This window comes from Parabacteroides sp., assembly GCF_977054455.1.
This window is the reverse complement of the sequence record NZ_CDRTCT010000028.1, coordinates 1-57671: the sequence shown is the minus strand read 5'-3', so window position 1 is coordinate 57671 and position 57671 is coordinate 1. Positions and strand designations below refer to the sequence as shown.

Annotated in this window: 47 protein-coding genes and 2 pseudogenes (1 of these 49 running past the window's edge); 20 read left to right on the top strand and 29 right to left on the bottom strand. The window is 48.8% G+C overall.

The window, feature by feature from the left end; genetic code table 11:
* Positions 1–1323, bottom strand: partial view of a glycoside hydrolase family 127 protein gene (locus tag ACW6QF_RS14505; protein WP_456088341.1) — the 5' portion only. Its footprint begins 555 nt before the window's first position; only the first 1323 of its 1878 coding nucleotides appear in the window; the start codon lies at positions 1321–1323; the stop codon falls past the left edge of the window.
* Between the two features lie 353 nt (positions 1324–1676).
* Here ACW6QF_RS14505 and ACW6QF_RS14500 point away from each other — a divergent pair.
* The 3 genes and pseudogenes from ACW6QF_RS14500 to ACW6QF_RS14490 all read left to right on the top strand — a co-directional run.
* Positions 1677–2648, top strand: a pseudogene (locus ACW6QF_RS14500) (serine hydrolase domain-containing protein); the annotation flags it as partial.
* Positions 2649–2706: 58 nt separating this feature from the next.
* Positions 2707–3915, top strand: a complete 1209-nt coding sequence (locus ACW6QF_RS14495) for a hexokinase (RefSeq protein ID WP_456088340.1) — start codon at positions 2707–2709, stop codon at positions 3913–3915.
* A 101-nt stretch (positions 3916–4016) separates the two neighbouring features.
* On the top strand, positions 4017–4151 hold the full coding sequence (locus ACW6QF_RS14490; RefSeq protein WP_298552468.1) for a hypothetical protein: 135 nt from the start codon (positions 4017–4019) through the stop codon (positions 4149–4151).
* Between the two features lie 100 nt (positions 4152–4251).
* Here the strand turns inward: ACW6QF_RS14490 and dnaB are convergent, their stop codons facing one another.
* Positions 4252–5781 carry a replicative DNA helicase gene (gene dnaB / locus ACW6QF_RS14485; RefSeq protein WP_456088339.1) on the bottom strand — a complete coding sequence of 510 codons (1530 nt, stop codon included), beginning with the start codon at positions 5779–5781 and terminating at the stop codon, positions 4252–4254.
* Between the two features lie 236 nt (positions 5782–6017).
* On the bottom strand, positions 6018–8393 hold the full coding sequence (locus ACW6QF_RS14480) for an outer membrane beta-barrel protein (RefSeq protein ID WP_456088338.1): 2376 nt from the start codon (positions 8391–8393) through the stop codon (positions 6018–6020).
* A gap of 341 nt (positions 8394–8734) precedes the next feature.
* Here ACW6QF_RS14480 and ACW6QF_RS14475 point away from each other — a divergent pair, with 341 nt between their 5' ends.
* Genes ACW6QF_RS14475 through ACW6QF_RS14465 form a run of 3 tightly spaced genes read left to right on the top strand, consistent with a single transcriptional unit; the run spans position 8735 to position 11880 of the window.
* The gene (locus ACW6QF_RS14475; protein WP_456088337.1) at positions 8735–9715 is read left to right on the top strand and encodes an Rpn family recombination-promoting nuclease/putative transposase; all 981 of its coding nucleotides are present in this window, start codon (positions 8735–8737) and stop codon (positions 9713–9715) included.
* A 36-nt stretch (positions 9716–9751) separates the two neighbouring features.
* Positions 9752–11191 carry a sensor histidine kinase gene (locus tag ACW6QF_RS14470; RefSeq protein ID WP_456088336.1) on the top strand — a complete coding sequence of 480 codons (1440 nt, stop codon included), beginning with the start codon at positions 9752–9754 and terminating at the stop codon, positions 11189–11191.
* A 5-nt stretch (positions 11192–11196) separates the two neighbouring features.
* Complete coding sequence (locus tag ACW6QF_RS14465; RefSeq protein WP_456088335.1) at positions 11197–11880, top strand: response regulator transcription factor; 684 nt, start codon at positions 11197–11199, stop codon at positions 11878–11880.
* On the opposite strand, the gene ACW6QF_RS14460 is transcribed toward ACW6QF_RS14465, so the two are convergent.
* A complete protein-coding gene (locus tag ACW6QF_RS14460) occupies positions 11870–12127 on the bottom strand; it encodes a TIGR03905 family TSCPD domain-containing protein (protein WP_298552456.1) in 258 nt (85 codons plus the stop codon). The genes ACW6QF_RS14465 and ACW6QF_RS14460 overlap by 11 nt on opposite strands.
* 300 nt (positions 12128–12427) lie before the next feature.
* On the opposite strand from ACW6QF_RS14460, the gene ACW6QF_RS14455 reads away from it, so the two are divergent.
* The 3 genes from ACW6QF_RS14455 to ACW6QF_RS14445 all read left to right on the top strand — a co-directional run bounded on the left by ACW6QF_RS14455 (position 12428) and on the right by ACW6QF_RS14445 (position 15588).
* Positions 12428–12673, top strand: a complete 246-nt coding sequence (locus ACW6QF_RS14455; protein ID WP_456088334.1) for an RNA recognition motif domain-containing protein — start codon at positions 12428–12430, stop codon at positions 12671–12673.
* 143 nt (positions 12674–12816) lie between these two features.
* Entirely contained in the window at positions 12817–14124 is a 1308-nt protein-coding gene (locus ACW6QF_RS14450) for a bifunctional folylpolyglutamate synthase/dihydrofolate synthase (RefSeq protein WP_298552451.1), read from the top strand.
* Positions 14125–14145: 21 nt separating this feature from the next.
* The gene (locus ACW6QF_RS14445; protein WP_298552449.1) at positions 14146–15588 is read left to right on the top strand and encodes an MFS transporter; all 1443 of its coding nucleotides are present in this window, start codon (positions 14146–14148) and stop codon (positions 15586–15588) included.
* A 60-nt stretch (positions 15589–15648) separates the two neighbouring features.
* Here ACW6QF_RS14445 and ACW6QF_RS14440 read toward each other — a convergent pair whose 3' ends face one another.
* Together ACW6QF_RS14440 and ACW6QF_RS14435 are read right to left on the bottom strand one after the other, a co-directional pair.
* On the bottom strand, positions 15649–19032 hold the full coding sequence (locus ACW6QF_RS14440) for an InlB B-repeat-containing protein (protein ID WP_456088333.1): 3384 nt from the start codon (positions 19030–19032) through the stop codon (positions 15649–15651).
* Positions 19033–19151: 119 nt separating this feature from the next.
* Positions 19152–19922, bottom strand: a complete 771-nt coding sequence (locus ACW6QF_RS14435) for a DUF4469 domain-containing protein (protein WP_308548890.1) — start codon at positions 19920–19922, stop codon at positions 19152–19154.
* Positions 19923–20334: 412 nt separating this feature from the next.
* Here ACW6QF_RS14435 and ispE point away from each other — a divergent pair, with 412 nt between their 5' ends.
* The 4 genes from ispE to ACW6QF_RS14415 are packed head-to-tail and all read left to right on the top strand — an operon-like array spanning position 20335 to position 24875.
* Positions 20335–21144, top strand: a complete 810-nt coding sequence (gene ispE, locus ACW6QF_RS14430; protein ID WP_456088332.1) for a 4-(cytidine 5'-diphospho)-2-C-methyl-D-erythritol kinase — start codon at positions 20335–20337, stop codon at positions 21142–21144.
* Positions 21141–21725: a class I SAM-dependent DNA methyltransferase gene (locus ACW6QF_RS14425; protein ID WP_298552439.1), complete on the top strand. Its 585-nt coding sequence runs from the start codon at positions 21141–21143 to the stop codon at positions 21723–21725. The genes ispE and ACW6QF_RS14425 overlap by 4 nt, the downstream gene beginning before the upstream one ends.
* 13 nt (positions 21726–21738) lie before the next feature.
* Positions 21739–24231: a prolyl oligopeptidase family serine peptidase gene (locus ACW6QF_RS14420; RefSeq protein WP_456088331.1), complete on the top strand. Its 2493-nt coding sequence runs from the start codon at positions 21739–21741 to the stop codon at positions 24229–24231.
* An 11-nt stretch (positions 24232–24242) separates the two neighbouring features.
* The gene (locus ACW6QF_RS14415; RefSeq protein WP_456088330.1) at positions 24243–24875 is read left to right on the top strand and encodes a chloramphenicol acetyltransferase; all 633 of its coding nucleotides are present in this window, start codon (positions 24243–24245) and stop codon (positions 24873–24875) included.
* Between the two features lie 104 nt (positions 24876–24979).
* Here ACW6QF_RS14415 and ACW6QF_RS14410 read toward each other — a convergent pair whose 3' ends face one another.
* On the bottom strand, positions 24980–25981 hold the full coding sequence (locus tag ACW6QF_RS14410; RefSeq protein WP_456088329.1) for a malate dehydrogenase: 1002 nt from the start codon (positions 25979–25981) through the stop codon (positions 24980–24982).
* 206 nt (positions 25982–26187) lie between these two features.
* Here ACW6QF_RS14410 and ACW6QF_RS14405 point away from each other — a divergent pair, with 206 nt between their 5' ends.
* A complete protein-coding gene (locus ACW6QF_RS14405; RefSeq protein ID WP_456088328.1) occupies positions 26188–28002 on the top strand; it encodes a YgiQ family radical SAM protein in 1815 nt (604 codons plus the stop codon).
* 94 nt (positions 28003–28096) lie between these two features.
* Here the strand turns inward: ACW6QF_RS14405 and ACW6QF_RS14400 are convergent, their stop codons facing one another.
* The 14 genes from ACW6QF_RS14400 to ACW6QF_RS14335 form a co-directional block, all read right to left on the bottom strand.
* The gene (locus ACW6QF_RS14400; RefSeq protein WP_005638101.1) at positions 28097–28477 is read right to left on the bottom strand and encodes a RidA family protein; all 381 of its coding nucleotides are present in this window, start codon (positions 28475–28477) and stop codon (positions 28097–28099) included.
* Between the two features lie 21 nt (positions 28478–28498).
* Positions 28499–29248: a 23S rRNA (guanosine(2251)-2'-O)-methyltransferase RlmB gene (gene rlmB, locus ACW6QF_RS14395; protein WP_456088327.1), complete on the bottom strand. Its 750-nt coding sequence runs from the start codon at positions 29246–29248 to the stop codon at positions 28499–28501.
* Between the two features lie 148 nt (positions 29249–29396).
* Positions 29397–29837 carry a hypothetical protein gene (locus ACW6QF_RS14390; RefSeq protein ID WP_456088326.1) on the bottom strand — a complete coding sequence of 147 codons (441 nt, stop codon included), beginning with the start codon at positions 29835–29837 and terminating at the stop codon, positions 29397–29399.
* A gap of 2 nt (positions 29838–29839) precedes the next feature.
* Positions 29840–30688: a hypothetical protein gene (locus tag ACW6QF_RS14385; protein ID WP_456088325.1), complete on the bottom strand. Its 849-nt coding sequence runs from the start codon at positions 30686–30688 to the stop codon at positions 29840–29842.
* Positions 30689–30753: 65 nt separating this feature from the next.
* The gene (gene recN, locus ACW6QF_RS14380; RefSeq protein WP_456088324.1) at positions 30754–32418 is read right to left on the bottom strand and encodes a DNA repair protein RecN; all 1665 of its coding nucleotides are present in this window, start codon (positions 32416–32418) and stop codon (positions 30754–30756) included.
* A 12-nt stretch (positions 32419–32430) separates the two neighbouring features.
* A complete protein-coding gene (gene porD / locus ACW6QF_RS14375) occupies positions 32431–33336 on the bottom strand; it encodes a type IX secretion system protein PorD (RefSeq protein WP_456088323.1) in 906 nt (301 codons plus the stop codon).
* On the bottom strand, positions 33333–34544 hold the full coding sequence (coaBC, locus tag ACW6QF_RS14370) for a bifunctional phosphopantothenoylcysteine decarboxylase/phosphopantothenate--cysteine ligase CoaBC (protein WP_456088322.1): 1212 nt from the start codon (positions 34542–34544) through the stop codon (positions 33333–33335). The genes porD and coaBC overlap by 4 nt, the downstream gene beginning before the upstream one ends.
* A gap of 51 nt (positions 34545–34595) precedes the next feature.
* Positions 34596–35747 carry an iron-containing alcohol dehydrogenase gene (locus tag ACW6QF_RS14365; protein ID WP_456088321.1) on the bottom strand — a complete coding sequence of 384 codons (1152 nt, stop codon included), beginning with the start codon at positions 35745–35747 and terminating at the stop codon, positions 34596–34598.
* A 5-nt stretch (positions 35748–35752) separates the two neighbouring features.
* A complete protein-coding gene (locus ACW6QF_RS14360) occupies positions 35753–36523 on the bottom strand; it encodes a 3'-5' exonuclease (protein ID WP_298552419.1) in 771 nt (256 codons plus the stop codon).
* Between the two features lie 10 nt (positions 36524–36533).
* Positions 36534–37658 (bottom strand): DNA polymerase III subunit beta, encoded by a 1125-nt coding sequence (dnaN, locus tag ACW6QF_RS14355; protein WP_298552417.1) that lies wholly within the window; start codon positions 37656–37658, stop codon positions 36534–36536.
* 205 nt (positions 37659–37863) lie between these two features.
* Complete coding sequence (locus ACW6QF_RS14350; protein ID WP_298552416.1) at positions 37864–38016, bottom strand: DUF4295 domain-containing protein; 153 nt, start codon at positions 38014–38016, stop codon at positions 37864–37866.
* Between the two features lie 14 nt (positions 38017–38030).
* Positions 38031–38219, bottom strand: coding sequence for a 50S ribosomal protein L33 (rpmG, locus tag ACW6QF_RS14345; RefSeq protein WP_005642977.1), 189 nt, complete (start codon positions 38217–38219; stop codon positions 38031–38033).
* 19 nt (positions 38220–38238) lie between these two features.
* Positions 38239–38478, bottom strand: a complete 240-nt coding sequence (rpmB, locus tag ACW6QF_RS14340; RefSeq protein ID WP_005638129.1) for a 50S ribosomal protein L28 — start codon at positions 38476–38478, stop codon at positions 38239–38241.
* Between the two features lie 171 nt (positions 38479–38649).
* Complete coding sequence (locus ACW6QF_RS14335) at positions 38650–39912, bottom strand: hypothetical protein (RefSeq protein WP_456088320.1); 1263 nt, start codon at positions 39910–39912, stop codon at positions 38650–38652.
* A 170-nt stretch (positions 39913–40082) separates the two neighbouring features.
* Here ACW6QF_RS14335 and ACW6QF_RS14330 point away from each other — a divergent pair, with 170 nt between their 5' ends.
* The 6 genes from ACW6QF_RS14330 (at position 40083) to ACW6QF_RS14305 (ending at position 47099) form a co-directional block, all read left to right on the top strand.
* Positions 40083–40685 carry a nitroreductase family protein gene (locus ACW6QF_RS14330; RefSeq protein ID WP_456088319.1) on the top strand — a complete coding sequence of 201 codons (603 nt, stop codon included), beginning with the start codon at positions 40083–40085 and terminating at the stop codon, positions 40683–40685.
* A gap of 194 nt (positions 40686–40879) precedes the next feature.
* Positions 40880–42229, top strand: a complete 1350-nt coding sequence (gene lpdA / locus ACW6QF_RS14325) for a dihydrolipoyl dehydrogenase (protein WP_456088318.1) — start codon at positions 40880–40882, stop codon at positions 42227–42229.
* Positions 42230–42231: 2 nt separating this feature from the next.
* Positions 42232–42972 (top strand): lipoate--protein ligase family protein, encoded by a 741-nt coding sequence (locus ACW6QF_RS14320; RefSeq protein WP_456088352.1) that lies wholly within the window; start codon positions 42232–42234, stop codon positions 42970–42972.
* A gap of 16 nt (positions 42973–42988) precedes the next feature.
* The gene (locus ACW6QF_RS14315; protein ID WP_456088317.1) at positions 42989–44350 is read left to right on the top strand and encodes a dihydrolipoamide acetyltransferase family protein; all 1362 of its coding nucleotides are present in this window, start codon (positions 42989–42991) and stop codon (positions 44348–44350) included.
* 162 nt (positions 44351–44512) lie between these two features.
* A complete protein-coding gene (locus ACW6QF_RS14310; RefSeq protein ID WP_456088316.1) occupies positions 44513–46549 on the top strand; it encodes an alpha-ketoacid dehydrogenase subunit alpha/beta in 2037 nt (678 codons plus the stop codon).
* A 43-nt stretch (positions 46550–46592) separates the two neighbouring features.
* Positions 46593–47099 carry a flavodoxin gene (locus ACW6QF_RS14305; protein ID WP_456088315.1) on the top strand — a complete coding sequence of 169 codons (507 nt, stop codon included), beginning with the start codon at positions 46593–46595 and terminating at the stop codon, positions 47097–47099.
* A 142-nt stretch (positions 47100–47241) separates the two neighbouring features.
* Here the strand turns inward: ACW6QF_RS14305 and ACW6QF_RS14300 are convergent, their stop codons facing one another.
* From ACW6QF_RS14300 to ACW6QF_RS14265, 8 genes and pseudogenes are all read right to left on the bottom strand, one after another.
* Positions 47242–48534, bottom strand: coding sequence for a TolC family protein (locus ACW6QF_RS14300; RefSeq protein WP_456088314.1), 1293 nt, complete (start codon positions 48532–48534; stop codon positions 47242–47244).
* Between the two features lie 4 nt (positions 48535–48538).
* Positions 48539–51580, bottom strand: coding sequence for an efflux RND transporter permease subunit (locus ACW6QF_RS14295; RefSeq protein WP_456088313.1), 3042 nt, complete (start codon positions 51578–51580; stop codon positions 48539–48541).
* 11 nt (positions 51581–51591) lie between these two features.
* A complete protein-coding gene (locus tag ACW6QF_RS14290; RefSeq protein ID WP_298552397.1) occupies positions 51592–52641 on the bottom strand; it encodes an efflux RND transporter periplasmic adaptor subunit in 1050 nt (349 codons plus the stop codon).
* Between the two features lie 159 nt (positions 52642–52800).
* Positions 52801–53823 (bottom strand): DNA/RNA non-specific endonuclease, encoded by a 1023-nt coding sequence (locus ACW6QF_RS14285; protein WP_456088312.1) that lies wholly within the window; start codon positions 53821–53823, stop codon positions 52801–52803.
* Between the two features lie 121 nt (positions 53824–53944).
* A complete protein-coding gene (locus tag ACW6QF_RS14280; RefSeq protein ID WP_298552393.1) occupies positions 53945–54151 on the bottom strand; it encodes a DUF3791 domain-containing protein in 207 nt (68 codons plus the stop codon).
* Between the two features lie 4 nt (positions 54152–54155).
* Positions 54156–54647: a DUF3990 domain-containing protein gene (locus tag ACW6QF_RS14275; protein WP_456088311.1), complete on the bottom strand. Its 492-nt coding sequence runs from the start codon at positions 54645–54647 to the stop codon at positions 54156–54158.
* On the bottom strand, positions 54644–54895 hold the full coding sequence (locus tag ACW6QF_RS14270) for a DUF3791 domain-containing protein (protein WP_456088310.1): 252 nt from the start codon (positions 54893–54895) through the stop codon (positions 54644–54646). Before ACW6QF_RS14270 ends, ACW6QF_RS14275 begins: the two co-directional genes overlap by 4 nt.
* A 414-nt stretch (positions 54896–55309) precedes the next feature.
* Positions 55310–57507, bottom strand: a pseudogene (locus ACW6QF_RS14265) (alpha-L-rhamnosidase-related protein).
* Positions 57508–57671: the final 164 nt, after the last annotated feature.

Genomic DNA, 57671 nt, shown 5'->3' with positions numbered 1-57671 from the left:
TTCGGTCGTTTGCTTCAACCGTACCGGTTTCTTGCCCGGCAATACCAACTCCGCTTCCGAGGGAGCATAAAAATTCACCCGGACGCAATCGTCCTGAACCTGATAGGCGAATTGAGGAATCATGGCAAAAGCACGCGGGCCGTTCGCATTGCAACAGTTGATGTGCATGCCGCATTGCTCCTCCCCTTCATGCCGCCATCCTTCCAACGGACTGTATTTGGCTATCTGAGAAGCATCCGCTTTCAAAGAAGCCATCAAAGCATTATAGATAGCCGTTTCCATATAATCGGCATACAGGGAGTTGCCCGTCATCTGCAACAGGCGGTTGCAAAGTTGCATCCAGGTAAAAGTCACGCAGGTTTCCATCGTATGGTAAGTCGGTTGTGTCTGCCGTTCCTTCCCGCCATACCAGCATTCGAATGCACTACCTGATCCGGCCACGTTGATCTCTTCGCGTACGATATGCCCGACTGTCTTTTCCACGACAGAGAGATAGAGCGGATTGCCTGTTACCTTATATAATTCGAGCAGCCCTTCATAGCAGGACATCATTTCGTAAGCTTTCTGTCCGTTCTCCCTCGAAAACCAGGTTTTCGGATGCGGGAAACGGTTGGCTACAGGCACATCGGCAATGGCTTTGCTGATCAGTTGCGGACCGCCGGGTGTCTCCCACTGCCCGACAATGTATTGGGCAAAGTCGAGATAACGCCCCTCTTTCGTCCGGTTATACAGATACATGACCGGTTCGAGGATGGAAGAACTCGGCATACCGACATAATTGCCGGTCGAGACGATATCCGCCTTTCCGGGACCGACCTGCGTCATCAGATGGTCGACCACTTTACAGGCTGCCTCCAAGGCTTTTTTGTCACCCGACAGATCGTACCAGGCAATCAATCCCAGCGAAGTATATTTACGTCCCCAGACATCCCATTGCTGCAACTGGCATTCCGGTGCATAATTCCCGATATAGCCGTTCGGCAGCTGCGTCGCCATAAGCGATTCGGCCGCCTCCTTTATGATCCGGTACAGTTCCGGATCCCGGTTATAACGATAAGAAGCGATCGCCCCCTGTATCCATTTCCCCCAGAACTCACTTTGCCAACGCGTCTTCTCGTCCTGGTGGCGGAACGGTTCGACCAAATGATCCACATCCTGCGCTTTCACACGATGTTCGATACAATCAGCTATTCGAGTCCCAACATAACCGGATATTTTTACCTGTCTCACAGGAGAATCATTGACGACTTGCGCCATCCCTGCTGTCGAGCAGGCACAAGCCAACAGGAAAGAGAAGGCCTTCACCTTAAACGGAATCATCATAATATTAAAAAATTAAGAATTACAGGAACAAAAATAAGGAGTTAACCGTGATATATTGTTATAAAATTGACAGAATACCTGTCAATTATGATAATCGAAAAACCATATTCAGCGGATATTCACCTCATTGTTTTTGTTTTATTGGCTTCAGCATGCCATTCGATATAGATTTTATTTATCTTTGTTGAGATTCATAAAAACAACTATCATATATTATGAAAAACAAAGTAAGCAAACTGATTTTCGGCTGTATGGTATATGCGTCGGTACTTCCTATGCCAGGGCAGGCCAATATCCATCCGGAGAACACCGGGAGAAAAAGTATGGAACAGACCGCAACGGATAACGGGACGAAGCTCCCCCGGACCGCGGCTCCTCAAACAATGAAAAAAGCCATAGACAACTACCTGGATGCCGTGAACGTCGCCAAACAGGATTTGCACAGCATCATGGTTCTCCAGCACGGCAAGGTAATTGCAGAGAAATGGCTGGGCGAAGGGGCCGCAGACAAACCCCATATATTAAACTCTGTCAGTAAAACCTTTACGGCTACCGCCATCGGTTTTGCCGTAGCCGAAGGGAAACTGAAAGTCACGGACAAGGTCGTATCCTTCTTCCCCGACAAGCTCCCGGCAGAAATCAGCCCTTATCTGAAAGAAATGGAAATACGCCATCTTCTGACAATGTCATGCGGACACGACACAGACCCGACCAACCGGATCCGCCAGCAAAAGGATGCGAACTGGGTGCAGGAATTCCTGGCAACGCCCGTAGAACATAAACCGGGGACATTCTTCGTGTACAACAGCCTCGGCTCCTATATGCTTTCCGCCATCATCCAGAAGGTGACCGGCCGGACAGTTCTCGACTACCTGACCCCGCGCCTGTTCCAACCATTGGGAATCACTGGCGTTTCCTGGGATAAAAGCCCGCAGGGAATCAATTGCGGAGGCTGGGGATTATACCTCAAAACGGAAGACTTGGCAAAGATGGGACAATTCTTCCTGCAAAAAGGGAAATGGAACGGCAAGCCGCTGTTGCCCGAATCCTGGATCAAAGAGGCGACAACCTCCAAAATAGCCTCTTTACCCGCCGGTATGCGGCCGGAAAATCTCCGGATGAAGCCCGAAGACAGCGATTGGCTGCAAGGATATGGCTATCAAATGTGGCGTTGCCGGCATAACGGTGTCCGTGCCGATGGTGCAGCCGGCCAGTATATCATCCTCCTCCCCGATAAAGACGCTGTAATCGTGACGACCGCCAAGATCAACGATATGCAGGCTGAAATCAACCTGATCTGGGAACATATCCTGCCGGCATTGTAACAAATTTCCTTTTTGAGCAAATCTTCCTCCTCGATTGTTATTACAATAAAACAATCTTATGGAGAAGAACATTTTCTGGCTGGATAACAGCCAGCTCAAAGAGATAGCCCGCTCGTTCGGGGAAAAGGTCGAAGAGGGGTTGAACTGGGAAAATGCGGAAATACAGTGCATCCCCACTTTTATTGCGCCTGATGCCGGCCATATCAAGGGCAAAGCATTGGTTCTCGATTTAGGAGGCACCAACTACCGGGTGGCAACCGTCGACTTCGGCGACGGAGCACCCGCCATCCATCCCGATAACGGTTGGAAAAAAGACATGTCGGTCATGAAGTCGCCGGGCTACACCCGCGAAGAACTTTTCAAGGAACTGGCTGACATGATTGTCGGGATAAAACGTGATGAAGAGATGCCAATCGGTTACTGTTTCTCTTATCCGGCAGAGTCGGTACCGGACGGCGATGCCAAATTGCTGCGCTGGACAAAAGGGGTGGACATCAAAGAGATGGTCGGGCAGTTGGTCGGGAAACCTCTACTCGACTATCTGAATGAACGCAGCAAAATCAAATTTACGGGTATTAAGGTCTTAAACGACACGATAGCCAGTTTATTTGCAGGTTTGACAGACAGCAGTTACGATGCCTATATCGGGCTGATCGTAGGGACGGGGACAAACATGGCCACATTCGTTCCGGCGGATAAAATAACCAAACTGAATCCGGCATACAAGATGCAGGGCTTGATCCCGGTTAACTTGGAATCCGGCAATTTTCACCCGCCTTTCCTGACTGCCGTCGACGACATGGTCGATGCCATTTCGGGCAGTTTGGGGAAACAGCGTTTTGAAAAAGCGATCTCAGGCCTGTATCTGGGAGATATTCTGAAAGCCACTTTCCCATTAGATGAGTTCGAAGACAAATTCGATGCCCGTAAACTGACGGCGATCATGAACTATCCGGACATTCACAAAGACGTGTATGTACAAGTCGCACACTGGATTTACAACCGGTCGGCACAGCTGACAGCCGCTTCGCTCGCAGGACTTATCCTGTTGTTGAGATCCTATAATAAAGAGATACGGAAAATCTGCCTGGTCGCCGAAGGCAGCCTCTTCTGGAGCGAGAACCGGAAGGACAAAAACTATAGTACCCTTGTCATGGAAAAATTGCGGGAACTGCTCGATGAATTTGCATTAAAAGATATAGAAGTACGGATCAACGACATGAAGAACGCCAACCTGATAGGGACAGGTATCGCGGCGTTTGCCTGACTGCCGAGTATCCGAATATAGGAAATGCTACTCTTTTATTCTTCCAAAACAGGTAAGTGATTATATTATGCCTATATTTACGAAAATTATACTTGGGAAACATGGAAGAATATATTGGCACAGTCATAAAAGTCGGAGGCATCATGATCGGATGCGTCATGATATTGTTCGTTATTTGGCACATAGTCAAAGATATACTGGATATCAGCGGAAAAGATTCATCTGACGGTAAATAACCGTCCGCAATTTTTCCCGCTGATAAGCACAGCCTCCGGCCGGGTAGAGGGAAAAACCGGGCGGAAGGCGCCTTGCATGAATAATCTAATTAGTGCAGATTCAAAACGGCACCTCGTTATTCCCCGGAGCGGGAGCCAGGAAATCAGCGCCGGCCGGTGGTATAGGCGGCATAGCTTCCATCAGACCCGAACCGTTCATATTGGAAGAGAACTCACGGACCGGAACATCTTCGTCCACATTCATGAACTTGGCAAATTCGCTCTTGAAACGAAGGCGTACATCCCCGACCGCACCGTTACGGTGCTTGGCAATAATGATCTCGGCCAGGCCGATCAGGGAATTACCCCGCTCGTCTTCCGTTATCTTATAATATTCCGGACGATGGATGAAACAAACCATATCCGCATCCTGCTCGATAGCGCCGGATTCACGCAAGTCGGCCAACTGCGGGCGTTTCCCTTCCGCTCCCTGACGCGCCTCGACGCCACGGTTCAACTGCGACAGGGCAATGATCGGAATGTTCAGTTCCTTCGCCAGCCCTTTCAACGATCGTGAAATGGTACTGACTTCCTGTTCACGGCTGCCGAAACTCATGCCGCTCGCGTTCATCAGCTGAAGGTAGTCGATGATGATGATCTTTATACCGTGTTCACGCACCAGGCGGCGGGCCTTCGTACGCAGTTCGAACACCGAAAGGCTCGGCGTATCGTCCACATAGATCGGCGCGTCGTACAACTCCTTTATCTTGAAGTCCAACTGTTCCCATTCGTAGTTTTCCAGACGTCCGCTCTTGATCTTCTCGCCCGGAATCTCGCATACGTTCACGATCAGACGGTTGACAAGCTGGACGTTGCTCATTTCAAGAGAGAACAGGGCGACCGGCGTATTATGGTTCACCGCCATATTCTTGGCCATAGAGAGGACGAACGCCGTCTTACCCATCGCAGGACGGGCGGCAATGATGATAAGGTCGGAATTCTGCCATCCGGAAGTCATCTTGTCCAGTCCTTCAAAGCCGGTGCGCAGGCCACTCAGCCCTTCTTTTTGATTGGCCGCCTTCTCAAGCAGCACCATCGCTTCCTTGATTACCGGATTGATCTGGGTGACGTCTTTCTTCACGTTGCGCTGGGAAATCTCAAAAAGTTTTCCTTCGGCTTCCTGCATCAGGTCTTCCACATCGATCGTCTCGTCAAAAGCCTTGCCCTGTATCATGGCTGTAAAAGAAATCAATTCACGCGCCAAGTATTTCTGTGCGATAATACGGGCATGGTATTCGATGTGGGCGCTACTGGCTACCTTGCCGGTCAGTTGGGATATATAGAACGGGCCGCCCACCTCTTCCAGTTCACCGCGCTTCTTCAATTGCTCGGTGACAGTCAGCATATCCACCGGACGCTGGCTGATCGCCAGGTCTACGATGGCGGCATAAATTTTCTCATGCGCCTTCTCATAGAAACATTCCGGTTTCAATATTTCACTGACCATGGAATAAGCATCTTTTTCAAGCATCAGAGCGCCCAACACCGCCTCTTCCAACTCACGGGCTTGCGGTTGCAAGCGCCCCATATCGGGCACTACGACCGGCTTCTGCCTTCCTTTGCCTCCTGTATTTTTTCCTTTTTCTGCCATTATTCTAATTTGTTATCGGGCACCAAATGTAATACTTTTTATCCGGTTCTCCGAACCTCGCAAAAGAGAATCCCATTTATACACCCCGAATCTTCTTTTATCAAAAAGACAGCATGATCCCGTGAAAATCGGATTTATACCCCAACTATTTGAAATTACCCGCAAGGGTAATATTTTTTAACATTCCATTTGATAGCAAATATCCCATTTCCCGATCTAAATGTCAAAAGAGCAGGTCACATCGATTTGCCGAACCGGGAAGCATCCACCGCTTCATGGTGCTTTTTCTTATAACCTCCGAATTTCCAGACAAAAGAAACGGTTACACAACGTTGGTCATCCAGTTTCCAAAGGCGGCTATATTGACCGGACTGGTTGATTTCCATTGTATGAGGCATATTGCTACGGAAAATGTTATTACATTTCAGGATCAAAGTAGCGCGATCGTCGGCAAACTGCCATTTCAGTGCGGAAGACACGTCATAGAGGTAGCCGAGATCATAGATTCCCTGCACGGCTCCGGTCACGAAATAGGCATTCAAATCCAGTTTCAAATTCGGACGGGTCTTGGAAAGGGTGAACGTATTGTCCATCTTGAACTGTCCGGTGTATTTCTCATTATGAAAAGACAGATCATGAAAATGGTCCAACTTCTCTTGAATACGCTGACCTGACAAGGTTACCTGGCTGTTCCAGAACTCTCCGACACGGAAAGGGACAATCGCCCCGATTCCGAATTGCAACAGGTAGTCCATGTTCTCATACCGGAATACGTTTTTCAGTTCCGAGGTATTCTGATAAGGCAATTGGACGAAGTAATCGGGCACATAGTCACAAAAAGCGAGGATCGTATATTTTTGCTTCAGGATATAAATCAACTGCCCGCTATAAGAAGGGTAAGGCTTCAGGGAAGGATTGCCCAAGACAACGGAATAAGAATTGATCGGGCTTGCCTGCGGTGTCACATCCCAATAAGACGGATAGGTTTTGTCGCTGCTTATATCCAGTTGAATGATGTGCATCGGATTGATCGTATAGCTGAGAGTCGCATTCGGGAATAAAGTCCAGTCATTCCAAAGTGTGGACTTCACACCGTTAGAGGTATAATCCGATTTGAAGTATTCAACTTTCAGGGAAGCAGTTGCGGAGAAATGAGAACCGAAATCCTTGGACACCTCCAAGAATGTATTTCCACTATACTCTTTCTGGCGGTTATTTTCAAGTTCATCAAAAGCCAATTCATAGCCGTTACCTTTATTATATAGATAATCGATATAGGTCTTCGAAGAAGTGAAACCGCCGTGGACACCGTAATTCAGCGCCCACCCGGTTTCAAAAGTGCGGCTATGGTTAATAAATAGTGCTCCTTGTGAAATATCTTGCTTGGAATTGTTCTGCATATCCGTCACCGTCGTTTCACGGCTTTGATCGACAAATGTCTGGAAACCGGGTGAATGATAACGCGTAAAATCCGCTCCCGCCATCAGTCCGGAGTTGCCGTCATACTGAATACGGACATTATGCAACGCATTGTTTCCTTCCACATAGGTACGGCTCAGGCGTTCTTCCACCGGCTGTCCGGATTTCAATGTCTGGAAGGTTGTAGCGGCTATCCGCTCGATATCGGATTTGCCAGCCGTAAGATAATAAGCGGCAGAAAGCCTGTCATCATTTTTGAAAGTATAGTCCATGCCTAAACGCACCGTTCCATCTATGCCGCTCCGGGTGCCGCGTCCCGATTGGTTGACCTCCGTTACCCGTTCTTCCAGGGTATGACGGGCCAGAATATCCTCTCCCATGTAGTTCCGTCCCTTAGCCCCATCGGCTAAGAAGTCTATATTGAAACGGGATGTGGAGTAAAGCAAGTTGCCATGAACTCTCCCCTCCGCGTAATGGCGCTGCAAATAATCGGCACCGGTTTCTCCTTGAAGAATATTCTTTTCGGCAGTTTCCTTATCCAATACGACATTGATCATAGCTCCTTTGATATTATATTTGGCGGGTGCATTATACATGATCTCTACGTTACTTACCCTCGAAGCCGGGATTGTCTTCAGCAAACCGACCAACTGATCGATCGACATCGTGGTCAACTGCCCATTGATCACAATGCTCGGACTGCCGGCGCCCAACAGTTGGACGGCATCGTCCGTACCGATCACACCGGGTATCTGTTTCACCACTTCGAACGCATTACTGACCGCCTTATCTTTCATCAATTGGGGGACATCATATTTTAATTTGCCATTTTCCACTTTCACCTGCGGACGTTCGGCCTTTACCACAACACCATCCAGTTCGTTCTCTTTTTCGATCAGTTGTACCCTACCGACATCTGAGGTAGAAATTTCTTTACAGGCCGGTTCATATAACAAATGCTGGAACAGCAAACGGTATTCCCGGTCGGCTTCCTTATTCAGTAAAAACAGCCCCAAGCTATCCGTGACGACCGCATCCATATAAGTAGAATCCAATGTTTGCAACACGACAGCCACTCCATCTATCGGCTGTTCTCTTTTATCGACCACCTTTCCATGAATCCAATCCTGCGCCTGTACCATCCCGCTACCGGCAACAAGTAAAGCCAAAGAGTAATAAAGTATTCGTTTCATTTTCGTTTGTTTTTTAATTAACACTGCAAAGGAAAAGCCTTCCGGGGAGAAACTGTGTTATCACTCGCTTACGAAGTGTTATTTAGTCTTATCGCCGGTTACCTGACAAAACAAAGGAATTTCATCAACATCTCCGGTGTATTTATTGACTGCGAACGGTAAATTGCGATTATTTCGGTATAGGATCTAATCTCGCTGAATTTCCTCAATGCTCATATTTTCTACTATCATTGCATATTCCGGTTATTAGATTTTAGAAAACATTTTACCCAATCCGCCCTCCTGTTCATAAATAATGCGTATATTTGCGAATTACGTAACAATTAAAATCAACAGTAACTATGAAAAAAGAAGAGTCAGATCTGAAAATCATGGAAGAGATGGAAAGAAAAGAGTTGCAGGACAGATATATCCGTTTTGATTGGGCCATCAAGCGCTTGTTGCGCCAGAAAGCCAACTTCGATGTGCTCGACGGCTTCCTGACCGTCATGCTGAACGAAGAGATCAAGATCGTCGAAATCCTCGAAAGCGAGGGCAATCAGGAAAGCGCCGACGACAAGTTCAACCGCGTCGATATCAAAGCCCTCAACAGCAAGGGCGAGATCATCCTCGTCGAGATCCAGAACACACGCGAACTGCATTACTTGGAGCGCATCCTCTACGGCGTGGCCAAAACGATCACCGAACATATTTCTCTTGGTGAAGGCTACCAGAAAATCAAGAAAGTCTACTCCATCAGCATCCTTTATTTCGACATCGGCATCGGAGCGGACTATTTCTATCACGGCCAGAACCATTTCATCGGCGTGCATACGGGCGACCAGCTGCGTGTAAACGTGCGCGAGCGTGATGTCCTCGTCCCGCACCTTCCTGCTGAAATCTTCCCCGAATACATCCTGATCCGCGTGAACGAGTTCGACAAAGCGGCTCTTACCCCTTTGGACGAATGGATCGAATACCTGAAAGACGGCACGATCCGCCCCGACACGACGGCTCCCGGCCTGAAGGAAGCCCGCGAGAAGTTAAAATACTACTCCATGTCGCCCCAGGAACGTCTTATCTACGACCGGCATCTCGATGCCATCATGATCCAAAACGACGTGATCGACACGGCCAAATGGGAAGGGAGAATAGAGGGCCTCGCCGAAGGTAAGGCTGAAGGTCTTGCCGAAGGAGAAGCGAAAGGAAAAGCCGAGGGGAAAGCGGAAGGCCTTGCCGAAGGTATGCGCCAAGTCGCTTTTAAGATGAAAGATACGGGCGTAGATATTGCTACCATAGCGAAATGCACCGGCTTAAGCGAAGAAACAATCCGGTCTTTATAAGGAATAATGAGCCAATCAGATAATAATATGACTGGGATGAAGACACGTCTCCGATTTAAGATAATAGCGGCACTCATCTGCCTTTCTCTTGCCGGGTTACTGATATCGCAGGGTTACTGGCTAAAAGGTTTGTATGTTTCAAATAAGAAAAGCACGTGGGAGAAGATAGAAGAATCCATGCGGATGGCCGATTATATGGAATTATTCCTACGCCTGGATTCGCTTAGCCAAAATAATTATCATGAAGAAATCTCACCCAGGATTTCAATCAGCCGGGATACGGATTGGGAAGACAAAAAGGATTCCCTCAGCCAGGATCAAACTCTATCGCCTTCCCCTGCCACTACAGTCCAATATATAGCAGCAGCCGAGACCCTTAAAGAATACCTGCAGATGATCAGTACAATGGAAAGAGGCGTCCAGATCATGATGCACCAGAAAATAGACTCACTACTGCCTATTGATTACGCGCAATATAAGAACTTGCTGCAAATGGAATTGCAGGAAAGAGGAATTGCAGCACCGTTCGTCCTGCAAGTGATCCGGCAGGGAGCAACCGACTCCGTCATTTACGCCGGCGGTGATTCGCTATATAAAAAACAACCCTGGAAGAATGCGGTCTGTTTTACCCACACGATCGAGCCGGAACAGTATTATTACAGCCTGAAACTACCATCCCCCGACCGGATCGTATTCCGTCAAATGGCAGGCATCCTGACTTCTTCATTCCTGCTTATCGTTATTATTCTGATAGCCTTCATCTACCTCCTTTATACCATCCTCCGGCAGAAAACGATAGAGGAACTGAAAACAGACTTCACCAACAACATGACGCATGAACTGAAAACACCGATATCGGTAGCCTATGCCGCCAATGACGTGCTGCTGAATTACAGTGACACCACTAACGAGAAGCAAAAGAAATATTTGAGTATCGTACGGGAACAACTCAACCACCTATCCGGACTTGTCGAACAAATATTGACCCTTTCTGTCGAAAACAGGAATACTTTCCGCCTACGGCCCGAACCGATACCGGTACCGGAACTGCTCATTCCGCTTATCGAGCAATTCAAACTGAAGACGGACAGACCCATCGACCTGACGACAGAGATACCGGCTAAATTAGTGGTAACAGCCGACCGGACCCATCTGTACAATATGCTCAGCAATCTGATCGGGAATGCAATCAAATATTCTGGCGAGAAGCCCTGCCGAATCACAATCAGAGGTGCCGTATCGCCCAAAGAAACTGTTCTTTCAGTTACAGACGAAGGAATCGGCATCAGCGAGGCTAACCTGAAAAGGATTTTTGACAAATTCTACCGCGTCCCCAACGGCAACTTGCATGACGTAAAAGGGTTCGGGCTTGGGTTATATTATGTACACGATATGATGTCCAAGCACGGCGGAAATGTTACCGTCAAGAGCCAGCCGGGAAAAGGTTCCACATTCACCCTTCATTTTAAGAATTGACGACAATGGATAAGATCAGAGTATTATTGGTTGAAGACGAGCCGACGCTCGCCATGATTATAAAAGACACTCTGGACGGTGAAGAATTTGAAGTGATTCTCGCCGCAAACGGAGAAGAAGGATTGTCACGATATAGAGAGACAAAGCCGGATATCATCGTCACAGACATCATGATGCCGAAAATAGACGGCTTCACGATGGTCCGGCACATCCGGAAAACGGATCGGCAGATACCGGTCCTTTTCCTTTCCGCCCGTTCAGCAGCCAACGACGTGGTCGAAGGTTTCGAACTGGGAGGCAACGATTACCTGAAAAAACCGTTCGGGATGGCGGAACTTATCATCCGTATCAAAGCATTATTGAACAAAATAAGCGTCCGTAAAGAAGAAAGCAGCAACTTCACGCTCGGACAATATACATTCGACTCCATCACGCAAACGCTTCAGTACTACGGAGAAAAGCAATTGCTAAGCAACCGCGAATCCGAAATACTGAAGCGCTTATGCGAAAACAAAGACCATGTGCTGCCCATGAAAGACGTCCTGTTGGAACTTTGGGGAGACGATTCGTTCTTCAATGCCCGCAGCCTGCACGTATTCATAACCAAGTTGAGGCATAAACTGTCGAAAGACGAATCGATCAAAATACTGAACGTACGCGGGATCGGTTATAAGCTGATCATCGACTGATCTGCTTCAATGCCTGTGCCAACTGGTCCGGGCACGAGGTCCCGCGCTCACGGCAATCGATGCCTTCGAGCCGCCGGATCGCATCGCCGACCTCCATTCCGACCAGCAGCCTGGACAAACCTTGTGTATTTCCCTGGCAACCGCCAATGATCTGTACATTTTTAATCACGTTGTCTTCCGAGTCGACAATCATCATTTTAGAACATACCCCGCCGGTCGGAGTATAAGTAACACGTTGTCTATTCATCCTTTTCTGCTTCTATATAAATTCTGTAACGGGCCACAAAGATAGAATAATTTAAGACAACCGCCAATCCTTAAGTATTGGTCTAATTTCACAAAAGAAACAAATTATTCAAGATATATCGGGAAGTAGGGCGCTTTATCCGAAAAGAATGCTTTCCTTTGTATCAACAAACAATGAGAGATTATATCGATTTGATTTTTCACATGTATCTTCTCAATTATATATTGAGCATTTTCATCTCTGATAAATAACTTCCTTAAATTCGATTGTTGAATTATTAATTTTTTTATTTTTATATTTATGAACATGTATATTGGTAACCTTAGCTATAACGTTAAGGAATCGGATTTGAGAGATGTAATGGAAGAGTTCGGAACAGTTGATTCAGTTAAACTGATCATAGACCGCGACACAAGAAGATCCAAAGGCTTTGCGTTTGTCGAAATGCCGGAAGATTCCGAAGCACAAAATGCAATCAGAGATTTGAACGGAGCTACGTACGAAGGCCGTCAGATGGTTGTAAAAAAAGCAATCCCAAGAAATTAATTCCACAGAATTATAAAAGCTAAATTGAAAAGGATATCCGGTTTGGGGTATCCTTTTCTTGTTTATTCCACCTATCATTTTAACCAATTCCTTTTTTCCTAAAAGATTTGTACCTAACTTTGCGAAATATAAATAACAACAGCATGACATACGAAGAGACGCTACACTATCTATATACCAGTATTCCTGTTTTTCAGAATGCCGGACCTTCAGCCTACAAACCCGGATTAGGAACCAGTATCGCACTGGACGACCATTTAGGCAATCCGCATAAAGCCTACAAAACGATACACGTAGCCGGTACAAACGGCAAAGGCTCCGTCAGTCACCTGCTGGCCGCCATCCTGCGCCAGTCGGGATATAAGGTCGGGCTTTACACCTCCCCGCACCTGATCGACTTCCGCGAACGGATACGGGTAAACGGACAAAAGATACCGAAGGAATATGTCATGGATTTCGTAGAACGCCACCGTTCCTTCTTCGAAACTCTCGATCCTTCCTTCTTCGAACTGACTTCCAGCATGGCTTTCGACTATTTCCGTGCCGAGAAGGTGGATTATGCCGTTATCGAAGTGGGCATGGGCGGCCGCCTGGACAGCACCAATATCATCACTCCCATCCTAAGCATCATCACGAACATCAGTTTGGACCATACACAGTTCTTAGGAGACACGGTCGAGAAGATAGCCGTCGAGAAAGCGGGCATCATCAAGAAAGGGGTCCCGGCCGTAATCGGCGAAATCGACCAGGCGGGCCTCCTGCCCATCTTCCTTAGAAAGGCCCAGGATATCGGATCTAAATTGTTTTTGCCGCAATTTGAAAAAGTGCTTCGTGACGCCTATTTGGATGAATCAAACGAATGGTATTACGACAGTACCGACTACGGGCAGCTCTTCGGTGAACTGGGTGGCGCCGTACAAGGGAAAAACGCAGCCACCGTATTGACGGCTCTCCGTATTTTGAAGGAGAATGGCACGATGATCACGCGCCAAGCCGTCCGTGAAGGTTTCGAGCACGTAGTCGAACTGACCGGCTTGATGGGCCGTTGGCAAACGTTACAAAAGCAACCGACCGTGATTTGCGACACGGGGCACAACACAGGCGCCTGGCAATATTTAGGCTTCCACCTGACAGGAGAGTTGAAACGTCACAAACGGCTCTTCATGGTCGTCGGCATGGTCAACGACAAAGATATCGACGGCGTATTGGAGCTGATGCCTGAAAAGGCGTTCTATTTCTTCACCCAAGCATCCGTGCAACGGGCAATGCCTGCGGAAAAGTTTGCAGAAAAAGCGGCACGGCACGGTTTGCCGGGCACGATCTGCGATTCCGTGCCGGAAGCCGTGGAAAAAGCATTGGCGCAAGCCGGACAGGACGACCTCATCTTTATCGGCGGAAGCACTTTCATCGTGGCGGATGCCTTGCCCTTATTCTTGAAAGAAAACAAATAACATAATTCAAAAACAAATATCATGACAGAACAAATTCAGAGAAAACTGAGCGAATCGAAGACGGCACGATGGTCCGTACTGGCGCTCGTCGCATTCACAATGCTCTGCGGGTACTTCATCACAGACATGATGGCTCCGCTACAAGACTTACTACAAACCCCCGTCGAAGGAGGCGGACTGGGATGGACAGCCAATGAATACGGCAAATTCACCAGCGCCTACGGTTGGTTCAACGTATTCTTCCTGATGCTGATCTTCGGAGGTATGATCCTGGACAAGATGGGCGTACGTTTCACCGGTTTGATGGCGACCAGCATCATGCTGATCGGCGTATTTATTAAATGGTTCGGTATATCACACAACTTCGACGGTGCAACCGTCACCGTTTTCGGTTCGGAATACGGATATCCATTGGTAGTGGCTTCATTAGGATATGCTTTGTTCGGCGTCGGCATCGAGATTGCCGGTATCACCGTTTCGAAGATCATCGTAAAATGGTTCAAAGGCAAAGAGATGGCCTTGGCAATGGGGCTGGAAATGGCTTGTGCCCGTATCGGTACGGGGTTGGCGATCGGCGTTACGCCTTTGTTGAGCCGCGCGTTCGGCAACTCCATCAGCATGCCGATCTTCATCGGTCTGATCCTGCTTTGCATCGGTTTATTATCCTTCATCGTATTCGTAATCATGGATAAGAAACGTGATGCGGAAGATGCAGCCGACGCTACCGGAGAAGAAGAAGCGGAAGAGCCGTTCCGTTTCGGCGATATCCTGGATATCATCACGTTAAAAGGCTTCTGGTATATGGCGCTCCTCTGCGTCCTGTTCTATTCGGCTGTCTTCCCCTTCCTGAAATACGCTCCGAACCTGATGATCAATAAGTTCGGGATCGATCCGGAATGGTCCGGTGTCATTCCGGCCTTGTTGCCGTTCGGCAACATCCTTTTAACTCCGTTCTTCGGGAACTTGTACGACCGTAAGGGAAAGGGAGCCACCATCATGATTATCGGCTCCATCATGCTGATATTCATCCACCTCACATTCTCCATCCCGATGCTGAACAACTGGTTGATCGCCCTGGGCCTGATCCTGCTGTTGGGTATCGCCTTCTCGCTGGTTCCGTCCGCCATGTGGCCTTCCGTTCCGAAGATCATTCCGGAAAACAAATTAGGGACTGCCTACGCTCTGATATTCTGGGTACAAAACTGGGGGCTGATGGGGGTTCCGTATATGATCGGCATCGTTTTGGATCAATATTGCATTACCGGAGAGATCAACGGCAAACCGACCTACGACTATACGATCCCGATGTTGATCTTCACCTGCTTCGGTGTTTTGGCACTTGTCATTTCACTGTTGCTGAAACGTGAAGACCGCATCAAAGGTTACGGCCTGGAACTCCCGAACATCCAGAAAGACGCCGACAAAGTACTGGCAGAAGAGATGATCGGAGAAGGGCAGAGATAAAAAGAGATCCATGCCAAAAAGATTAAAAGGAAGGTGCTTGGGAACACCTTCCTTTTTTTGTTACCGGATTACGATCTTATATGTCTTCTCTCCGATCTTCACAAGATACATGCCTCTGCCCAATTGCATCTGCGTACTTCCTGCGGATAAATCCTGTTGCCCGTAAAGAAGTCCGGAAAGCGTATAGACACTGACGGTTTCCGCTTTCGGGAGATAGATATGCAGGGTAGAACCGATAGCCTGGACCTTTATCTCTCCTTCAATCGTCGCATTGCCCGTCGGATCGTCTTTTATGATGCCTTCGATCGTTATTTCCGTATCTTCCTCTATATTCCGAATGATGTATTTGCCATCGCTTTCACGAGGTTCTACTACTATGCCGTTAGCTTTTACTACCGGCCGGGAACTTTCGTAGCCTTCATGAAGCGTCAGGGTAAAGCTGAACGAATAGCCTTCCTCGACGGTCCGCATACCAGCTTTCGGATTGGTGGTGACACCTTCCACTTCGGGGAGGGTAACAGTATAGTAAGTCGGGACAGGCGGGACATACGTGCTTTTGAAGGTAGCCTTGAAGGTCACTTCATTTTCAGGCATCACATAGGTTCCGTTGTTTGCCAATGTCACAGCCTGCCCGTCTTTGGGAGTGGCAGTGATCGTTTCCAACCGATAGCCATTTGCCGGGATTGCCTGGACTGTCAATATCGTCTTATCGGCTACCTTGTCGTTAGACTTGATTTCGATATCTCCGGCTTTTACCGTAAAGGTATGGCCGTTACCCGGATCGGCGATCATAACCAGATAAGTCTTTTGCAAATCCTGTCCTCCTTCGGTCTTGGCCTCAGCACCCTCTTTCACGACAACAGTTCCTTCATTGCTCAGACCGGAAGTAGTAAGAGTAGTACCTGTTTCAGACACAATGACCGCACCATTGCCGACTTGGATTCCTTTATCGCTGCTTCCATCCGTATTGGTCGATGTGATCGTTGTCGATGTACCTGTAATGGTCAGGTTACCGTTATTCAGGATACCGTATTGGTCGGCATTGCCTGTCTTTACTTCCAAGCTTCCGCTAAAGGAAACGTTCGCTCCGTTCTCGATTGTCAATGCCGGAGCCGCGGTCGATGTCGAGTTGATCTTTGCGCTCTCGAAGATCAAAACACCTTGTGCGGTGTTATCGATCAACATGCGTTTGCCATCGGCAAGGGTGTTCTTGATTGTACCGTTGAAAGAGACTGCTGCCGTAGCGGTTCTTGTAATGGCGGCTTCCGTATATTTCCAAGCATCGCCATCCTTCGAGATCGTGACATCATCGCTTCGCTGGGACAAATCCAACGGTTGGATTTCTGTTTCCACCGTTATATCGGCATCGGCGGACAAGGTCAGTTTCTCACCGCTCGTTATCGTTTGACCATTGTTTTTAAGGATAGCGGCAATACCTGCATCCGCCGGGGTGACGGTAACAGTCAACTGGGTATTTGCCGGAGCTTGGTCGCCATCTTCCAACTCGACATCTTGCTCTTTAAACTTATCCCATACGACAGACAAAGTTCCGAATTTCCGGTCCGGTTCCGTGATCTTTACCGTATAAAGGGTTTCGCTATCCTTTTTCACGCGATAGGTGTTTCCGGCTTTGTAGACGGGGGAAGTAACGGCACTGCCGGCTTCCAGTTTTACATATTTGGCGAATGTAGTGGTTTTGGGAAGGTTGCTTGCAACTACCAACGGTGTGTTAGTCGAGAAATCTTTCCCGATTATGTGAAGCAGGATTCCGGTCCCGATCAATTTGCCATTCCCGCTTATGTTTACCGGATGTGCAGGATCAAGACTAAAGCCATGTAAAAGAAATATTCCGCTTCCTGTGGTTTGAGGTTCTTTAAAACTGACAACCGAATTGTTGAGGACGATATCTGTAAAACCCTCAATCATAGGAGTTACATATGGAGCGCTTTCGTTCCCTACTCCATCAAACATCAACGTACAACTTTCGTAGACATTCCCCAGAGCATAAACCAAATTCCCAGACTGAAGGCCAGTCGTGACCGTACCTCCTTTTATGACGATATTCATACTTCCTGCAACAACGCCGTCCGAAGCACCTGCAATTTGATCATTTACCGCCCCTAAGGTCCGTGTTTCTCCATCATTGAACGTAACAGTCACATCACCTCCGATATGGGACGGATTATAAGGGCTTTCCACATGCCCGCTACCATATATCGAATGGTATTTTCCTGTATTTATCGTAACTTGGGTATTCCCTGTCACATCCGCATACAAGCCTCCTCCATAAACCGAAACTTCTCCATTCGTCAATCCGGACACATGTACTTCCGTACTTCCGACTTTGCCGAGATTCGCATCCCTGCTATCGCCTTGCCCACATTTTTTCCCAAATCCCCCTCCGTAAATCGTACCGGAAAAATCACCTCCGGTCACGATCACTTTAGAAAGCCCTGTTACCTGCCCGATAAAACCGCCTCCATATATGCCATATGCAAAAGTTCCACCGGAAACATTTACTTCCGTATTTCCACAAGTGCCGGAATCACTACCTCCAAATATATTTTCGGTAACGACAGCCGTGTTGGAAATAGTCAGTTTGGAAGTGCCGGTCACATCCCCTATTTCACCCCCTCCATAAATCCAGCAGGTAGTACCTCCGGACATAACGACTTCCGTATTGCCACATGAGCCATTATAACCTCCGCCGAAAATACTTCCGTTAATCGTTCCGCCACTCATCGTTATTTTAGCGGTTCCGGTGACAGCTCCGGTAGAACCGCTACCGCCATATACCCATCCGAACTGGCCGCTTTTGATGATGATGTTCGTATTCTCAACATTCTCGGTATTACCACCTCCCCAGACATTACATATTCCCGTATATGAATTTTGTCCATTATTAGTGTATCCGGAAGCACTGCAATCTGTCCCTTCATCAAACGTAAGCGTATGCCCATTTGCTACTATTTGAAATATATTCAACTTGATATTCTTGAAGGCAACAGCTCCTTGCATTGACATTCGATATTCATTACCCGTATTATTACTATTATAAAAGTGAAAAGTTTTTGGATCGGCAGGATCACTGCTACTAAATACGCATGCTTTTGCCGGCATTTCTCCCACTGTCAGATCTGCATTTAAAACGATATCGAAATTTGTTTCTGCCGATTGGTTGATTGCTGTGAGGGCAGAATCCCAATCCGTATAACTTATTCCGTTTACTGTTATATCGACAGTTTCCCCACTTTTTGTCATAGGTGAATGGAACTTGTTTTTATTAGAATCGATATTTCCCGAAAGGCTGCTACCGATCGAAGACGCTCCTCCTCCCATACTAAGGCTTTGCGCCACTACGGCCTGGCTTCCAGCCAGACATAAAAAAGACAGCATCAGTGCCGTCACACGAGCTGTCATGTTCTTTAAGTATCTCTTTTTCATATGCAATAATTATTATGTAGTTTATAGATATGTCGCACTTGTTTTATTACGGCTACCGTAACAAAGGCTTTACGGAGATCGTAACAACCCTATTACGATGGTCGTAAAAAAAGGGAGCATCAGAGTTCGCCCGGTCTTTCCTCATCCTCGCCTACCCTCAGCTTATAGGGGAAGCGGTTACGGCGCACCTCTTTAAGGACGGTTTTACTGTTGCCTCCATATTGGGTCGCGATTTCGAGATAGTAGTAGCCTTTCGCCAGTTGCGGAATCGTAAAGGAGAAGAACGACGGATCGTTACGGGAAACAGAAGTTTTCGGAACGGCAGTTTCTTCTTCCGTATCGGCATTGATAAAAAAGAAACCGACGGTCGATCCTTCCGAACCGACCACTTTGACACGCTTGCCTTCGCCGTTGAGATTGCCTGACGGGGTGAGTTGCGAGTTGACCTTTTCGGTCACGACATCGGTAACGGTGGTGATCGTGGGTAGATTTTCCTCGACACCTGAAATGATTACATTTATACTCTTCAGATCTTCACGGAAAACAGAGCGGGTGGTGCTGCGGATGGATACATTGTTCTTTGCAGGATCGAAAGCGGCTCCCGGTCCGATAAACGGCCCGTCGACTCCAAGAGAGTTGTTCGTAAAGCCAAATTCTACGGTAGAACCTGAGTACATCTCTTCTTTCGCCGTTTCTTCAAGATCGTTGTACATGCTCTCATACTCGGCGGCAGTGTACTTGCTTCCTTTGGCCGCTCTTATCCGGCAAAGGTCTTTGATAGAGCGGTTTGCGACATAGGTTACATTACATGTGAAGTCGTCCTCACGTTCGGTCAGTACGTTGGCTACCAATTTGCCTGTAATACTGCGCTTTTTAGGTTCGTTTGCCATGATATTTTAATTTAATTAGTCCGTTATGGACTAAGTCGATTACTAAAAATCAAGGCCTGATATGTCTCTTGAAATCGGCTACAATAAAGGGAAAGACGATAAAATACCAACGGTTAGTCACCCTTGTTTATACCCTAACCGGAGATTCTAAGTATAATTTAATCCGTCCACAGGCAAAATAAACACAGAAAACACCTGATAAATAACAACTATTTATAAGCACTTACAGGATATTTACTATCTTTGTGAGCAGTATAACCATAGTTCATAACGAACTAAGTCAGTATTCCCCTCTTCTGCAAACTTGTCAGATTCACATTCCACCAGCCATAATTTGCCACAGTTACCACTTGATTTGTATGGAAAAGTTTGTATTAATACTTACATTTGCCAATCATTAAAAAAGAAACGTATGATCTGTTTTCCTAATGCCAAAATAAACCTGGGGCTGAATGTCGTGAGCAAACGTCCCGATGGCTATCATAATATCGAAACTATCTTCTATCCGATCCCGGTGAAAGATGCGCTGGAAATAGTCGGAGCCGATACATTCTCTTTCACACAGACGGGAATACCGGTAGATGCCCCAATTGAAAAGAATTTGGTTGTCAAAGCGTTGAACCTGCTGAAGTCACGGTATGAAATTCCGGAACTGGAAGTCCATCTGCTGAAAGCCATTCCTTTCGGGGCCGGACTTGGCGGAGGCTCGGCCGATGCCGCTTTTATGCTGAAGTTGCTGAACGACTATTGCGGGCTTCACATCCCGGAAGACGGCTTGGAAGAGCTTGCTTCTTCCATCGGGGCGGACTGCCCGTTCTTTATCCGCAATACGCCGGTATTCGCATCCGGCACAGGAAATATCTTCGAAACGGTGGAATTGTCGCTGACGGGATATCATCTCTGTCTTGTCAAGCCGGATGTCGCCGTCTCGACACCGGAGGCCTATTCGATGGTGACACCCGCTGCTCCGCGAACCTCTTTGAAGGAAATCATCAGGAGACCTGTCGGAGAATGGAAAGAACGGATGGTAAACGATTTCGAGAAAAGCGTCTTCCCGAAACATCCGGTCATTGCCGGGATTAAAGAAACGCTGTATGAAAAAGGAGCCGTCTATGCATCCATGTCCGGATCGGGCTCTTCCGTGTTCGGACTGTTCAAAGAGGCGACAGACCTCAAAGGCTTGTTTGCCGATTGTTTTGTCTGGGAGGGACAACTGCCATGAACAAGGTAGCGGACTTCTTCGACACCCTTGCCGACCGGTGGGACGAGCTTTGCTACCATGATCCGGAAAAGCTGAACGACATCCTGCAACGAACCGGCTTGCGGAAAGGGCTCCGCATACTGGACATAGGATGCGGGACAGGCGTATTGGAAAGTTATCTCCTGCCCCATTCTCCCCTGCAAATCGTGGGAGTGGATATCTCTCCGGGGATGATCGAAAAGGCACGAGGCAAATACGCGACACCAATCGTCGACTTCCGTTGCCAGGACGTACGGGACATACGGGGAGAATCTTTCGACTATATCATTGCTTACAGTGTTTTCCCCCATTTCCAGGAACCGGAGAAACTGATCTCCCATTTAGCCGGACTGCTGCCGGCTGGCGGCGAACTGGTGATCTGCCACAGCGAAAGCCGCGACAAGATTAACGGGCATCATGACAAACATGCCGGAAAACTCTCGGAAGGATTGCCTCCCGTGGAAGAGTTGGCACGCATGTTATCCCCTTTCTTCACTGTCAACACGATGGAAGACAGTGACCGGCTGTATATGATCAGCGCCACCCGCAAACAGACATTCTAAATATATACGATACATGAATCAAAAGATTAAACTTATCCCGTTACTCCTCTTTTCGGCTTTCGCCACACAAGCGGCGGAAGACGTTAAAGTGATGCAGTACCTTCATGCCGGGCCGATAACGGTCAACAAACCGATCCTGGCAGACAGCCTGAACGTCAATGGCAAACCTTTCGAAGCGAAAAACCTGGTCAAATCGACCATCCCGTTCGACCGTGCCCTAAGCAACGCGGGCGTGGTCGATGCGGACACCGCCGGACTGATTACCGTCCCGACGCCCGAAAAAGGATATGCCTTGCATCTCTATTCGTTCTACCTGAACAGCGACCGCTACACGAAAGGCTCGCTGGAAATCTCCGGACCGGGGACATTCGAAGTGTTCGTCAACAATAAACCGATCGGCGCCACTTCCGAATTGACCTTGGAACCGCACCGCTATGAAGTGGTAATCAAATATCTGACAGCCGACACCGATACCTGTCCGTCCACGCTGGCAGCCAAGTTCAAGAGCGAAGAGGAAGCACAAGTCATAGCTTCTCTCGATCCGGAAAAGCGATATACATCACGCGATATCCTGGAAGGAACGCAATTCCGGGGAACGAGCGTTTCACCTGACGGGAAATATGTACTGGTAAAATATTACACACGCCTGGAAGGTGGGAAAAGCGAACAATACGCCCAATTGCGGGATGCGGCGACCGGACGGGTTTTATTGCAGGATAAAGGGTTTATCCTGACTGCCGACTGGATGCCGACGAGCAGCAAGATGTATTTCACCCGTACCGGAATGAATGGGAAAGAGCTGGTAACCGTTGATCCGGCCACCATGCAGGAGGAAGTCCTGGCGGAAAACCTGCCGGAAGGCAGTTTCAGCTTCACTCCGGATGAAAAGACATTGCTCTACACCATCCGGGAAGAGGGGCCTAAAGACGGGCCGGATATGCTTCGTATCCTGGAACCGAACGATCGCCTGCCGGGATTCCGCAACCGTTACTTCATCTGGCGTTACGACCTTCAAACCGGCCTGTACGAGCAGCTGACATACGGACATAACAATACCTTTATTAATGATGTCAGTGCCGACAGCCGTTACCTGCTGTTCAGCACCAGTGAGCAGGATTACACTTCACTGCCCCACTCCAGCAATTCCATGTATAAGTTGGATTTGCAGAGCATGGCGGTCGACACCTTATGGGAAAGGGCCAAATACATCAATGGGGCGACCTTCTCACCGGACGGCAAGCAGTTGATGGTGTTCGGTTCCGGCAATGCCTTCGACAATATCGGCCTGAACATCAAAGAGGGACAGATATCCAACACCTACGACGGGCAGCTTTTCCTGTACGATCCGGCAACGCGGAAAGCGAAAGCGCTTACCAAAGACTTCAATCCGAACGTCACAAGTGCACAATGGAACAAATTCGACGGACAGATCTATATGTTGACGGAAGATCAGGATTACCAGCGTGTCTATACCTGCAATCCGGCCAACGGGAAAATCCGCCGCCTCGACCTGCCGGAAGACGTCATTTACAATTATTCGCTGGCCGAAGCCGCTCCGGTCATGTATTACTACGGACAGAGCGTATCCAACGCCAACCGCCTGTACAGCTACAACACCATGAGCAAGAAGACGCAACTGATCTACGACTTGTCGGCCGACAAACTGAAAAACATCCAATTCGGAGAAGTGCGCGACTGGAATTTCACCTCTACCGACGGGACTGTCATTCAGGGCCGCTATTATCTCCCGCCCAACTTCGACGCATCCCGGAAATATCCGATGATCGTCTACTACTATGGCGGAACCTCTCCCACTAACCGTGCGCTGGAATTCAGTTACTCCATGCATATGTATGCAGCCCTCGGCTATGTGGTCTACACGTTGAACCCAAGCGGCACGACCGGCTTCGGACAAGAGTTCGCCGCCCGTCACGTAAACGCCTGGGGAGACAAGACTGCCGATGAAATCATCCAGGGAACAGAACTGTTCTGCAAAGAACATCCGTTCGTCAACCCGAAGAAAATCGGTTGTGCCGGCGCCAGCTACGGCGGTTTCATGACACAATATCTGCAAACAAAGACCGACCTGTTTGCTGCCGCTGTCAGCCATGCGGGTATCAGCGCCCTGAGCAGTTATTGGGGAGAAGGATATTGGGGATATGGATATTGCTCGGTTGCCAATACGGGCACTTACCCGTGGAATAATCCGGAGTTCTATACCAAGCACAGTCCGTTGTTCAATGCCGACAAGATCAAAACCCCTCTCCTGCTGCTTCACGGGAATGCAGATACGAACGTGCCCGTCGGGGAAAGCATCCAGATGTTCCTGGCCTTGAAACTACTTGGAAAAACAGTCGAGTTCGTACAGGTAGACGGTGAGGATCATGGCGTTGCGGATTACAAGAAACGTCTCGAATGGCAGAATACCATCTTCGCCTGGTTCGCCAAATACCTGAAAGACGAACCGCAATGGTGGGATGCGCTTTATCCAGAAAGACATTTATAAAAAAGGACCAGATGAAGCAAGTTATCGATTTAGACAATTGGAACAGAAAAGAGCATTTCGCTTTCTTTTCTGCATTCGACGACCCTTTTTTCGGGGTTACAACTCTTGTGGATTTCACCGATGTCTACAAACAAAGTAAAGAACAGAATGTCTCTTTTTTCCTTTATTCCCTTCATTTCTTATTGAAGTGTGTAAACGAAATCGATGCATTCAAATTACGAATAGAAAAAGACTCGGTAGTCCGTTATGATACGATCCATATCTCTCCGACCATCGGGCGTGAAGACGGGACTTTCGGTTTCGGCTTCTTTGAATACGATATGAATATCGATCTGTTTATTCGAAACGCGATACAGGAAATGGAAAGGGTTAAAAATGGGTCAGGATTGTCATTTTCGGAAGATACCGGCAGACCGGATGTTATCCGCTATTCGGCATTACCCTGGTTCGCTTTCTCGGAAATGAAACATGCGACCTCTTTCAAGAACGGAGACTCCGCACCCCGCATTTCCACAGGTAAATTGATGCAGGAGGATGGCAAATACTTGTTGCCCATTTCGGTCTGTGCACATCATGGGCTTATGGACGGACGAAACGTTGCTGAACTTATCCGGAAATTATCGGATAATCAAACTGCACTGTAACCAATAAAAAAAGAGTATGCCAAAGAAGGAATGGAAAATCCTTTCGGCATACTCTTTTAATAAATATCTATAACCTGATAACCTAAATCTTTTTACCTATCCCTTCATTTAATATTCGGATTCAATGCGTGCCACTCGGAGATCGGAGGCAAAACACCCATTGCAATCACTTCGTCGCGCAATGCACAGAGATGCTTGTAGCTCTTTTCCAAAGCAGCTTCTTCTTCCGGAGTGCCTTTCACCTCTTTCAAAGCTACACCGTCTTTCGTAATGGAAGTTTCCCAAGCCATCATGATGTGGTCGAACTTGCCGTTGGATACATAAGCGCCAGCCGGCCAGCGGAACGGTTTACCACCCATCGCGGCAGCAATCATCTCGATAGAGACATAAGACGGGCTCTGGAAAGAAGAACGGCCGCGCAAAGCAATGATGTTGGCTCCCCCTTTTGTCACCTTCGTCTGGATTTCAGCCCACTGTTCCTTGGTCAAGGCATCCGTGCCGATCATACCGGCCAACGGCTTGCCATCCACTTTCGCAGTAGAAGCGTAAACAGCCATCTGTTCGCCATGACCGCCGTATGTACGGCAATTCTCGACAACATCCATAGAGACACCGAAATGTTTAGCCAGTTCGCTACGCAGACGGGTAGAATCCAGAGCTGCCAAAGTCGTCACCTGCGAAGGTTTCAAACCTGAATACAACAATGTGATCAAACCTGTGATGTCAGCCGGATTGAAAATAACTACGATATGCTTGACATCCGGACAATAAGCCTTTACGTTCTTACCGAATTCTTCGGCGATGGCGGCATTTCCTTTCAGCAAGTCTTCACGGGTCATGCCTGCCTTACGGGCTGCCCCACCTGAGTTTACGATATATTTGGCACCTGTCAGGGCTTCTTTGATATCGGAAGTAAACGTGATATTAACGCCTTCGAAGCCGCAATGGAACAATTCTTCGGCCACTCCTTCCAACCCCGGAGCGTACGGGTCATACAAACAAATATTAGAAGTAAGTCCCATCATGATGGCTGTCTGAGCCATGTTTGAACCAATCATACCTGCTGCCCCTACGATCGTGAGCTTTTCGTCTGTCAATGTTTTCATATTGTATTGTTTTTTTAATGATATGTCTTTTACTGAAACATTCCCGGCAACTATAAAGTTCGCTTGCAAACCTTATTTTTCCTTTTGTTTGCAAAGGTAAAAGATTTCCATACCCCTTGTACATCATTAATTCCTATCACCCATAAGCAAAAGTTATAACTTGGGCCTATCATGACAGACTGAATATAATTCGTATCTTTGCAGGCATGAGAACATTCAGACCGGAGGCATGGCTGCCTACTACCAAGAAAGAAGTTGAAGCCCGCGGATGGGACTATATAGATGTGATACTTTTCAGCGGAGATGCCTATGTGGACCATCCTTCATTCGGGGCTGCCGTCATCGGGCGGACACTCGAAGCGATGGGATTGCGCGTAGCAATCGTTCCGCAACCGGACTGGCGTGGGGATTATCGCGATTTTAAGAAACTGGGAGCGCCACGCCTCTTCTTCGGTGTCTCTGCCGGAGCGATGGATTCGATGATCAACCACTATACGGCCAACAAACGCTTGCGCAGCGATGATGCTTATACACCGGACCGCCGTGCCGGCATGCGCCCCGATTATCCGAGTATCGTTTACACAAAGATATTAAAGGAAATCTATCCGGATATCCCTGTCGTACTGGGAGGTATAGAGGCATCCCTGCGCCGGGTCACTCATTACGATTACTGGCAGGACAAGCTGCTCCCCGGAATCCTGAAAGACAGCCCGGCAGATTTGTTGATATACGGCATGGGGGAACTTCCCCTGAAAGAACTGGTCAACCGGTTGCAGGCGGGTATTCCCTTCCATGAGATCAAAGATATACGGCAAACGGCCTATCTGGCGGACACGGTAGAGCCGCTACCAAACGATGTCCACCTCTTTTCCCATGAAGAATGCCTGCGCGACAAGCTGAAACAGGCCAAGAACTTCAAACACATAGAGGAAGAATCCAACAAACAGCAGGCTTCCCGTATCCTGCAAAAGGCAGGCAAGCAGATAATAGTCGTCAATCCTCCTTTCCCGCCTATGACGGAAGAAGAGATAGATGCGTCGTTCGACCTGCCCTACACCCGCCTGCCCCATCCCAAGTACAAAGGGAAGACGATACCGGCTTTCGAGATGATCAAGTTTTCTGTAAATATCCACCGGGGATGTTTCGGAGGATGCGCCTTCTGCACCATCTCGGCGCATCAGGGAAAGTTTATCGCCTCACGAAGTAAAGAATCGATACTGAAAGAAGTGAAAGAGATTACCCAAATGCCGGACTTCAAAGGATATCTGAGCGACCTCGGCGGCCCTTCGGCCAATATGTACCGGATGAAAGGGAAGAATCCGGATATCTGTGCCCAGTGCAAGAAACCGTCTTGCATCTCCCCTGTCGTCTGCAAGAATCTGAACGCGGATCATACGCCGCTGTTAGATATATACAAAGAAGTGGACAGCATGCCGGAAATCAAACGTTCGTTTATCGGTAGCGGTGTCCGCTATGACCTGCTCTTGCACCGGTATGCGGACGACAATCTGAACAAGGCCGCCCATACCTATATGGAGGAACTGATAGCCCGCCATGTCTCCGGCCGTCTCAAAGTCGCACCCGAACATACGGAAGACAATGTCCTGAAGATGATGCGCAAACCTTCATTCGAGCTTTTCGGACAATTCAAAAAGATATTCGATCGTGTAAACAAACAACACGGATTGAACCAGCAATTAATCCCTTATTTCATATCCAGCCATCCCGGTTGCACCGAGGCGGATATGGCAAACTTGGCTATCCAGACCAAGAAGTTGCATTTCCAACTCGAACAGGTACAGGATTTCACCCCCACCCCCATGACGCTGGCAACGGAGATGTACTACACGGGCTATCATCCCTATACATTGGAAAAGGTATATACGGCCCGTACGAAAGAACAAAAACTGGCACAGCGTCAGTTCTTTTTCTGGTATAAACCGGAGTTCCGCCGCCAGATCACACAAGCATTGCAACGAATCGGGAAAAAGGATTTAATAGGAAAGTTGTTTGGAAAGTAAGTTGCCAAGCGATATACACATAAAGAGCCGGGTACGCAAATGACACGGATAGAACGGCCGTCCTATCCGCGTCTTGACTTTTCCCTAAATACAACTATTCCTTTACGGCAATCACTTCAATCTCCACCAGACCGTTCTTCGGCAATGTCTTGACAGCAACGGCTGAACGGGCCGGGAAAGTTCCTTCAAACTGGGAAGCATATACTTCGTTCATAGCAGCGAAATCACTCATATCAGCCAGGAATACGGTTGTCTTTACGACATCGTTGATGCTGAGACCTGCTTCTTCCAGAATTGCATGTACATTCTTGAATGCCTGTACGGTCTGTTCTTTCACTCCGCCTTCCGCGAAATTGCCTGTTGCGGGGTCAAGCCCCAACTGGCCGGAAGCAAACAGCATATTTCCTACTTGCACAGCCTGGCTGTACGGCCCGATAGCGGCCGGTGCGTTTTTTGTTGCGATAACTTTCTTCATTGTTTCTTTATTTTTATAACGTTATTGTGCTTGTTCATTCATCCGCTGGCGAACCACTTCATAGATCAGGATGGAAGAGGCGACCGATACGTTCAGCGAACCGATCGTACCGAACTGCGGGATCTTCACCATGCTGTCGCAGATACGAAGATTATCCATCGAAACTCCCGTATCTTCGGCTCCCATTACGATAGCCACAGGTCCGTCATATTTGATAGCCGTATAATTCTCAAAGGCTTTTTCACTGGCTGCATAGACTTTTACTCCGGACGCCTGTAAAAAACGGATAGCCTCCGTAATACTTTTCTCCTTGCAGACCGGCAATACATGGAGCGCACCTGCCGAGGTCTTGATCGCATCGGCATTCACCGTCACGCTTCCCCTTGAAGGAATCACGATCGCATCCACGCCGGCACATTCGCAGGTACGGGCAATCGCACCAAAGTTACGGACATCCGTAACTCCATCCAACAACACGATAAAAGGATTCTTTCCCTGCTCATATACAAACGGAATAATATTTTCCAGCCGCTCGTACGTGATAGCCGGGATAAAGGCTATTACTCCCTGATGATTCTTGCGCGTCAAACGGTCGAGACGTTCGGCAGGCACACGCTGTACAGGAATGTCGCGTCCTTTCAGAACTTCGAACAGTTCACGAGACAGGTCTCCCTGCAGTTCACGTTTTACCAATATTTTATCAATTTCCTTACCGGCCTGGATTGCCTCGATCACGGCACGGATGCCGAACACCATTTCGTTTTCTTTCATTATTCTATCTCTTTTCCGTTTTTTACCACCGGGCTATTCGTTTATTCCCGACTTTATGTGGACAAAGATACGAAGATTTACGCTTTTATTATATACCTTCGGGTGGCATTCAAAACAAACAAACATATGTTATATGGCCAGCTTTATCTTAGCTATCGCTTTTCGGCTTATGGTAGGACGAAGAATAAGCCCGGATCAGGAATAAGATGCCGGTAATAATCAAGGCAGACGAAAGTCCGGTATAAAATACCGAAATAAAGGAGTTGGGTAGCAATTGGAAATGACGGATCGTAACGCCGAAAGTAATCATAAAGATCATCACGATCCAGCCTTTCACGTCGAAAAATGAAAAAGGACAGTTCCTTTCCCCTTTCTGTGAGATCCGCTCGGAATGTTTAACAAACAAACGGCGAAAGACAAACTGGAAGAAAAGCAGGAAAACGACAATGGCCTCTCCGACTTTGAACAGCCAGTAATGGGCATCGTTCAACCACGTGACGATGCCGATCCTTAAGATATTGATGCCTGCTATTATCCAAACGCACCCGGCAATCAGAAGCAGGGTGCGTCGGTTTACTCTAAATCCCATTGTCAGATACTTTTCTCTATGCCCCGCCTGTTGCTCGTACGCTGGCGGCTATTTGTGCGATCCTTGTCGGAGCGCTTGTCCTCTTTTCTGTCCTTATCGTAATGTCTGTTTTTATCCCGATCCGGACGTTTCTTGTCATATTTGTCCTTATCACGCTTATCTCTATTCGGTTTAACCTTATGATTATCGGAACCGGGACGGCTTCCCGGATGGTTAGGACGATCGTATTTGTCCGGTCTCCACTGTCCATTGTCATGGTGCGGACGGTCATTGTTATGATTCGGTTGCGGACGATCATACTTGTCCGGTCTCCATTGCCCGTTATCATGGCCGGGACGATCGTACTTACCGGGATACCATTTGCCGTCGTCGAAGCGGTCGAACCATCTATTGTTCGTATATTCCCACCGGCAATGCCAGTAATGATCTTCATAACGATGGCAGGCGCTGGACGGACGGTAGTCCGGATAATGCGGGTTGTTATACCAACCTCTCCAGTCGTGGATGCGCGTCGGTGTCTCACGGACGAAACGCACATATAAGCGGAACTGCGAAGGTGAAAGGAGACGTTGCAATTTCCTGTCCCGCTCCATACGCAACTTATAGATCTTCTGGGCGGACTGGTCCCAATAGCGATAATGCTTGCGTGCTTCACGCTCGATCTTTTCCCCGTATCGATGAATGATCTTATGATACTCGGCAGCCTGACGGTTCGTCATGCGGATTGCCTGTTCCATCCAGAGGCAGTTCTGGCAATGGGGTTCATTCCATCCGAAACTGATCCAAAATTGCGCATGGCCCTGCAAGCTGCAAAAAAGGACCGCCATTAATATAATACTCAATCTCTTCATGTCACTCAATTTTAAATTAGCAATTATATTCGGTTGCTATTATGACCCGATAGCGGTGAAAAGGTTTAATTCTTCGCCTTCAACAGTTCTTTTGCATTTGCAATAGAAGCACTGGTCAACGAAGCACCGCTCAGCATACGCGCAATCTCCTTCACACGTTCCTCCTTATTCATTTTCCGGATACGGGTAACCGTCCGTTCATCCGTATCCTCCTTATAAACAAAATAATGATCTTTTCCTTTTGCCGCGATCTGGGGAAGATGGGTAATGGCAAAAACCTGCATCTTCGTACCTAATTCCTGCATGATATCCCCCATTTTATCGGCAATATCTCCGGAAACACCCGTATCCACTTCATCAAAAATGATGGCAGGCAACGCCGTAAATCCGGCAATCATCGCCTTGATGCATAACATCAGGCGGGAGATCTCGCCTCCGGATGCCGTCTGGGCCACCGGTTGCAGTTCCGCACTCTTATTGGCGGAAAACATAAACCGGATTTCGTCCATTCCATCGCTTTCCGGTTCCTGTTTAGGCACAAAATCGATTGCAAAACGCGTATTCGGCATACCCAGCGGAACAACCATTTCCACCAATTGGGATGCGATGGCTTTCGAGGCGATCTTACGCTGCTCGCTCAACACGGCTGCCTGTTGAAGCAATTCCCGGTGAGAGACCTCCAACTGCTTTTTCAACGATTCGATCTGTTCATCAAAAGAATCGATCTCCTTCAGCTGCTCGTTATATTTATCCTGCAATTCCATCAGTTCTTCGACTTTGGAGACCCGGTGTTTTTGTTCCAGGGTGTATAACGTATTGAGACGTTCGTTCACCCAATCCAAGCGTTCAGGATTAAATTCTATATCCTCCTTCAACACATCCGTTTCGGAAGCCAGGTCGTTCATATCGATATAGGCGGAACGCAGACGCTCGGCTATTTCCTTCGCTTTCGGATAATAACGTTCCAGGCTGTCTGCGGTGGAAAGGGCTTCTTTTATCAGTTGGACAGCTCCCTGTTCCTCCCCGTCCAGCAGTTGGGTTATCTTATAAAGCGAACCTTTTATCTCTTCGGCATGGGAAAGGGTTTCCAGTTCCTGTTCCAGTTCCTCCTGTTCACCGGCGACCAGACCGGCATCGGTCAACTGCTCCAACTGAAAACGCACATAGTCTTCCTCCTGCTTGGTCTGGAGAGCCTTTTCGGTCAGTTCTTTCAGTTCCTTTTTCAAAAACAGATAACGGTTGTATTCCTTCCGGTAAAGGATCAGGAGGATATCGTTTTCAGCCATTACATCGATTACTTTCAGCTGAAACCGGTTATCCCCCAACAACAGATTCTGGTGTTGCGAATGGATATCGATCAGCCGGCTCCCCAATTCCTTCACCACGGAAAGCGGGACCGGCGAATCGTTTACAAAAGCACGGGACTTTCCCGATGCAAACAATTCCCGGCGAAGAATGCAAATCTCCGCATCATACTCCAAGTCATTCGTGAGAAAAAATTCTTCCAGCTTATAACGAGAGACATCGAAGACAGCCTCTATCACACATTTTTCAGAACCGTTCTTAATGCTCTTTCCATCCGCACGCTGTCCCAAGACTAAGGAAAGGGCCCCCAATATAATAGACTTTCCTGCCCCCGTCTCGCCGGTTATCACAGAAAAACCTTTATCGAACTTAATGTCCAGGCTGTCTATCAGAACAAAGTTCCGTATGAACAAAGATTTCAGCATAGCTATTCCAGATTACTTTTTAAGCGATTCCATACGTGTCGTGAGGGCAGGATACAGATTGGACAACCTCTTATAGCCTTCCTGCTTCTCCGGCGTAGTAGCTTTCGAATAGATCAAAACGACTTCATCCAGTTTGGAATCAGCGAACATCTGAAGCAACGGTGATGTCGGCCGGGCACTTTTCACCTGCTCCAAAACCGGAAGCAAACCGATTATGGTCGTACGTCCACGATCCGGATTTGCGGCCATTTCATCGAGTCCCTTACGATGATAGTTATACCACATGTCCCGGAACAGCTCCGAAGTATTGTCCGTCAGAGCCGTTGCCAAAGCATGGCGGTTACGGTCGTTTTCAAAAGCTTTCCAACCGGTCCATGTAGGTTGCGCCTGTGCCAGGCTCACGATCTGCATGGCCTGCCCGAGGAAAGCAGTGCCCCCTTTCGGGGAAAAGCTATCGAAATCCAGTCCGAGGATCGTATAAATATAGAAAACAACAGTTGCGATCAGATTACTGTTCAACGTATTTTCCGTATATTCCAACGGTTCGAATTCGGTATAGTCGAAAGAGAGTTCCGTATCACGATAATTCAGCAACGTAGTCGTATAGCTGGAATTATATACCGGACGGCGGGCCTGCACCTGTATCTCGCCTTTAAAACTATTGTCCGATACCATTTCGTTGATGATGAGAGTCATGGAACAGTCGATACGTTCGTTCAGGGCGAAAGTGGCATCCGTCCACTTTTTGTTGTTGACGAAATCGTTCAATGCATCCTGCAAGGTTTTGAATACCTGTTTATTCGTACTCTGCACCTTATCACTGTTTATGGTGATGCGGGCATTCAACTCCTGCGCCTTGCCCATAAAAGGAACGGCTCCCAACAAGCATATGCATAACAATTTCTTAATCATTCTCATTTTAATAATGTTGCCAATTTATTTACAATATCAACGGCCACCCCCTGTTTACTCTTCAACGGATAAGCAGTCGCCCCGCCTTCCTTGTCGATGATCGTGATCTTATTCGTGTCGCAACGGAAACCGGCGCCTGCATCCCTCAAAGAATTCAGCACGATGAAATCGAGGTTTTTCCGCTTCAACTTTCCTTCCGCATGAGCCGTTTCATCATTTGTTTCCAATGCGAAACCTACCAGGACCTGGTTTTCACGCTTGATCGCTCCCAACGAGGCCGCGATATCCTTATTCGGAACCAGACGGAGCGTCATTTCCCCTTTCGTCTCCCGTTTGATCTTTTCGCTTGCCTGCTCATCCGGGCGATAATCCGCCACGGCGGCACAAAGGATACCGGCATCCGCCTCCGGAAAGGCCGTCATGGCCGCCTGATACATTTCTTCGGCCGACTCGACATCGATCCGTTTGATATTCGGATGAACCGCCTTCAAAGACGCCGGCCCAGCGATTAATGTCACTTCGGCTCCCTGCTCCGCACACGCTTCCGCCAATGCAAAGCCCATCTTTCCGGAAGAATAGTTACCTATAAAACGTACGGGATCTATCTTTTCATATGTCGGCCCGGCAGTTATTACGATCTTTTTTTTTTCAAGCCGGCTTTGGGAAGCGAAGAAATCTTCCAGGACCGCCACGATCTTATCCGGTTCTTCCATACGCCCTTTACCCACCAGATGACTGGCAAGTTCCCCTTCGGCAGGTTCGATGATACGGTTGCCGAACGAACGAAGCCGGTCTAAGTTCTGACCAGTGGAAGGATGCGCGAACATATCCAAATCCATCGCCGGTGCGACAAAAACCGGAGCTTTGCAAGACAGGTATGTCGTGACCAGCATATTATCGGCAATGCCATTCGCCATCTTTCCGATTGTCGAAGCAGTAGCCGGTGCGACCAGCATGGCATCCGCCCAGAGGCCGAGATCGACATGGCTGTTCCACGTACCGTCTCGGTTCGAGAAAAACTCGCTGATCACCGGATGGCTGCTCAACGTGGATAACGTGAGCGGCGTAATGAATTCTTTTCCCGCAGGGGTAATAACAACTTGAACCTCCGCCCCTTTCTTCACCAGGGCACGGATGATATAGGCGGCTTTATAGGCAGCGATGCTCCCTGTTATCCCCAATATGATATGTTTACCTTTCAGACTATTTTCCATAACCTATTTATATATACTTCCGGATAAAACCGAAATTTCGTAAGCATGAAATTACAAGCGCAACGCCATTATCTCGCGGGCCACACGGCTGTCGATATTGTGATGTTCACCCAATTTCCAGCCCTGTTTGTCCACAGGAGCGGCAAGGGCATCCAGATCCTTTTCCGCAATGCCACATTCACCGAGGCGCGTTTTCAGTCCCATCCGGCGGAAGAAATCCTCACAGGCCGCAATTGTCTTGCGTGCCTTTTCCTCTTCCGTTCCATCCGTAATGCCAAAAATGACTTCTCCCATACGAGCCAACTTGGCCTGCTTCTCTTTAAACATATACGTCATGACGCCCGGCAAAAGAATCGCCAGCGTCTGTGCATGATCCAGACCGAACCGGGCCGTCAGCGAATAGCCCATGCGGTGGGAAGACCAGTCCTGCGGAACTCCCTGACCGATCCAGACATTCAACGCATTGGTCGCCGCCCACATCAGGTTGGCACGGATATCGTAGTCGTTCGGATTATCCAAGACCTTCAGTCCCTCTTCATGGATGACGCGCATCAGCCCTTCCGAGAAGGCATCCTGCACCTTCGCATTGACCGGGTAGGTCAGATACTGTTCCACTACATGAATAAAAGAATCGACCACCCCGTTCGCCACCTGCCGGGCAGGGAGTGAATAAGTCACTTCCGGGTCCAACACGGAGAATTTCGGGAATACCAGCGGACTGGCGAAATTCAGCTTCTCGCGAGTCGCGGCACGGGAGATCACCGAACGTTCGTTCATCTCCGAACCGGTCGCGGCCAATGTAAGCACCGTCCCCAAAGGCAAGGCGCTCTTTATCCGGCCGCCTTTCGAAAGGATATCCCACGGATCACCTTCGAAACCGACAGATACCGCGATGAACTTTGTAGCGTCGATCACCGAACCTCCGCCTACGGCCAACAGAAAATCGATCTTCTTCTCTTTGACGACCTCCACGGCCTTCATGCAGGTTTCGTAATGCGGATTTGCTTCGATTCCCGGAAACTCGGTCACTTCAAATCCTTCCAACGCCTTCGTCACCTGGTCGTAGATGCCGTTTTTCTTTATGCTACCGCCGCCATACACCATCAGCACTTTACTTCCTTCCGGAATCAAAGCGGACAAACGGGCTATGGAACCTTTGCCGAAAACAACCTTTACAGGGTTACAAAACTCAAAATTATTCATGGTCCTTATTTCGAATTAAAACCTCTCAATTTTATCTCAGTCAGTATTTTCTTGGTGTTCAGAGGGAAGTCGCCATTCATTATCCAGGAATAATATCCGGGATCGTTCTTCAGCACTTCCTCGACCAGACGGCCTTTATATTTGCCAAAGTTTATCACCTCCTCCCCTTTGTCGTTATATACCATACGCCCGGCAAAGTCCACATTGTTATTGTAGCTTGAATATTGGGAAAGGAAATTGATATCATTCTGCAACTCCGGATAACGGTCCAACTGCGCCTTCAGCACTTCATAGGTCGCCATCGTATCGGCCTCCGCCGTATGGGCGTTTTCAAGGCTCTTGTCACAGTAGAACTTATAGGCGGCCGAAAGCGTGCGCTGTTCCATCTTATGAAAAATGGTCTGTACGTCTACGAACTTGCGTTTGTTCAAATCGATATCGACACCTGCACGCAGAAACTCTTCCGCCAGCAAAGGGATATCGAAACGATTGGAATTATATCCGGCCAGATCGCACCCTTCTATCTGGGCGGCCAGCGATTTGGCTATTTCTTTAAAGGTAGGACAGTCTTTTACATCTTCGTCGGTGATGCCGTGGATCGCGGTCGATTCCGGTGGAATGGGCATTTCCGGATTGATGCGTCTCGTTTTAGATTCTTCTTTTCCATTCGGGTAAACCTTGACAAAAGAGATTTCCACGATACGGTCTTTAACAATATTAATACCCGTCGTCTCCAAGTCGAAGAAGACCAACGGGTTTTTCAGGTTTAACTGCATTTCTTATATTTTAATCATTCAACATCATAGGCATCAGCAGCATCAGCAGATCTTCGTTCTCTTCGTTTTCAGAAGGAACGATCAGACCGGCACGCGAAGGATCAGCCAATTCGAGTATCACCTCTTCCGAATTGATGTTGCTCAATATTTCAATCAGGTAAGTAGCCTTGAAACCGATGCTTAATTCGGTTCCGTCAAAGCTGCAAACAATTTTCTCTTCTGCGGAAGTGGAAAAATCGATATCCTGTGCGGAAACAAGCATTTCGCTCTCCTTCAACTGCAACTTGACAAGGCTGCTGGCCGGATTGGAGAAGACGGAAACACGCTTCAAGGCATTCAGGAAAGAGATACGGTCGATCGTCACCTTGAAAGGATTTTCCTGCGGGATCACGCTGTTGTAATTCGGATAACGGCCTTCGATCAGGCGACAGACCATTTCGAAATTAGCACAGTTGACATAGGCATTGTTATCATCGAACTTGATGCTGACCATCTCCCCTTCCTTCGATAAAAGACCCTTCAACAGGTTGGCGGGCTTCTTCGGCAAAATGAAAGAAGCTCTTTCCGATGATTGCACCGAAAGGTTGCGCAGGCGCACCAGCTTATGACCGTCGGAAGCCACGAATGTCAAATCGTCCGTGTGAATATCGAAATAAATACCGTTCATGACCGGACGAAGTTCGTCGTCAGCCGTTGCAAACAACGAGCGGCTGATACCGTTCAGCAACATCTGCGCGTCCATCATGATGGAGATCGCATTCTCATTCAGCGGTTTCTGCTGCGGATACGTGTCTCCCTTCTGGCCGATAAAATTATATTTACCGTTCTGGAAATGGATAAAGATCTCCAGGTTATCGTCGTTAATATCAAAAGTCAGCGGTTGTTCGGGCAACTCCTTCAACGGATCGAGCAAGATTTTTGCCGAGACGGCGAAAAGCCCGCTTCCCTGTGCATTCATCACGTCAACGGATGTAACCAGACGTGTTTCAGCATCCGAAGCTGTTATGGTGAGTTTATTACCTTCCAGGTTGAAAAGGAAACTGTCCAGGATCGGTAATGAATTCTTAGAAGCAATGACTTTGCTAATAGATTGCAAACGTGATAACAGCGCTGTGCTGGATACATCAAATCTCATGGTTCTTAATTATTTATTTGTTTCTATTTATTATTTATCAACGTGTTGTAGGTCCGACTCACGGACAGTCCCCAATCGGACAGCCGCGGATTCGCCCACACAAAATTATGAAAATATTCCATATAACCGCCCGAATGGAGATAAAAAAAGAGGTCCTTCCCGCCATGGAGAAGAACCTCTCTTCGTATCTTGATATTACGCTCTGTTATTTAGTGAAATAATCTTTAACAGCTTCGTTAGGAATCATTTCTTCCTGGAAGATGTAAGCACCGGTCTTCGGGGACTTAACCATCTTGATTACTTTAGAATAGGTACGACCGTCACCTTTCTTAAATGTTGCAACCGCTTTTTTTGCCATTGTTTAATCTCCTCTTACTTAATTTCTTTGTGTAACGTCATCTTCTTCAGGATAGGATTGTACTTCATCAGCTCCAATCTCTGAGTTGTATTCTTTCTGTTCTTTGTAGTAATATAACGAGAAGTACCCGGCATACCACTTTCTTTGTGTTCCGTGCATTCAAGAATCACCTGAACTCTGTTACCTTTTGCTTTCTTTGCCATTTCTTATTTCCTCCTCAAATTAAGCGTTTAAATAACCTTTTTCAGCAGCTTTCTTAATGGCTGCATCCAAACCAAGTTTATTGATAGTACGCAAGCCAGCGGCTGAAATATTCAGGCTAACCCAACAATCCTGTTCTACCCAGTAGAACTTTTTAGTAAACAGGTTCACATCAAACTTACGTTTCGTTCTTCTCTTAGAGTGAGAAACGTTGTTGCCAACCATTGCTTTCTTTCCGGTAATTTGACAAATTTTAGACATCGCTAATCTTTCTTTTTAATATTACGAAATTTAAGTCAACTCCTGCTATCTGTCTTCCCTTTTTGAACTGCATCTTGAACAAAAACAAAGATTCTAATAGAGTTTCTCTTCTTTTACGGGGCACAAAGGTACAAATTATTTTGATTCACGCACAAGAAATCGACAAATAAATCAGCACTTTCTGCTATTTTTCTTTAATTTATTCTGAATGAGAGTGTCAAGCCCCGCCGCCGCATAGATTGTTATCGCAAACAAATAAGGATAATGATAGCGGGAAGTAATCACGAACAAAACCGTTACAGCCGTGCCTAAAACAGGGATCAGGAGATAGACATTCCGTTCCCGTAGCAGATCGCGCCGGTTCGTCCAAACGTAATAAAGAAATAGCAAAAGCACGGTGTAATAGACAATGCTCTTCAATGCCAGGACAACAATTAACTCAATCAATTTCAATCTATTGCCCTTCACTTTTGAAAGTACTACTCTAAATCCCATATCCGGCTTCACACGCTCCGTCCAGGTATCTTCACAATATAAAGCGGCCAACTTGAAAGGCAGTTGGGAAATATATTGAAACGGGTGCTCCGATATCCAGCGGATCGCTGCACGCTTCAACAGACTGTCCCGCTCCATATAGGTATAATCTCCGGGAGGAAGGCAAATATAATTGTCCGGATCACTGAAGCCGTTGAAATTGACCAAACCGTTTGCTTCATCAAAAGAACTCATGGCCAAGTTATAGCCTCCGGACACCGCCTGATAGACAAAATGGCCGGTTCTCATCTTCGCACTCTGCCCGATCAGAAAAACAGTCAGGACAAGCGGAAGGACCAAAGCGACATAAGACTGCCAGCTGCGCTTTTGCACGATGAAAAGGAGCAAAATCACACATAAAAAGACAATTGCCAACGGACGGAACCAGTTAGCCAGGGCGATCAACACCCCGGCGACAGCCACAGGAAACAGCCGGCGAAAGTTGCACAACAGCAGGGCTGTCAACAACAGGAAAGTAAAAGGCAAATCAGTCAATACGGCTATCGGGGCATATAGGTTCGAAAAAATCGACATATATAAAATAGCGGCGTAATACCCCGTTTTATTCGAAAACATCCGTCCGGCCAACTCCCGTATTTCAAATACCATTGCAATATTCATCCATAGATTCAGCAACCGGACAAAAGAGAAAGATCCGAAAAGATGATAGATCCCGATCAAAAGGTTCACATAGCCCGGACCGAAAACAAAATCGTCATATTGGTTATGCACGTCCGGATACCAAGTGCCCCTCGCGACACATTCCGAAGCCAGTTTCACGTAAGCCAAAGCATCATCGTGGTTGGGCATATCCCAATATTTAACCACCAGGCAAACCTGCAGGATCACCCATATGGCAAACATAACCCGAAAAACGGCCGGCAATTTTTTTCCAATCATTCCTCTTTCACTCTTTTTGGGAGACAAAGATACAGCCTTTTCACCGGTAATCCGCCCATGATAGATTAATTCTATCGGGCTATTCGTGAAACAACAAGCCGTATTTGCAACAAAACCAGACTCCTGATGGTTTTCTTTTCAAAGAAACATAAAATAAAAACGTATTCATTATGGCACGAGATTTTAAAGAAGCATTGAAACATCGCAGAACTTACTATCACATCACGGACAGTTCCCCGATATCAGACGAACAGATCAAAGAAATCATAGACTTCGCGGTCATGAACGTCCCTTCCGCCTTCAATTCGCAATCGACCCGCATCGTATTGCTGTTAGGCAAGAACCATAAAAGACTTTGGGAAATCACGAAAGAGACATTGAAGAGAATTGTCTCCGCGGAAGTCTTCAAAGGAACGGAAGCTAAAATAGACGGAAGCCTGGCCGCCGGCTACGGGACGATCCTGTTCTACGAAGACAAAGCGGTCGTCGAACAGTTGCAAGACTCCTTCCCTACTTACTACGACAAATTCCCGGTTTGGGCACAGCAAACCTCCGCCATGCACCAACTGGCTATCTGGACTATGCTGGAAGATGCCGGCTTAGGCGCATCCCTCCAACATTACAACCCGCTGATCGACGAAACCGTATGTGCGGAGTGGAAACTCGACCCGAAATGGGAACTGGTTGCCCAGATGCCTTTCGGGACGCCGACGGAAGGACCCGGACCGAAAGAGTACAAGCCGCTGGACAAAAGAGTCCTGGTTTTCGGGTAAAAGAGAAAGTGCCCCATTAGCAAAATGTCACTACGACCCCATCTAAATCGGATTAGTAGTGCATATAAATGGAATTAGTAGCAAGGGTAATATTTTTTAACGTTTCTATTTGGAAGCGATACCCCTCTTTTTGCTGTCGAAATGGCAACGGAGCATCTTTCTCTTTTTAATGTCAAACTAAATTAAGCACAAACATGAATTACGATATTGCAATCATAGGGGGAGGGCCGGCGGGCTATACCGCCGCCGAACGGGCAGCCGAAGGGGGCTTGAAGACCGTCCTCTTCGAAAAAAACGCCATCGGGGGCGTCTGCCTGAACGAAGGCTGCATTCCCACAAAAACGTTATTATACTCCGCCAAGATACTGGACAGTTTCAAAACAGCCTCCAAATACGGCATTTCACCGGAAGGGGCGCCGTCTTTCGACATGGACAAGATCATCGGGCGCAAGAACCGGACGGTCAAAAAGCTGACATCCGGCGTGAAGATGCGACTCACTTCAAGCGGGATCACGATCGTCGAGGGTACTGCCGTGTTGAACGGGGAAACGGACGGAAGGATCCGCATAGAGTGCGGAAACGACCTTTTCACCGTCAAAAACGTACTCCTCTGCACCGGTTCCGAAACGGTAATCCCTCCCATCGAGGGTCTCTCGGACGTAGAATACTGGACTTCGCGGGAAGCGCTCGACAGCAAAGAGCTCCCCGAAGAACTTGCCATCATAGGCGGCGGCGTGATCGGGATCGAGTTCGCCTCTTTCTTTACCAGCATGGGAGTAAAAGTGAAGGTGATCGAGATGATGCCGGAAATACTCGGCGCGATGGACAAAGAGGCCTCCGCCATGCTCCGGAGCGAATATGCCAAGAAAGGCGTGGAATTCCATCTCGGCACAAAAGTGATCGAGGTCAACCCGAAAGAGGTCATTGTCGAGAAAGACGGCAAGACGAATGCGATCCCGGCGGACAGAATCCTGGTGAGCGTAGGACGCCGGGCCATCACCAACGGTTTAGGCCTGGAAAGCCTTTCCATCGAGACGGACCGACGGGGTGTCCGGGTGAACGAATATATGCAGACCTCCCATCCGCACGTGTATGCAGCCGGCGACATCACAGGATTCTCGCAACTGGCCCATACGGCCTATCGGGAAGGCGAGGTTGCCGTCAACCATATCTTAGGGCATGAGGATTGGATGGACTACAGGGCCATTCCCGCCGTCGTCTACACCAATCCCGAAGTGGCGGGTGTCGGCAAGACGGAAGAGGAGTTGAAGGCAAACGGAGAATACTACAACCTTGTCAAGATCCCCATGACCTACTCCGGCCGTTTTGTCGCCGAAAACGAAACCGGCAACGGGCTATGCAAACTCCTGACAAACGTGAACGGCCGGATCATCGGTTGCCACCTGTTGGGAAATCCGGCATCGGAGATCATCGTCATTGCCGGTATCGCCGTCGAGCACGGTTATACGGTCGATGAATTCAAGAAAACCGTATTCCCCCATCCGACTGTCGGAGAGGTGATACACGAAAGCCTGTATCTCTGATGATGCTTTATATCGACAATCCATACACCGATGCCTGGTTCAACCTGGCGGCAGAAGAGTACCTGCTCAAGAACTTTTCGGACGACATCTTCATGTTGTGGCAGAACGAACCGTCCGTCATCATCGGGAAGCATCAGAACGTATGGGACGAGATAAACCATAACTATATAGAGGAGAAGCACATCAAAGTCGTACGCCGTTATTCCGGCGGCGGGGCCGTCTATCACGATTCCGGCAACCTGAATGTCACCTTCATACAAAACAGCAAGGAACTTGCATCCGCCACCTTCACAGCCCGGCTGATCGCCTTCCTTGCCACATTCGGCATCCGGGCGGAAGCTGACGAACGGCAGGCACTCACGATCGACGGGCTGAAAATATCGGGCAGTGCGCAATCCATCCACAAAGGCAGGCTCTTGCACCACGCCACCCTCCTTTTCTCCACCGACCTCTATCACCTGGCGACCGCCCTCAAAAGTACAAGGCGGAGGCCGGAGATAAATGAGGTGAAGCCCGCTCCTTTTTATGTCAAGTCCGTAAAAAGCCCGGTCACCAATATATGCACCTATACCCGCAAAGCGGTATCTATCGGAGAATTCAGAGACGCGCTTCTGAACTATTTTACGGAAAACAGGACGGCCCCCCGTCCCTATTCATTCACTGAAAACGATTTGAACGCCATCCGGTCCCTGCGTGACAACAAATATGCGACGCCGGCCTGGACCTTCAATATCAGAACATAAAATACACATTAAAACTATGTCTACATTTGAAATAAAAATGCCCAAACTGGGCGAAAGCATCACGGAAGGAACGATCGTCTCCTGGTCCGTCAAAGTAGGCGACACTGTTCAGGAGGACGATGTCCTCTTTGAAGTGAGCACCGCCAAAGTCAGCGCCGAAATCCCCTCTCCGGTAGCCGGAAAAGTGCTCGAACTGCTGTTTGCCGAAGGCGATACGGTGGCCGTCGGCACAACCGTCGCCCTGATCCGGTTGGAAGGCGAAGAGGAAGAAGCTCCCGAAAGCCCCGCTCCCGCAGCGGCCAAAAGCAACGAAAGCACAACGGTACAGTCTGCCCCGGCAGAACCCGCCCCGCCCGTCAAATCATCCAAGGAAGAAGACGGAAGATGGTATTCTCCCATCGTGCTGCAATTAGCGCAGGAAGCCAAAATATCGCAGGCCGAACTGGATGCCATTCCGGGAACCGGCTACGAAGGGCGTCTCAGCAAAAAGGATATCAAAGACTATATAACGACGAAGAAAAGCGGAGTAGCTCCACAAAGTGAAACCGAAAACTTGCGTCAACCGTCGACGCAACCCACCGTCAACAACCGACGCAACGCGTCGTCAACGGTCGACGGTGGACACCGTCACCAGTCAACGCCGCCCACCATCGACGATCGACGCAATCCGGCATCTGTCACCGGAGACGAAACGGTCGAAATGGACCGCGTAGCCCGCATCATATCGGACCACATGGTGATGTCGAAAAAAGTGTCTCCTCACGTTACGACCGTTGTCGAAGCCGACGTTACCCGCCTCGTCAAATGGCGCAGCCGCGTGAAAGAGGCCTTCTTCAAACGCGAAGGCGTGGCACTCACCTATATGCCTGCCATTGCCGAAGCCACGGCCAAGGCATTGGCTGAATTCCCGTACGTGAACGCATCGGTAGACGGCTACAAGGTCATTCTGAAAAAGCATATCAACTTGGGTATCGCCGTGTCGCTGCCGGACGGCAACCTGATCGTTCCGGTCATACACGATGCGGACAAGTTGAATCTGAACGGCCTTGCCACCAGTATCGACAGCCTTGCCGCCAAAGCACGCACGGGTAAACTGATGCCGGACGATATACAAGGCGGAACTTTCACGATCACCAACTTCGGTTCGTTCAAGAGCCTGTTCGGTACGCCGATCATCAACCAGCCGCAGGTGGCCATCTTAGGCGTCGGCTTCATCGAAAAGAAACCGGCCGTCGTGGAGACACCCGAAGGAGATACGATCGCAATCCGCCACAAGATGTACCTGTCCCTGTCGTACGATCACCGGATCATCAACGGCGCCCTCGGCGGCGAGTTCTTGCGGCGGGTTGCGGATTATCTGGAAGAGTGGGATAAGTAGGATATTAATCGCTAACAAACAACATATTATAGTTCCCCCCTGTAGGAAACTCGCGTTTCCTGCCGAGGGAACTACAATTTCCTGCCTGGGAAACGAGAGTTCCCTGCCGAGGAAATAAAAGTTTCTTACCGAGGAAACTGTAAACAACTAAAATAATAAAGTATGAAACGATACGATATAAAAACGACCGATACCGAGAGCCTTCGCAAATGGTATTACCTGATGAGTCTCGGCAGGGCGCTCGATGAAAAGGCGCCTTCTTACCTGCTCCAGTCCTTAGGCTGGTCCTATCATGCCCCTTATGCCGGGCATGACGGCATCCAGCTCGCCATCGGGCAGGTATTCCACCGGGGAGAGGATTACCTCTTTCCCTATTACCGCGATATGCTGACCGTCCTGTCCGCCGGAATGACGGCGGAAGAAATCATCCTGAACGGCATCTCGAAAGCGACCGATCCGTCCAGCGGCGGACGGCACATGTCCAACCATTTCGCCAAGCCGGAGTGGCATATCGAGAACATATCCTCGGCGACCGGGACACACGACCTGCACGCCGTAGGTGTCGCCCGCGCAATGGTCTATTACGATCATAAGGGCGTTGCGATCACTTCGCACGGCGAGTCCGCCACTTCCGAGGGCTACGTCTACGAAGCCATCAACGGGGCGAGCAACGAGCAGCTCCCCGTTATCTTCGTCTTGCAGGACAACGGCTACGGCATCTCCGTCCCCAAAAAGGACCAGACGGCCAACCGCAAGGTAGCCGACAACTTCTCCGGCTTCAAGAACCTGCGCATCATCCACTGCAACGGGAAAGACGTTTTCGACTCGATGAACGCCATGACCGAAGCCCGCGAACATGCGATCAATACGCATAATCCGGTGATCGTCCATGCAAACTGCGTACGCATCGGCTCCCATTCGAACTCCGACAAGCAGACTTTGTATCGCGATGAAAACGAACTTGCCTACGTGAAAACAGCCGATCCGCTGCAAAAATTCCGCCGTATGCTGCTCCGTTACAATCGCCTGACCGAAGAGGAACTGAAGCAGATAGAAGCACAGGCGAAAAAAGACCTGAGCGCAGCCAACCGCAAAGCGATGGCGGCTCCCGAACCCGATCCTGCAACGATCTACGACTATGTCCTGCCCGAACCTTACCAACCGCAGAAATATACAGACGCCACGCACAAAGAAGAAAATGGCGAAAAGAAAACACTGGTAACCGCAATCAACGAAACACTAAAAGCTGAATTCCGCCATAATCCGAATACATTCCTGTGGGGACAGGACGTGGCTAACAAAGACAAAGGCGGCGTGTTCAACGTCACCAAAGGCATGCAACAGGAGTTCGGACCGAAACGTATCTTCAATGCTCCCATCGCCGAAGACTACATTGTGGGCACGGCCAACGGCATGTGCCGCTTCGACCCGAAAATACACGTCGTGGTAGAAGGAGCCGAATTTGCCGATTACTTCTGGCCGGCCATCGAGCAATACGTCGAATGTACACACGAATACTGGCGAAGCAACGGGCAGTTCACCCCTAACCTGACGCTCCGACTGGCATCGGGCGGTTATATCGGCGGCGGACTCTACCATTCGCAGACGATCGAAGGCGCGCTGACCTCCATTCCGGGAGCCCGCATCGTCTATCCTTCGTTTGCCGACGATGCGGCTGGATTGCTGCGCACCAGCATACGTTCGAAGGGCTTTACCGTCTTTCTCGAACCGAAAGCGCAATATAATTCAGTCGAAGCGGCCGGTTTCGTGCCGGAAGACTTCGAAGTCCCTTTCGGAAAAGCCCGTATCCGCCGGCCGGGTAGCGACCTGAGCGTGATCACGTACGGCAATACGACACATTTCTGCCTGACCGTCGCCGAAAAACTGAAGAAAGAGCATAACTGGGAGGTGGAAGTGATCGATATCCGCTCGCTGATCCCGCTCGATACGGAAACTATCTTTGCCTCCGTAAAAAAGACCGGCAAGGTGCTGATCGTGCATGAAGACAAAGTGTTCTCCGGTTTCGGTGCGGAAATAGCCGGAATCATCGGGACAGAGATGTTCCGCTATCTGGACGCTCCGATCCAGCGCGTCGGTTCCACCTTTACCCCTGTCGGTTTCCATCCGGTCCTCGAAAAGGCGATCCTGCCGGGTGAAGAACGGATCTACAACGCAGCAAAAACATTATTAGAATATTAATGAAAGAGACGGGGCAATCCGTCTCTTATAAACAGTACACAGAATGAAGAAAATAGGTTTATTCTATGGTAGCATAACCGCTAAAACAGCCGTAGTCGCCTTGAAAATACAAGAAGCCTTCGCGGAAAACGAAGTCGTCCTGATCCCGATCGAAGGGGCGACACGCGAGGAATTCGAATCGTTCGACAATATCATTGCCGGAACTTCCACCTGGTTCGACGGGGAACTGCCGACCTACTGGGACGAGTTTCTGCCGGAAATAGAATCCATCGACATGACAGGCAAGAAAGTCGCCCTCTTCGGCCTCGGCGACCAGGAACGCTATCCCGACAATTTTGTCGATGGAATCGGCATTCTGGCGGAAGCCTTTATCAAGAGCAATGCGGAACTGGTCGGCTTCATGCCTGTCAGCGATTACCACTTCACCCAATCACGAGCCGTCAAGGAAGGGCATTTCCTGGGACTCGCCCTTGACATCGAGAACCAGTCCGAGCAAACGGAAGAACGCATCCTGAAATGGGTCACGGAACTGAAAAAAGAGTTCCGGTAATCAATCATTATCAGACTAAAGTCCACTCGCTGAGCGAATATAATTTAGGCACGGATTTCACGGAAAACACGGAAAGAAATAAATTCATCCGTGTTTTCCGTGAAATCCGTGCCTAAAAAATTGTAATAAAGGTGTTTTCCGATTACTGCAAGCGACGAATGCCCACCGCCTTATTATACTGGGCAAGGGATGCTTTCTGCTGATACCAGGTCTGGATCAGGCTGCTATAGGACTGAATCCAGGAAAGCTGGGCGGAAAGGACATCGAGGATCGGAAGTTTCCCCTCGTTATAGCTGAACGTATTCAGGTCGAGGTTTTCTTCGGCGATCTTGCAGGCTTCTTCGGCGACATCGATCTGCTTCGTGTTTTCCGTCAGGCTGGTCCAGGAATTGGCTACTTCCTGGGAAATCTGGTCACGTACATAATCCATCGCATACTCCTTGCTGCGCAAGATGGCTTTCTGGGAATTGACCTCTTTGAAACGGGCGCCCCAACGGAATAAAGGTATCTTGAGGGAGGCGAACACGGCAGGTGTCCAAAGCTGGTCGGAACCTTTCACGTTCAGCATCGGAGTGCCCCAGGTTCCCTGGAAACCGATCGCCAGTGTCGGATTATATTTGGCTTTCGACAAGTTGATCTGCCGTTTCTGGTATTCGATATTCAATCGGGAGATCGTGAAATCCGGCCGGTTCTGCAAAGCGGCCTCCTCCCCTATGTGCATAGGCAACGGCTGGACCATCGTGATGGCATCGGCAATCTCTACCGGCGTCATAGGAGGAACCCCCATCAGTACATTGAGGTTCTGCAAGGCGATCTGATAGTCCTTGTAGGCAGCGCTTTTGTTCAATTCCGCTTCTTTCAAACGGGACTGTACCTGCAAGAGGTCGGTCTTGCTGATCTGTCCGTCATTGAAACGGGTAGTCAGCACATTTGCCAGTTCCTGCACGATATCGACATACTGGCACATGACATCGTACATGCCTTTACGGGCAGCGGCAGACCAGTAGTTCAGGTCGGCGGCATACACGATATTATCCGTCGTCAGGTCTTCCGCCTCGGAAGCGATCTGTCCCTGTATCTGGGCGGCCTTGTAATTGTTGTAGATTTGTCCGCCGGCATAGATCGGCTGGCTTACGGTAGCTCCCAAGCTATAGGTGTTGTGATCCATTTCGACAGCCATGCCCGGCCCGAAATCCAAGTCGTACTTATTGATACGATACTGGTAGCTGCCGGAGAAATCGACAGCCGGGAAGAAAGCGGTCTTGGCCGCCTTGATAGCATGCTGCATCGCAATACGCTCTTCCGCACTCTGTTTGATCTGACGGCTATACTCAAGCACTTTCTGCTTGTAGTCTGCAGCCGTGACAGGCTTTTCCTGCGCTCCCACAGATAACCCCCCCAACAGCATGCAACCGATAATTATTTGAGTTCTCATTTTATTATACCGATTTAATCTTAAAGAATATACAATAGGTCACCGGAAGGACGAAGATGGTCAGGATGGTCGAAACGAACAGACCTCCCATAATCGTCGCCGCCATACCGGCAAACATGGCATCGCCCAACAACGGCAACATACCTAAGATCGTCGTTCCCGAAGCCATCGTCACCGGAACGATACGCGTCTTCGTAGCCTCGATAACAGCATTGACCGGCGCCAAGCCACTGTTGAGCTGCAATCCGATTTCGTCCACCAGTACGATCGCATTCTTGATATTCATACCGATCAGACCTAACAGACCGAGCATGGCAAAGAAGTCGAGCGACTTGCCGAATACCAGCAATCCCAGTACCACACCGATGAAGATCAACGGCAACATACACATGATCAAGACCGGCTTCCGGTAATATTTCGGGAAGAGGAACAACAGGGTGACATAGATCAGGCCGAACATCAACGGGATATTGGCGGCAATCGCCTTGTTGCCCTTATCCTGTTCGGACTGTTCGCCGAAGTATTGCAGTTTATATCCTTCGGGAACCTGTACCTCCTGCTGGATCTCCTGCCACAACTGGTTGAAAGCAGCCATCGTATTGGCGCCGCGTTTCGGTTCGCATTGCATCATCATATAACGTTGGCGATTGTAACGCTTCACGACACTGTACTCGTAATCGAGCGAGAAGTCGTCGATCACCTGTTCCACTTTGACAGAACGCCCTTTGGCGCTGTAGACCGGCAAGGTCTTGATGTCGTTCAGGTTCATGGAATCCCGGTCGGCATCTTTCAGCAGGATCGGCATAAACACATCCCCCTCGCGATATTCGCCTAAAGGCACGCCGTTGGTAGCCGAACGAAGCGAATAGGCCATCTGCTGGCGGGTGATACCCAAGCGGAGACCTTTTTCCTGCGAGTACAACGGCTTCCATACCGGGACCTTGTTTCCCCAGCTGTTACGCACTTCCATCACCATGTCGTTCTTGCGGGCGATCTCCTGCGCACGCCGCGTCAACGCCACCAACGTATCGATATTATCGCCGACGAAGCCGATCTCGATAGCTGCATCCGGCACAGGCGACAGGGCGAACAAAGCGGAGCGCGTCAGGATGTCCGGATAGTTGGCTACCATATATTCATAGAACTTGTTTTCCTCGCTCTGCGCATCCTTCGCGTTCTTGGTCTCGATCAAGACATTGGCGAAGTTCGGTTTCGGACCGATAGATGAACTTGCCAGGTAATAACGCACCGGCGAGCCCCCCAACGTGAACGAATAGGATTTGATATTCTCGTTATTCTTAAGATATTCCTCTATCTTGATCACATTCCTTTCCACATCGTCGATCCCATACCCTTCCGGGAAGATCAGGTCGGCACGGAAATAGGGCTTGTTCATGATCGGGAAGAAGCTCTGCGGCATAATCCCCATGATGAACAAGGACAGAAACAAAGTCGCCACAACCGAAGCGAGCGTCAGATAACGACGCTTGATCAGGCGGCCCAACACATGCTCGAACTTATGGTACAACTTCGTGTCGTACGGGTCTTTTGCCTCTCCCGGCTTGGCTTCCTTCAGGATAAAGCTACCGAAAGTCGTTGTCTGCGTCAAAGCCAATACCCAGCTCAGTCCGAGAGACACGGCAAGCACGATAAACAACGGCTTGACAATCTCGGCCACGGAAGCCGGCGCCAAGTACATCGGCAGGAAAGAGCAAACAGCGATGAAGGTCGCACCCAACAATGCCCATTGCGGCTTGGTGGCCCCGTCGACCAACGCCTGGTAGCGTGACAGGCCGCGCTTGATGCCGACCTGCGCATTATCGGTCACCACGATCGCGTTATCCACCAACATACCCATCGCGATGATGAAAGCCGCAAGTGACGTACGGTTCAGCCCGACGCCCCAGATCAACATGATCAGCAACGTGCCGCCGACCGAGAAAAGCAGCGAACTGCCCACCAGCATACCGGCACGCGATCCCATCACCAGGAAGATAATCACAATTACGATGAGCAACGATTCGATCAGGTTCAGGATAAACCCGTTATTCGCTTCGTTGGCAATCTGGTTTTCCGGATAGATGGTTTTCAAGTCCATACCGATCGGGAAAAGTTGCTCCATCTCTTTCAGATGGGCGGCAACCGCATTACCGACTGCCACGACGTCATCTTTCGCTCCCGTAGCCACACCGATACCGATGGCCCGTTTGCCATCCACTCGCATCAGGTTGGTAGGCGGGTCCATATAGCCCCGTTCGATAGTGGCGATATCGCCCAGACGGACTTCGCCGCCGCCTTTGGTGACGATCAACTGGTCGCGTATGTCCTGTATACTTTTATACGTACCTTCGGCACGCACGCGAAGCTGATAGGTCCCGGTCATGATCTCACCCGTGTTGACCAACAGGTTCTGGGTTTGCAGGACCTGCTGGATCGAGTTCGGGTCGATCCCCAAGTTTGCCAGCTTGGGTACGGAGATACGCACATTCACGACCTGCGTCTGTTCTGCAAACAGATAGACTTTCTGCACGCCCCGGATAGGCGTCAGCTCGGTCTTGATCTTCTGCGCCCAATCGCGCATATCGTCGTAGGTAAAGCCTTCATCGGCAGTCAGAGCGTAATAGATACCGAACACGTCCCCGAAGTCGTCACTCACATTAATGGCGGAGGCGCCACTCGGAAGGCGGGGCTGGATATTCGACACTTTACGGCGCAACTCGTCCCATTTGACCGGCATGTAATCCGGCGCCAAAGTCGGTTGCAATTCGATCGAGATCTTCGACATGCCGAAATAAGATTCAGACTTGATCTGAAAAACATCCGACATAGACTGAATTTCCCGTTCGATAGGCTCCGTTATCAATTTCTCCACCTCTTGAGGAGTAGCGCCCGGATATTGCGTAACCAAAACAGCCTGCTTGATTACGAAAGGCGAGTCCTCCTTCTTCGGCAATTTAAAGAAAGAATATATACCCCCGATCAGCATGATGGCCAAAAAGAAATATATAATCTTCTTATTCTCTAAGGAATATACTGGAAGATTCATTATTTATCAACTTAATCTGTTAATACTTTTACCTGTTGCCCTTCAACTAGGCGGGTAGCTCCGGCGGATACCACCTGTTCGCCGGCATTCAGGCCCTTGAGAACGATAACATCGTCTTTTCCGACCAGTCCGGCTTCTTCAATCCGGCGACGTTCCACCTTTTGCGACTGGGCATTATAGACAAACACAAATTTGTCGTTGTTTTCTTCACTGGCGACAATAGCCGAAAGAGGTGCCAACACCGCTCCCTCGTTAAAGCTCTCGCTTTCGATATTCAGGACCACGCGGCAAGAAAAACCGACGGCGACCTTGTATTTGTTCAGATTGAATTCGGGATCGTCGATATACAGGAAGACGGGAACGCCCGAACCATCGGGAGACGCTTCCACATATTCCTTGACCTTCGCTTTGAAACGGATGCCTTTGTAGTTGTCGAATTCCACATATATCTGGTAAGGAGTAGAGAAATAGGTGATGTTCGTCTCCGGCATGGTGAACTGGATCTGCAACTTGTCCGGGTTGATCAGGCAAACGATCCCTTGTCCGGCCTGCACCTTCTGATAATTCTCTACATATTTCTTCTGGATAAATCCATCGAACGGAGCACGCAGTTTGGTTTGTTCCAACTGGTTCTGTGCATATTCGAACGCAGCCTTTGCATTTGAATAAGAGGCTTCGGTCGTTTCATATTCCTGCTTGGAAATTGCCTGTTTGGATAACAGTTTCCTGGCACGTTGCAATTGTGCTTCGGCCGTTTGGAAAGAGGCTTTCTTCGCTTCATATTCCCATTTGAAATCCTGCGGATCGATCTCTGCCACGACCTGTCCCGTACGGACTTTTTGCCCTTCATCCACATTCAGCGAAATCAGCGGTCCGGACATCTTAAAGGCCAGGTCACTGAACTGGTCCGGCGATACGACGCCGCTAAACGACTTTTCCACAAGATTTAATGAGGTCACTTCCGCCAGCTTCACCGGACGGGGACCTTGCTCCTTCACCGGCGGCTGACTACACGACATCAATGCTGCCAATACAAAAACGGGGATTAATTTACCATTCATGATAACTTTCATTTAGTTATTTGTCATTATTATATTCTGATTATTAATTGCATACCCAGGCCTTTACACCTTAAGAATACAACATTCTTTTAAAATCGATTGTTCCGGTTTCCACAGGATTTCAAAGGCTGCCCTCCGATAATTTTTCGGATATATACATTAAAACGACCAACTGCTCCAATCGACCGCCTTCTCCATTTCTTTTTCCTGATCGTCCGGGATAGACGGGAAGAAATCAATATCCGTCACCTTCTCCACGCTATCGATAGGAATTGCCATCGTTTTCAGTGAATTATCCTTATAATCCCTGTTTTCGAAAAGGAATCCGATACCTTTGTAACCTTCTCCCGTATGATAACATATTACTTTATAAAAAGATTTGGGGATCGCCACCCTGTTTTTCCCTAACCGTTTCATATCGTTTGTAATGACGGGACCCGTAACGATCAAAAGCGAACCGTTATCCAACGCCCACAAGCGGCACTGTTCCTCCAGGTCTTTCCAGATGCCCCGGTTCAATTTCGGTTTCTGCGGGCAGATGTTACTCAGGTAGAAAGATTCACGCATGGCTTTAGCAGACCATTTCATGTCGCCTGCCGGAGCCAGATGCCCCCGGTCATAACCAGTACGTGTATAATCTTCGTTGGTTGCCGTCGCGCCTTTGACCTGCGGGTCGGACACAAACTTGTTAGAACGTTCCGTCTTTTTGCTTTTGGCCTCCGTCGCCGTCAGTTCGTATGCGACCCAGTTGGCAATCCGATATTCGGAATTGTAAGAGACCGTATATCCTTCATGCTTGATAACCTGCTCCCGGCGTTTTGCCTTTAAGCGGGGTATCTCCGTATTTGCGGGGATCTTAAATGTCTTTGTGGAAGATTTGGCTGGAGCTTTATTGGCAACGGTTTCTTTTGCAGGAACTTTCTTCACTGGCGACTTTTCCGGTGTCTTTTCTTTCAGAGGGCTTACAGCTTTTTTAGATGAAACTGCCTCCTGTCCCTTTTTCTCCAAAGCCGCCGGTTCATGTCCGGTCGCCGGAGCAAAGTAATCATATATAAACAGAAACCCTATAAAACAAGCCACCACGATACACGCCCCCATAAACATCCACTTCACTGTGGAAAGGAAGCCTGAAGTCTTCTGAACCTTTTTCCGCGGTTTCCTTACGCTTTTTCTCTTTGCCATCTCTCTTGATAAAACCTATTCCTACTTGGGCGCAAAAGTAGGCAATATAAGGATGCTGTACAACATATATATTGGTTTGGATTGTTAGAAAAGATGGTTTAAATGCAGTTTTTATCCTATTTCATCTCCCCTGCAATTCCAGTATGAGTTCGTCTACGATGTATAAGTCACCCATCAGATAGAGATAATCCTGCGGATCATGTAACCGCTCGCAGGTTTTCGACTCATAAAAAAGATCAAAAGCTCTTTCAGGTGTGATGTCCAATGCCTTATGCACTTGTGTCACGATTCGCCCGATTTTATTCCAAAGTAATATATCGCTTAACATGGTTTTATTTTGTTTTAGGAATAAATGATTCTACAAATGTCAAATATTGTTCGGCTATTTGCTGATTGGTAATACAAAACTGATTATTGGGAGCAAAATGCCTCAACCGTTCTATGGCAGCTTCAGCACTTATATAATCTCCCATAAAAAGTTCAACCGTATCCACGACACGATCATCAGCAACACCGCCTTCTATCAGATCATAATCCTTCCAAGCAGCACCGCCACGACGGTTTTCCACTATGAATTTTAGCCATTCGAGGTTATAACCATCAAACTTCTTGTAACGAAAAATTACTTTTATCACCTCCAAATCAAGCTCATATTTACAAACTATAGGAGAACGTTTTCTGTAATCCGCAACTCTTCTCGACCACGTTTCTGCCTGTTCTAAAATATCAGTCACATAATACCCCTTGCCAAAATCCAATTTATCTCGTCCAAGCCGAACCATCGGTTGTGTTATAATATCAGTTCCACCGTGATATACAATCATACAACGACTTCCTCCTTTCCAAACTTATCTTTCTCCCAATTTTGCAAACACCCCAATATGTCTTCTGTCACATGTTCCCGGCTTTCAGAATGAATAGCCTCGTAATGTTTCAGGATGTAGCCGTTAATCAAATCCACACGCTTCATTCGTTTGTACATTTCCTTTGCCGAAATGCCCAATGCCCGTGCCGCACTCTCCACGCAGGAAGAGGCGAATATCATTCTGTCTTCTATTTTTCTATCTGTCATGGCCTAACAAACAATAATTGATGCGTCCCTCCCATCCGCACCATCCTTAGCAGGTCTGGCTTCGGCGTAAGGGAGACATGGCAAAACTACCATTTTTTTAGTTACTATACTGCTTTTAGCACATAAACTTTTCTCACAAACCACACAAAGGATAAAACCATTCTCCTCCTACCATCTACCGCAAAGTTAATCTTTATACAACCATTTGTATTTTAAGGAATAAATGATAGCCTTGCAAGAGTATATAAGAAAGTACGGTCTGGGAAAAGAGTGGATTGAACATCCTGTGCTGCATTTCGATATGAGTACGGCGAAGCATCAAAACAAGGAGAAGCTTATTCAAGAAATCGAGGCACACCGCAAAAAAGAGGGCTGAACGCCCTCTTTTCCTTACTTTATTCCGGAATGACAATATTATAACACAGGAATGACAAACGAATGTTCGCCTGCTTCCAACCGTTTCATCCGGCTTTTCGACACCGGGACTTCGGCAGTCGTCCCTTCGGGGACGGAAAGGGCGACCTGAATCTCTTTTCCCTTCCGTTTCAGCGACACCTCGATCTTGCCGAAATGCGTGTCGATCGTGGCGGAGGCATCGGTCAGAGTTCCCATCTGCGGACAGACTTTGAAGGAGCGGAAACCTGGGGAAGTCGGTTCTATTCCGCATACTTTCTGACTCAGCAGCGTAAGCGGGCCGCCGCTCCAGGCATGGTTGATCGTGCCGCCGCCGAAACCGTCCGGGCCGATTCCCCAGCCTTCGAACAAAGTCGTATATTCGGGGTAATTCATCATTTTCGCATAACGCTGTTTGATCCTCTCTAAGGCAAACGCCGGTTCATTCATCTGGAACAAGGCTTCGAGCACATACTTCTCCATATACGGGCTGGCATGATATTCCTTCTTCAAGACTTTAACTAAGGCAGGGTATTTATCGGCGGAAGCCAAGCCGGAAACGACAGCCATCGCCTGCGCACGGTCGTCCGTTTCTCCCTTATAGCCGGGGGAACGATAGGCTGATCCTGTCCAGAACTTCGTGTCGAAGCATTTCTCGATGCTGTACATCATGCGGCTGATCTTGCCGGCATCGGCCGTCTTGCCGAGTTGGAGGGCAAAAGCCTTCTCTGCCTTCAACGCCAAGTAGTACCAGCAATTGGACAATACGCCCATGTCGATGTTCTCGCCCCAGTCACCCCAGCTCCAATCGCCGTCGCGCTCGACGACCAGGCCGCTCTTGTCGACTTGCCATACCTCGTGCAGGTAGCGGTGCATGCGGTCGTAAATACCGGCGACGAAACTGCTGTCGCCACTATAATAATACTGGGTATAGAAACCGTACCAGCCCACCGAAGCCAGCATTTGCAACGGCAGTTCCTTCCGCCAGTTGCCCGCCGGGGCCGGAGCGAAGATCACACCGTCTTCGCGTTGCCAGTTCATCAGCTCGTGGATGCCTTTCAGCGCCAGCTTATGGCTGGAGGGAGAAAGGGCATAGAAAGCCTCGCCCAATTCGTTCACCTCGTCGCCCCACCATTGCGCCCGTTCGCGATCCGGACAATCCATATAACTGTCGCGCATCGTGATATACAAGGTGCGGGCCGAACGTTTCCAGAGTTCGTCCATAAACGGATCGTTGCAACTGAAAGAACCCGTAAATTCGGCATTGTAGCCGGTCTCCCGGAATTTCACATCCAACACCTTCACGCCTTCCGGCAGGATATACAGCATCTCGTGGCCGTTCATCCAGCCAAAGCTCTCATATTCCTGCACGCCGTCACGCGTGACATATTCGGCGCGGACGTTGTATTGGGAGCCGCCCTCATAGTTGTCCGTCCGGATATGGATCACCTTGCCGGCAGGAGCTTCCACCTTCAGGTAAGGAGTCACCTGGCTGTTATAAGGCAAGCGGCAATAAAGCGTATCGCCGGCAGCCGACCGGCGGACACCGGCATACGGTTTCAAGCCATAGTCTTTCCATAAGGGTATCGGACGCTCGACCAACTTGCCTAAAGGGGCGACCCCGACAGGCGAAATCACCTCGGCATTCTGCCCGTATAGCCGGGCCGGTTCCATCCGGACATCTCCATCCGGGCATCGAAACGGATGTTGCTTTCCGGCAGGCGGTAATTCGGATAGGGAGCACCCGTATTCTGATAGGCATCATATACGGCGCATTGCCAGCTCTTGTCGGAAACGATCTCGATTCCGGGAGCGACCGCTTCGAACAGCAAAGCCGCCAGCCCGCTGTTCACATGGCTGAACCCGCTCTTGCCGAAATGCCAGACCAGCACGGCAATCGTATTCTCGCCGTTTTGCAGATAAGGAGCGATCTCGACCGGATCGTAATAGGTATCATAAGGAGAAGGTCCCCGTTTCAATCCGCCTTCGAAGACGACCAAACGGCCGTTTATCCACAACCAATATTTGCTATCGGCAGCGATGCGGGCGGTAAGTGTTTGCGGAACCTTGTCTATATGGACGGTTTTACGGAAAGCCAGCCAGGTATTCGTCGCGCTCTGGCAACGTTCCGTATTGATCCAATGGGCTTTCCAGCCGGATTCGGCCCGGCCGGAAACGAACCACCCGGCCAACAATAATAGCAATAGATACTTTCTCATCTTAATCTAAATTTACAATTCAACATACACAAGAAGGCGGCATAGGTGAGAATCCCTGTGCCCCCACCGGTGGGGGTACCTCGATCCCCATAGGTGTCGACCGTGGTGTCCCTATAGGTGGGGAAGCCTCGATCCCCATAGGTGTCAACCGAGGCTTCCCCACA

What these genes read in the sequence shown, in the direction of transcription:
- ACW6QF_RS14385 (WP_456088325.1), bottom strand. Translation starts at nt 30,688, where the DNA reads ATGAAGAGATTGAGTATTATATTAATGGCGGTCCTTTTTTGCAGCTTG.
- ACW6QF_RS14280 (WP_298552393.1), bottom strand. Translation starts at nt 54,151, where the DNA reads ATGTTAAGCGATATATTACTTTGGAATAAAATCGGGCGAATCGTGACA.
- ACW6QF_RS14350 (WP_298552416.1), bottom strand. Translation starts at nt 38,016, where the DNA reads ATGGCAAAAAAAGCGGTTGCAACATTTAAGAAAGGTGACGGTCGTACC.
- ACW6QF_RS14440 (WP_456088333.1), bottom strand. Translation starts at nt 19,032, where the DNA reads ATGAAAAAGAGATACTTAAAGAACATGACAGCTCGTGTGACGGCACTG.
- dnaN (WP_298552417.1), bottom strand. Translation starts at nt 37,658, where the DNA reads ATGAGATTTGATGTATCCAGCACAGCGCTGTTATCACGTTTGCAATCT.
- ACW6QF_RS14320 (WP_456088352.1), top strand. Translation starts at nt 42,232, where the DNA reads ATGCTTTATATCGACAATCCATACACCGATGCCTGGTTCAACCTGGCG.
- rlmB (WP_456088327.1), bottom strand. Translation starts at nt 29,248, where the DNA reads ATGAAAGAAAACGAAATGGTGTTCGGCATCCGTGCCGTGATCGAGGCA.
- ACW6QF_RS14295 (WP_456088313.1), bottom strand. Translation starts at nt 51,580, where the DNA reads ATGAATCTTCCAGTATATTCCTTAGAGAATAAGAAGATTATATATTTC.
- ACW6QF_RS14450 (WP_298552451.1), top strand. Translation starts at nt 12,817, where the DNA reads ATGACATACGAAGAGACGCTACACTATCTATATACCAGTATTCCTGTT.
- ACW6QF_RS14300 (WP_456088314.1), bottom strand. Translation starts at nt 48,534, where the DNA reads ATGAGAACTCAAATAATTATCGGTTGCATGCTGTTGGGGGGGTTATCT.
- ACW6QF_RS14490 (WP_298552468.1), top strand. Translation starts at nt 4,017, where the DNA reads ATGGAAGAATATATTGGCACAGTCATAAAAGTCGGAGGCATCATGATC.
- ACW6QF_RS14305 (WP_456088315.1), top strand. Translation starts at nt 46,593, where the DNA reads ATGAAGAAAATAGGTTTATTCTATGGTAGCATAACCGCTAAAACAGCC.
- ACW6QF_RS14270 (WP_456088310.1), bottom strand. Translation starts at nt 54,895, where the DNA reads ATGACAGATAGAAAAATAGAAGACAGAATGATATTCGCCTCTTCCTGC.
- rpmB (WP_005638129.1), bottom strand. Translation starts at nt 38,478, where the DNA reads ATGTCTAAAATTTGTCAAATTACCGGAAAGAAAGCAATGGTTGGCAAC.
- ACW6QF_RS14420 (WP_456088331.1), top strand. Translation starts at nt 21,739, where the DNA reads ATGAATCAAAAGATTAAACTTATCCCGTTACTCCTCTTTTCGGCTTTC.
- ACW6QF_RS14410 (WP_456088329.1), bottom strand. Translation starts at nt 25,981, where the DNA reads ATGAAAACATTGACAGACGAAAAGCTCACGATCGTAGGGGCAGCAGGT.
- ACW6QF_RS14275 (WP_456088311.1), bottom strand. Translation starts at nt 54,647, where the DNA reads ATGATTGTATATCACGGTGGAACTGATATTATAACACAACCGATGGTT.
- ACW6QF_RS14400 (WP_005638101.1), bottom strand. Translation starts at nt 28,477, where the DNA reads ATGAAGAAAGTTATCGCAACAAAAAACGCACCGGCCGCTATCGGGCCG.
- ACW6QF_RS14330 (WP_456088319.1), top strand. Translation starts at nt 40,083, where the DNA reads ATGGCACGAGATTTTAAAGAAGCATTGAAACATCGCAGAACTTACTAT.
- ACW6QF_RS14310 (WP_456088316.1), top strand. Translation starts at nt 44,513, where the DNA reads ATGAAACGATACGATATAAAAACGACCGATACCGAGAGCCTTCGCAAA.
- recN (WP_456088324.1), bottom strand. Translation starts at nt 32,418, where the DNA reads ATGCTGAAATCTTTGTTCATACGGAACTTTGTTCTGATAGACAGCCTG.
- ACW6QF_RS14285 (WP_456088312.1), bottom strand. Translation starts at nt 53,823, where the DNA reads ATGGCAAAGAGAAAAAGCGTAAGGAAACCGCGGAAAAAGGTTCAGAAG.
- ACW6QF_RS14435 (WP_308548890.1), bottom strand. Translation starts at nt 19,922, where the DNA reads ATGGCAAACGAACCTAAAAAGCGCAGTATTACAGGCAAATTGGTAGCC.
- ACW6QF_RS14390 (WP_456088326.1), bottom strand. Translation starts at nt 29,837, where the DNA reads ATGGGATTTAGAGTAAACCGACGCACCCTGCTTCTGATTGCCGGGTGC.
- rpmG (WP_005642977.1), bottom strand. Translation starts at nt 38,219, where the DNA reads ATGGCAAAGAAAGCAAAAGGTAACAGAGTTCAGGTGATTCTTGAATGC.
- ACW6QF_RS14455 (WP_456088334.1), top strand. Translation starts at nt 12,428, where the DNA reads ATGAACATGTATATTGGTAACCTTAGCTATAACGTTAAGGAATCGGAT.
- ACW6QF_RS14365 (WP_456088321.1), bottom strand. Translation starts at nt 35,747, where the DNA reads ATGAATAATTTTGAGTTTTGTAACCCTGTAAAGGTTGTTTTCGGCAAA.
- ACW6QF_RS14475 (WP_456088337.1), top strand. Translation starts at nt 8,735, where the DNA reads ATGAAAAAAGAAGAGTCAGATCTGAAAATCATGGAAGAGATGGAAAGA.
- ACW6QF_RS14445 (WP_298552449.1), top strand. Translation starts at nt 14,146, where the DNA reads ATGACAGAACAAATTCAGAGAAAACTGAGCGAATCGAAGACGGCACGA.
- ACW6QF_RS14460 (WP_298552456.1), bottom strand. Translation starts at nt 12,127, where the DNA reads ATGAATAGACAACGTGTTACTTATACTCCGACCGGCGGGGTATGTTCT.
- ACW6QF_RS14480 (WP_456088338.1), bottom strand. Translation starts at nt 8,393, where the DNA reads ATGAAACGAATACTTTATTACTCTTTGGCTTTACTTGTTGCCGGTAGC.
- ACW6QF_RS14315 (WP_456088317.1), top strand. Translation starts at nt 42,989, where the DNA reads ATGTCTACATTTGAAATAAAAATGCCCAAACTGGGCGAAAGCATCACG.
- dnaB (WP_456088339.1), bottom strand. Translation starts at nt 5,781, where the DNA reads ATGGCAGAAAAAGGAAAAAATACAGGAGGCAAAGGAAGGCAGAAGCCG.
- ACW6QF_RS14425 (WP_298552439.1), top strand. Translation starts at nt 21,141, where the DNA reads ATGAACAAGGTAGCGGACTTCTTCGACACCCTTGCCGACCGGTGGGAC.
- lpdA (WP_456088318.1), top strand. Translation starts at nt 40,880, where the DNA reads ATGAATTACGATATTGCAATCATAGGGGGAGGGCCGGCGGGCTATACC.
- ACW6QF_RS14405 (WP_456088328.1), top strand. Translation starts at nt 26,188, where the DNA reads ATGAGAACATTCAGACCGGAGGCATGGCTGCCTACTACCAAGAAAGAA.
- ACW6QF_RS14415 (WP_456088330.1), top strand. Translation starts at nt 24,243, where the DNA reads ATGAAGCAAGTTATCGATTTAGACAATTGGAACAGAAAAGAGCATTTC.
- ispE (WP_456088332.1), top strand. Translation starts at nt 20,335, where the DNA reads ATGATCTGTTTTCCTAATGCCAAAATAAACCTGGGGCTGAATGTCGTG.
- ACW6QF_RS14360 (WP_298552419.1), bottom strand. Translation starts at nt 36,523, where the DNA reads ATGCAGTTAAACCTGAAAAACCCGTTGGTCTTCTTCGACTTGGAGACG.
- porD (WP_456088323.1), bottom strand. Translation starts at nt 33,336, where the DNA reads ATGAGAATGATTAAGAAATTGTTATGCATATGCTTGTTGGGAGCCGTT.
- ACW6QF_RS14465 (WP_456088335.1), top strand. Translation starts at nt 11,197, where the DNA reads ATGGATAAGATCAGAGTATTATTGGTTGAAGACGAGCCGACGCTCGCC.
- ACW6QF_RS14335 (WP_456088320.1), bottom strand. Translation starts at nt 39,912, where the DNA reads ATGATTGGAAAAAAATTGCCGGCCGTTTTTCGGGTTATGTTTGCCATA.
- ACW6QF_RS14290 (WP_298552397.1), bottom strand. Translation starts at nt 52,641, where the DNA reads ATGAATGGTAAATTAATCCCCGTTTTTGTATTGGCAGCATTGATGTCG.
- ACW6QF_RS14470 (WP_456088336.1), top strand. Translation starts at nt 9,752, where the DNA reads ATGAAGACACGTCTCCGATTTAAGATAATAGCGGCACTCATCTGCCTT.
- coaBC (WP_456088322.1), bottom strand. Translation starts at nt 34,544, where the DNA reads ATGGAAAATAGTCTGAAAGGTAAACATATCATATTGGGGATAACAGGG.
- ACW6QF_RS14495 (WP_456088340.1), top strand. Translation starts at nt 2,707, where the DNA reads ATGGAGAAGAACATTTTCTGGCTGGATAACAGCCAGCTCAAAGAGATA.